The sequence below is a fragment of the Undibacterium sp. GW821-FHT07F11 genome, from assembly GCF_059418665.1.
Window position 1 is genome coordinate 346,029 of the sequence record NZ_JBWKQH010000007.1, and the last position, 57,671, is coordinate 403,699.

General features: G+C 52.7%; 55 protein-coding genes (1 of these 55 only partly in view). 27 read left to right on the forward strand and 28 right to left on the reverse strand.

The genetic code is table 11. The features are described from left to right. The 5 genes from AC07OI_RS19400 to AC07OI_RS19420 form a co-directional block, all read left to right on the forward strand. A protein-coding gene (locus tag AC07OI_RS19400; protein ID WP_492701281.1) for a hypothetical protein crosses the window boundary here: on the forward strand, positions 1-86 show its 3' end. It extends 106 nt beyond the left edge of the window; only the last 86 of its 192 coding nucleotides appear in the window; its start codon lies off the left edge, out of view; it ends in the stop codon at positions 84-86. A 347-nt stretch (positions 87-433) separates the two neighbouring features. Continuing rightward, complete coding sequence (locus AC07OI_RS19405) at positions 434-844, forward strand: hypothetical protein (RefSeq protein WP_495258375.1); 411 nt, start codon at positions 434-436, stop codon at positions 842-844. Further along, complete coding sequence (locus tag AC07OI_RS19410; protein ID WP_495258376.1) at positions 841-1,734, forward strand: hypothetical protein; 894 nt, start codon at positions 841-843, stop codon at positions 1,732-1,734. The genes AC07OI_RS19405 and AC07OI_RS19410 overlap by 4 nt, the downstream gene beginning before the upstream one ends. 26 nt (positions 1,735-1,760) lie before the next feature. After that, entirely contained in the window at positions 1,761-2,171 is a 411-nt protein-coding gene (locus AC07OI_RS19415; RefSeq protein ID WP_495258377.1) for a hypothetical protein, read from the forward strand. 72 nt (positions 2,172-2,243) lie between these two features. After that, positions 2,244-2,579: a hypothetical protein gene (locus AC07OI_RS19420; protein WP_492701289.1), complete on the forward strand. Its 336-nt coding sequence runs from the start codon at positions 2,244-2,246 to the stop codon at positions 2,577-2,579. A 514-nt stretch (positions 2,580-3,093) separates the two neighbouring features. On the opposite strand, the gene AC07OI_RS19425 is transcribed toward AC07OI_RS19420, so the two are convergent. The 3 genes from AC07OI_RS19425 to AC07OI_RS19435 form a co-directional block, all read right to left on the reverse strand. Next, a complete protein-coding gene (locus AC07OI_RS19425) occupies positions 3,094-3,408 on the reverse strand; it encodes a hypothetical protein (protein ID WP_495258378.1) in 315 nt (104 codons plus the stop codon). 89 nt (positions 3,409-3,497) lie between these two features. After that, positions 3,498-4,052, reverse strand: a complete 555-nt coding sequence (locus AC07OI_RS19430; protein WP_495258379.1) for a 3'-5' exonuclease — start codon at positions 4,050-4,052, stop codon at positions 3,498-3,500. A gap of 350 nt (positions 4,053-4,402) precedes the next feature. Continuing rightward, the gene (locus AC07OI_RS19435; RefSeq protein WP_495258380.1) at positions 4,403-5,305 is read right to left on the reverse strand and encodes a LysR family transcriptional regulator; all 903 of its coding nucleotides are present in this window, start codon (positions 5,303-5,305) and stop codon (positions 4,403-4,405) included. Positions 5,306-5,467: 162 nt separating this feature from the next. Between AC07OI_RS19435 and AC07OI_RS19440 the strand changes: the two genes are divergently transcribed. Then, positions 5,468-6,499: an MBL fold metallo-hydrolase gene (locus AC07OI_RS19440; protein WP_495258381.1), complete on the forward strand. Its 1,032-nt coding sequence runs from the start codon at positions 5,468-5,470 to the stop codon at positions 6,497-6,499. Positions 6,500-6,584: 85 nt separating this feature from the next. Here the strand turns inward: AC07OI_RS19440 and AC07OI_RS19445 are convergent, their stop codons facing one another. Both AC07OI_RS19445 and AC07OI_RS19450 read right to left on the reverse strand, forming a co-directional pair. Then, a complete protein-coding gene (locus tag AC07OI_RS19445; protein WP_495258382.1) occupies positions 6,585-8,345 on the reverse strand; it encodes an extracellular catalytic domain type 1 short-chain-length polyhydroxyalkanoate depolymerase in 1,761 nt (586 codons plus the stop codon). A 70-nt stretch (positions 8,346-8,415) separates the two neighbouring features. Further along, the gene (locus tag AC07OI_RS19450; protein ID WP_495258383.1) at positions 8,416-8,571 is read right to left on the reverse strand and encodes a hypothetical protein; all 156 of its coding nucleotides are present in this window, start codon (positions 8,569-8,571) and stop codon (positions 8,416-8,418) included. 379 nt (positions 8,572-8,950) lie between these two features. Here AC07OI_RS19450 and AC07OI_RS19455 point away from each other — a divergent pair, with 379 nt between their 5' ends. Continuing rightward, entirely contained in the window at positions 8,951-9,187 is a 237-nt protein-coding gene (locus AC07OI_RS19455) for a hypothetical protein (protein WP_423009409.1), read from the forward strand. An 88-nt stretch (positions 9,188-9,275) separates the two neighbouring features. Then, positions 9,276-9,740 carry a hypothetical protein gene (locus AC07OI_RS19460; RefSeq protein WP_492701305.1) on the forward strand — a complete coding sequence of 155 codons (465 nt, stop codon included), beginning with the start codon at positions 9,276-9,278 and terminating at the stop codon, positions 9,738-9,740. Between the two features lie 171 nt (positions 9,741-9,911). Here AC07OI_RS19460 and AC07OI_RS19465 read toward each other — a convergent pair whose 3' ends face one another. Next, on the reverse strand, positions 9,912-10,421 hold the full coding sequence (locus AC07OI_RS19465; RefSeq protein ID WP_495258384.1) for a Crp/Fnr family transcriptional regulator: 510 nt from the start codon (positions 10,419-10,421) through the stop codon (positions 9,912-9,914). A gap of 180 nt (positions 10,422-10,601) precedes the next feature. Further along, positions 10,602-11,516: an AraC family transcriptional regulator gene (locus tag AC07OI_RS19470; RefSeq protein ID WP_495258385.1), complete on the reverse strand. Its 915-nt coding sequence runs from the start codon at positions 11,514-11,516 to the stop codon at positions 10,602-10,604. Positions 11,517-11,789: 273 nt separating this feature from the next. Between AC07OI_RS19470 and AC07OI_RS19475 the strand changes: the two genes are divergently transcribed. From AC07OI_RS19475 to AC07OI_RS19500, 6 genes are all read left to right on the forward strand, one after another. Beyond that, positions 11,790-12,248, forward strand: a complete 459-nt coding sequence (locus tag AC07OI_RS19475; RefSeq protein ID WP_492701311.1) for a (2Fe-2S)-binding protein — start codon at positions 11,790-11,792, stop codon at positions 12,246-12,248. A 13-nt stretch (positions 12,249-12,261) separates the two neighbouring features. Further along, the gene (locus AC07OI_RS19480) at positions 12,262-14,520 is read left to right on the forward strand and encodes a xanthine dehydrogenase family protein molybdopterin-binding subunit (RefSeq protein WP_495258386.1); all 2,259 of its coding nucleotides are present in this window, start codon (positions 12,262-12,264) and stop codon (positions 14,518-14,520) included. 34 nt (positions 14,521-14,554) lie between these two features. Continuing rightward, complete coding sequence (locus tag AC07OI_RS19485; protein ID WP_495258387.1) at positions 14,555-15,601, forward strand: XdhC family protein; 1,047 nt, start codon at positions 14,555-14,557, stop codon at positions 15,599-15,601. Positions 15,602-15,818: 217 nt separating this feature from the next. Continuing rightward, positions 15,819-17,369, forward strand: a complete 1,551-nt coding sequence (locus tag AC07OI_RS19490; protein WP_495258388.1) for a tyrosinase family protein — start codon at positions 15,819-15,821, stop codon at positions 17,367-17,369. 2 nt (positions 17,370-17,371) lie between these two features. Continuing rightward, the gene (locus AC07OI_RS19495) at positions 17,372-18,118 is read left to right on the forward strand and encodes a copper chaperone (protein ID WP_495258389.1); all 747 of its coding nucleotides are present in this window, start codon (positions 17,372-17,374) and stop codon (positions 18,116-18,118) included. A 65-nt stretch (positions 18,119-18,183) separates the two neighbouring features. Beyond that, positions 18,184-18,399, forward strand: coding sequence for a VF530 family protein (locus AC07OI_RS19500; protein WP_423009381.1), 216 nt, complete (start codon positions 18,184-18,186; stop codon positions 18,397-18,399). Between the two features lie 196 nt (positions 18,400-18,595). On the opposite strand, the gene AC07OI_RS19505 is transcribed toward AC07OI_RS19500, so the two are convergent. The 4 genes from AC07OI_RS19505 to AC07OI_RS19520 all read right to left on the reverse strand — a co-directional run bounded on the left by AC07OI_RS19505 (position 18,596) and on the right by AC07OI_RS19520 (position 22,180). After that, on the reverse strand, positions 18,596-19,126 hold the full coding sequence (locus AC07OI_RS19505; protein ID WP_495258390.1) for an REP-associated tyrosine transposase: 531 nt from the start codon (positions 19,124-19,126) through the stop codon (positions 18,596-18,598). Positions 19,127-19,359: 233 nt separating this feature from the next. Continuing rightward, entirely contained in the window at positions 19,360-19,836 is a 477-nt protein-coding gene (locus AC07OI_RS19510; RefSeq protein ID WP_495258391.1) for a hypothetical protein, read from the reverse strand. A 152-nt stretch (positions 19,837-19,988) separates the two neighbouring features. Further along, complete coding sequence (locus AC07OI_RS19515; protein WP_495258392.1) at positions 19,989-21,617, reverse strand: SulP family inorganic anion transporter; 1,629 nt, start codon at positions 21,615-21,617, stop codon at positions 19,989-19,991. A 362-nt stretch (positions 21,618-21,979) separates the two neighbouring features. Then, positions 21,980-22,180, reverse strand: coding sequence for a hypothetical protein (locus tag AC07OI_RS19520; protein ID WP_492701333.1), 201 nt, complete (start codon positions 22,178-22,180; stop codon positions 21,980-21,982). Between the two features lie 492 nt (positions 22,181-22,672). Between AC07OI_RS19520 and AC07OI_RS19525 the strand changes: the two genes are divergently transcribed. From AC07OI_RS19525 to AC07OI_RS19540, 4 genes are all read left to right on the forward strand, one after another. Continuing rightward, positions 22,673-23,647: a DUF535 family protein gene (locus tag AC07OI_RS19525; protein ID WP_495258393.1), complete on the forward strand. Its 975-nt coding sequence runs from the start codon at positions 22,673-22,675 to the stop codon at positions 23,645-23,647. A gap of 237 nt (positions 23,648-23,884) precedes the next feature. Beyond that, positions 23,885-24,316, forward strand: a complete 432-nt coding sequence (gene arr, locus AC07OI_RS19530; RefSeq protein ID WP_495258394.1) for an NAD(+)--rifampin ADP-ribosyltransferase — start codon at positions 23,885-23,887, stop codon at positions 24,314-24,316. A 380-nt stretch (positions 24,317-24,696) separates the two neighbouring features. Continuing rightward, complete coding sequence (locus tag AC07OI_RS19535; RefSeq protein WP_495258395.1) at positions 24,697-28,890, forward strand: response regulator; 4,194 nt, start codon at positions 24,697-24,699, stop codon at positions 28,888-28,890. 122 nt (positions 28,891-29,012) lie between these two features. Continuing rightward, the gene (locus AC07OI_RS19540) at positions 29,013-29,957 is read left to right on the forward strand and encodes a GGDEF domain-containing response regulator (protein ID WP_495258396.1); all 945 of its coding nucleotides are present in this window, start codon (positions 29,013-29,015) and stop codon (positions 29,955-29,957) included. Positions 29,958-30,381: 424 nt separating this feature from the next. On the opposite strand, the gene AC07OI_RS19545 is transcribed toward AC07OI_RS19540, so the two are convergent. The 5 genes from AC07OI_RS19545 to AC07OI_RS19565 form a co-directional block, all read right to left on the reverse strand. Further along, entirely contained in the window at positions 30,382-30,822 is a 441-nt protein-coding gene (locus AC07OI_RS19545; RefSeq protein ID WP_495258397.1) for a hypothetical protein, read from the reverse strand. Positions 30,823-30,916: 94 nt separating this feature from the next. Continuing rightward, positions 30,917-31,243 (reverse strand): hypothetical protein, encoded by a 327-nt coding sequence (locus AC07OI_RS19550; RefSeq protein ID WP_492701341.1) that lies wholly within the window; start codon positions 31,241-31,243, stop codon positions 30,917-30,919. A 462-nt stretch (positions 31,244-31,705) separates the two neighbouring features. After that, positions 31,706-32,191, reverse strand: a complete 486-nt coding sequence (locus AC07OI_RS19555; RefSeq protein WP_495258398.1) for a hypothetical protein — start codon at positions 32,189-32,191, stop codon at positions 31,706-31,708. 124 nt (positions 32,192-32,315) lie between these two features. After that, a complete protein-coding gene (locus AC07OI_RS19560; protein WP_495258399.1) occupies positions 32,316-33,467 on the reverse strand; it encodes a branched-chain amino acid ABC transporter substrate-binding protein in 1,152 nt (383 codons plus the stop codon). A 368-nt stretch (positions 33,468-33,835) separates the two neighbouring features. After that, complete coding sequence (locus AC07OI_RS19565; protein ID WP_495258400.1) at positions 33,836-34,828, reverse strand: LysR family transcriptional regulator; 993 nt, start codon at positions 34,826-34,828, stop codon at positions 33,836-33,838. Positions 34,829-35,109: 281 nt separating this feature from the next. Between AC07OI_RS19565 and yjjJ the strand changes: the two genes are divergently transcribed. Both yjjJ and AC07OI_RS19575 read left to right on the forward strand, forming a co-directional pair. Next, on the forward strand, positions 35,110-36,471 hold the full coding sequence (gene yjjJ / locus AC07OI_RS19570) for a type II toxin-antitoxin system HipA family toxin YjjJ (RefSeq protein ID WP_495258401.1): 1,362 nt from the start codon (positions 35,110-35,112) through the stop codon (positions 36,469-36,471). A gap of 141 nt (positions 36,472-36,612) precedes the next feature. After that, positions 36,613-37,521 carry an amino acid ABC transporter substrate-binding protein gene (locus AC07OI_RS19575; protein WP_495258402.1) on the forward strand — a complete coding sequence of 303 codons (909 nt, stop codon included), beginning with the start codon at positions 36,613-36,615 and terminating at the stop codon, positions 37,519-37,521. A 24-nt stretch (positions 37,522-37,545) separates the two neighbouring features. Here the strand turns inward: AC07OI_RS19575 and AC07OI_RS19580 are convergent, their stop codons facing one another. Further along, a complete protein-coding gene (locus tag AC07OI_RS19580) occupies positions 37,546-38,709 on the reverse strand; it encodes a M20 aminoacylase family protein (protein ID WP_495258432.1) in 1,164 nt (387 codons plus the stop codon). A 16-nt stretch (positions 38,710-38,725) separates the two neighbouring features. After that, positions 38,726-39,955 carry a diaminopropionate ammonia-lyase gene (locus AC07OI_RS19585; protein ID WP_495258403.1) on the reverse strand — a complete coding sequence of 410 codons (1,230 nt, stop codon included), beginning with the start codon at positions 39,953-39,955 and terminating at the stop codon, positions 38,726-38,728. Between the two features lie 130 nt (positions 39,956-40,085). Here AC07OI_RS19585 and AC07OI_RS19590 point away from each other — a divergent pair, with 130 nt between their 5' ends. The 6 genes from AC07OI_RS19590 (at position 40,086) to AC07OI_RS19615 (ending at position 45,229) form a co-directional block, all read left to right on the forward strand. Then, on the forward strand, positions 40,086-40,556 hold the full coding sequence (locus AC07OI_RS19590; protein WP_495258404.1) for an Lrp/AsnC family transcriptional regulator: 471 nt from the start codon (positions 40,086-40,088) through the stop codon (positions 40,554-40,556). A gap of 163 nt (positions 40,557-40,719) precedes the next feature. Next, a complete protein-coding gene (locus AC07OI_RS19595) occupies positions 40,720-41,475 on the forward strand; it encodes a gamma-glutamyl-gamma-aminobutyrate hydrolase family protein (protein ID WP_495258405.1) in 756 nt (251 codons plus the stop codon). 36 nt (positions 41,476-41,511) lie between these two features. After that, the gene (locus tag AC07OI_RS19600; RefSeq protein ID WP_495258406.1) at positions 41,512-42,765 is read left to right on the forward strand and encodes a D-amino acid dehydrogenase; all 1,254 of its coding nucleotides are present in this window, start codon (positions 41,512-41,514) and stop codon (positions 42,763-42,765) included. 9 nt (positions 42,766-42,774) lie between these two features. Beyond that, positions 42,775-43,680, forward strand: coding sequence for an ornithine cyclodeaminase family protein (locus AC07OI_RS19605; RefSeq protein WP_495258407.1), 906 nt, complete (start codon positions 42,775-42,777; stop codon positions 43,678-43,680). Positions 43,681-43,836: 156 nt separating this feature from the next. Beyond that, positions 43,837-44,565: a site-2 protease family protein gene (locus AC07OI_RS19610; RefSeq protein WP_495258408.1), complete on the forward strand. Its 729-nt coding sequence runs from the start codon at positions 43,837-43,839 to the stop codon at positions 44,563-44,565. Between the two features lie 37 nt (positions 44,566-44,602). Beyond that, the gene (locus AC07OI_RS19615; protein ID WP_495258409.1) at positions 44,603-45,229 is read left to right on the forward strand and encodes a LysE family translocator; all 627 of its coding nucleotides are present in this window, start codon (positions 44,603-44,605) and stop codon (positions 45,227-45,229) included. 101 nt (positions 45,230-45,330) lie between these two features. Here the strand turns inward: AC07OI_RS19615 and AC07OI_RS19620 are convergent, their stop codons facing one another. The 6 genes from AC07OI_RS19620 to dapF form a co-directional block, all read right to left on the reverse strand. Next, the gene (locus AC07OI_RS19620) at positions 45,331-45,804 is read right to left on the reverse strand and encodes a hypothetical protein (RefSeq protein ID WP_492701369.1); all 474 of its coding nucleotides are present in this window, start codon (positions 45,802-45,804) and stop codon (positions 45,331-45,333) included. Between the two features lie 99 nt (positions 45,805-45,903). Further along, positions 45,904-46,215 carry a hypothetical protein gene (locus AC07OI_RS19625; protein WP_492701371.1) on the reverse strand — a complete coding sequence of 104 codons (312 nt, stop codon included), beginning with the start codon at positions 46,213-46,215 and terminating at the stop codon, positions 45,904-45,906. Positions 46,216-46,737: 522 nt separating this feature from the next. Next, on the reverse strand, positions 46,738-47,493 hold the full coding sequence (locus tag AC07OI_RS19630; RefSeq protein ID WP_495258410.1) for a hypothetical protein: 756 nt from the start codon (positions 47,491-47,493) through the stop codon (positions 46,738-46,740). Continuing rightward, on the reverse strand, positions 47,490-48,308 hold the full coding sequence (locus AC07OI_RS19635) for a hypothetical protein (protein WP_492701375.1): 819 nt from the start codon (positions 48,306-48,308) through the stop codon (positions 47,490-47,492). The genes AC07OI_RS19630 and AC07OI_RS19635 overlap by 4 nt, the downstream gene beginning before the upstream one ends. After that, on the reverse strand, positions 48,305-49,201 hold the full coding sequence (locus AC07OI_RS19640) for an ABC transporter ATP-binding protein (protein ID WP_495258411.1): 897 nt from the start codon (positions 49,199-49,201) through the stop codon (positions 48,305-48,307). Before AC07OI_RS19640 ends, AC07OI_RS19635 begins: the two co-directional genes overlap by 4 nt. A 246-nt stretch (positions 49,202-49,447) precedes the next feature. Continuing rightward, positions 49,448-50,278, reverse strand: a complete 831-nt coding sequence (gene dapF / locus AC07OI_RS19645; RefSeq protein ID WP_495258412.1) for a diaminopimelate epimerase — start codon at positions 50,276-50,278, stop codon at positions 49,448-49,450. Between the two features lie 348 nt (positions 50,279-50,626). Here dapF and AC07OI_RS19650 point away from each other — a divergent pair, with 348 nt between their 5' ends. Continuing rightward, entirely contained in the window at positions 50,627-51,166 is a 540-nt protein-coding gene (locus tag AC07OI_RS19650) for a hypothetical protein (protein WP_495258413.1), read from the forward strand. Positions 51,167-51,266: 100 nt separating this feature from the next. On the opposite strand, the gene AC07OI_RS19655 is transcribed toward AC07OI_RS19650, so the two are convergent. The 4 genes from AC07OI_RS19655 to AC07OI_RS19670 form a co-directional block, all read right to left on the reverse strand. Next, positions 51,267-52,514 carry an amino acid--tRNA ligase-related protein gene (locus tag AC07OI_RS19655; protein ID WP_495258414.1) on the reverse strand — a complete coding sequence of 416 codons (1,248 nt, stop codon included), beginning with the start codon at positions 52,512-52,514 and terminating at the stop codon, positions 51,267-51,269. Between the two features lie 102 nt (positions 52,515-52,616). Beyond that, the gene (locus tag AC07OI_RS19660) at positions 52,617-52,790 is read right to left on the reverse strand and encodes a hypothetical protein (protein WP_492701387.1); all 174 of its coding nucleotides are present in this window, start codon (positions 52,788-52,790) and stop codon (positions 52,617-52,619) included. A 236-nt stretch (positions 52,791-53,026) separates the two neighbouring features. Then, a complete protein-coding gene (locus AC07OI_RS19665; RefSeq protein WP_495258416.1) occupies positions 53,027-55,147 on the reverse strand; it encodes a hypothetical protein in 2,121 nt (706 codons plus the stop codon). Between the two features lie 29 nt (positions 55,148-55,176). Further along, positions 55,177-56,706 (reverse strand): hypothetical protein, encoded by a 1,530-nt coding sequence (locus AC07OI_RS19670; RefSeq protein ID WP_495258417.1) that lies wholly within the window; start codon positions 56,704-56,706, stop codon positions 55,177-55,179. Between the last annotated feature and the right edge of the window lie 965 nt (positions 56,707-57,671).

Here is a 57,671-nt window from a genome sequence, read left to right on the forward strand (position 1 = left end):
TGGATGCATTGACTCCCGCCTCTCTGGAAGATGTTTTGAAACTTCAGCAGGCTGGCGTGATAGAGATTTATGAATTACCTGAGTGAGTATTAAAACTATGCTGTTTAACAGGTCAGTCGTCTCGGAACAATTGCCTGATGATGACTAACACGCCACACCCGTCACGGCATAGACTACACCCCGTCACTGGGCGTCACTCTGGCGCGTTGCGGCTGGATGAATTTTCGCAAGCTGTGATTGCGGCCTTGAGTAAAGAGATCATATGAAAACTTAGGAGATTTACGATCAGGTGTCGCGGACACGGCAAGCAAAGATAACTTCGCACAAGACTTAGGAAGGCCTTTTCATCTCGCCGCAAAAACACCTGTCTTCACTCTAGATACTGCATAATTACAAGCACGGAAAAACTGAGGTAATGATCTTATTCCCTATAATGAAAAACTCCTACAACGACGCAGCGTTTTTCTTGTTGCTTCATATCGCGGCTATACTCATCCTTATGGGTGGTCAGCTCATGGGGGTGACCTGGCCCATCGCTCCAGGAACAGGCGTTGGACGCATGTTGACGCACCCGGGGCTGGTAGCAGTACATCTGATTTTTTCCAGCAGCCTGCTATTTTTATTCTGGCTCAAGAATGAAAAGACATATAAGCTCATGCTGGGCATTACCGTGGCAGCCTGTATTTATGGTTTATTTACTGCTTTTTACTTTGCCATAGGTCCGGATTTTCTATTAATCTTTGGTGCAAGCAGGATCGCCCGCTACAGCGCACCTTTAGCTTTTCCAAACGGTCTGGGCATTTTTGCCAAACCCATTCATCGTGCTGATGAAGATAGAAAATGAATTCGGCGTTCACCAGCGACAACCCGAATACCCAGATGCAGACACACACATATTACCGTCACGGCTATCACGTTATCGTATGGACAGATATCTTCGATCCCTCGCTGGCAACACTGATCCAGAGTTGCCCTGAACTGGTTATGGGGCAGCATATAGCAATTGCTGCTTGTGATGGCGGCCCTTACATGCCTGATCAGCCAGAAATAGCAAAAGGCTGGGTGTTGCACAATAAGCTGGCCGTCAGTCCGCGCGTGCAAGACATAGCCGATTTGCCGACGCCTGGATTTGATGAATGGTATGTGTATGAGGGTGAGGTACCTCGTGCGCAGCATGTGATATCTGTGAGTCACTTTGAGTTTTCGATACTTGATGAGCAAAGTGAGCAAGCGCAGGTTTTCTGGTCACAAGTCGAGAATTTCCAGCCTTTGCATGTATTGGGGGCTGGTGTCGGTTCCATGTTTGTGCTGAGCCGTGATGAGCAGGCCCACAAGCAATTGCAAAAGATATTCATCATGCACACTGACATACCAGATCCCGCGGCGTTTTTTCTCACGCTTGGCGGGCTGCATGATGCCCGGTTTCATGCAAGCGCAAATCCGTCTGACAGGACACTGACGTTAGAGCTAGATGACATCAATATCAACTTGCTAGGTCTGCCTGAATATCCTGGAAAACAGCAGGCCATCTTCATTTTCTCAAATGTGGCAGGTATAGATATGGATTATGATGTTGACGATGCCCGCAATTACCGTATCTACGACCTGGAAATAAAAACAGAATGGGATGCACGCAGAAGCACAATGAACATTTCCATATCCCCGGGTGGCAGGCTGTCTTTTCTATTTTCAACTGTAAAGCGCGTCGAATATTTCAGCAAGTCTCAGCTTTGAACATCGGCCATACACAAAGCATCTACATGAAAAACGTCCACAGCAAGGCACTTATATTTTTGTCAATCCACACGGTCGCAACCCTGGTATTGAGCCTGGGGCAGATGATGGATGTGCATTGGTTCAACCTGAATGAACGCCAACTCAATAAACTTCATTTACATCCAGCGCTCGCAACAGCATCCATCGCAGTGTCACTGATACTGCTGTTCATGCTATGGCTGAAAAATGAGCGAACCTACCGCTTCGCGTACGTTCTGGCACTAGCTGGCTGTATTTATGGAGCCTTGCTGGTAATAACGAACGGCATACTATTTGGCTTCATGCTTGCTTACGGTGCGGTTTGCATTATTCACCTGTATGCGCCTTACGGTTGGCCTGGCGTGAACAAGATGTTTGCCCATCCTGGCCGTCGTACTGATGGAGATGAAAAATAAGCGTGCCTCACATCGGAATGAAAGAGGCAGATACCTTCACATTGCTGTTATTGAACACAGACAAAAAACTACATGGCCGAGATATTCCACTTTATTAATGCGACTCCCGTAAAACTGGTTTCCAGCAGTATTGCTTATGAACCGAGGCCTGTCATCCATATTGATATCTGCGAAGGTGAGCAGGTCGTAGCTGCTGCCCGTATCATGTATCCTTACCATGGTAGCATGCTCAACAGCAGCACCAGTAAAGCAGAAGAAGAGCTTGAGCTGGCGGTGCTGACGCTGTTCAGCAAAGGTTTGCTGCCATTAACACTGGGGCGCGTGATGGAACTCAGGCAACTGATGCAATCGATAGGGCATCACGAGATCGCACCCATGTACCAGCACCCTGCAGACGTGGATGGCTGAATGGTGCTCCGCCTTTTTACTCCACACCATTCTCAAAATCAGTCACCACCTGATTAAAAAAAACACGCATGCAAGCAGTGGAACAAAAGTAGGAATCATTGATGCTATCAAATAGCGTGAGCCCTCTACCAGATTTCGTTGCATGATGGCTTAGGAGATGGACAGAGATTTTCACATTTGCAGGTCCAGACGAATCCGTGTCACCAATTTTTTCTGACGCGCTTATTGAAAGACAAACGAAGTTTCCGTTAGTCGGATTGCCGCAAGTGCCACACTTGCCATGTGCAGGGAAGAATCCACCGGCCCTGTGTGTTTTTAATGGATATTTCATACTTTTATAAAGTTCCATGTTCAGCGAGTACAGAGGTATACCGCTCCGCTCTGAATACTCAAATGCACTGCAAGTTTTATGCAAGACGCGATGGTTTTTATGCAAATGGTTTCGATAAAAGGTACATGATTATTTGTCATCTTGCGAACGGTACGCTGCAACGCAGCCCTGCATACTATCAATTTACCGCACACCATTCTCAAAATCAGTCACCACCTGATTTAAAAAAGCACGCAGGCAAGTAGTGGAACAAAAGAAGGCATCATTGGTGTCATCAAATAGCGTGAATCCCTCATCAACACCGATCTCGCCATGAGGTGCCAGGCTTACAGAGGTAGTCACCTCTGCAAATACAGGCGAAGCCATGTCGTTCATTTTTTCTGAAATGTTTATTGAGAGACAAACAAAGTCTTCATTGGTCGGATTACCACAAGTGCCACAGTTGCCATGTTCAGGGAAGAATTTTCCGGTCTTGTCAGCTTTTAATGGATATTTCATGCTTTTCTCATGTTCCATGTGTCAAAAAAAAGTGGTGCGCACTGCGCGCACTGCCAGAGTGATGAAGCATTTTTTGATACTACGTTATTTTAACGAACCCCAGCATCAAACAAGAACGGCAACAGCCTTGCAATATTGCGCGCATCGTCTATGCCACGATGTGCCGTGCCAGAAAATTCCAGCCCCGCATGACGTATGGCCTGCCCCAAGCCCAGCTTTTTACTGAGATTAAAACGCTCAGACATCAAGGGTTTTAGATTGATGTGCAGTGCACTGATGGGGTTGGGGATGCGGTGAAATGCGCAGTCTTGCTGCAATTGCTTGCGGTCGTAATCGCCCCAGGAACAGAACACGAAGCCCTGGTATTGATAAAGCCAGTTTTTAAATCGTGCAGCTACGTCCTTGAACAAGGGGGCGCTATCGACGTCTTGCTGTTGTATGGATGTCAGGCCTGTGCAAAAGCTGGTCAGCACCGGATGTCTGACTGGCCGTACAAAACTCTGGAATTCGCTGACGACTTGAAAGTGACGTGCTTCGACCATGACGACGCCGAATTCTATGATTTCCATTTGTTCACGCGGCACACTGCCCTGGCCGCAGCAGGTGGCTTCAAAGTCGATGACGAGGTAATAGTTTGTTTTCATGATTTTTTTTATTGTTGGGCGCAAGGTGTCGATGGCCGAGGCCGTGGGCCATGCGTGTTTTTTATTATTGACTGAAAGAGGTTTCAGTTTTTTATATCGTAAGTTTTTATGATGCGGTACAGAGCTAATCTGTAAGGTCTGAGTAATGGCATCGCGCTGGACATTCCATGTTGTGCCTGGTGTTTTTGTGCTTCTTGTTCTGACCTGGCAAACTTTCCCGGAAGCGGGTGTTGATCACATAAAGTGCATGTGCGGTATTGCTACGATGGGCGGATTGTAGCAAGACTTGTTTGATGAATGAAAGCCTATTTGCGATTGATGTTGTGTGTTTGCTGCATCTGGCCCCGCTCTCAAGCCACCCGCAAGAACGCAATCAGCGACTGCAACGCTGCCGTCATGTGTCGCCTGCTGGAATAATACAAATGAAAACCTGCGCGTGTCGTCGCAAAATCTGGCAGCACTTCTTGCAAGCGCCCGCTTTGCAGATAGGGGCGTACATGGTCTTCTGCCAGGGATGCTATGCCTGCGCCGCTTAAGGCAGCAGCCAGGGCCAGGCTGGCGTCGTTGACAATGAGGTGACCATTGACGGCAATGTCTAGCGCCTGCCCTTTGTCCGTGAAAGCCCAGGGTATATACACTTCAGTCGTTGGGCGTTTGATGCGTATGCATTCATGCTTTTGTAAATCACGCGGGGTATGCGGCATGCCGTGCCTGGCGACATAGCTTTTTGAAGCCACGCAGACAAAGCGGCGCTCCGGGCCTATCTTGATGGCGATCATGTCTTGCGCCAGCAACTCGCCCTGGCGTATGCCTGCATCGAAACGGCCCTTGGCCAGATCGACAGTTTTATCTTCTACCGAGATGTCCAGCACGATGTGTGGATATGCTGTGCGAAATTCTGCCAGCCTGGGTGCCAGCAATAATTCTGTCGCTACCCTTGGTGCGGTCAGGCGCACCGTGCCGGATGGCGTATCGCGGAAATCGTTGATGGCTTCTGCCGCCTTGTCCAGCCCCTCGAGCACTGGCCGCAAATGATCCAGCAATTGCTGCCCGGCTTGTGTGAGCGAGACGCTGCGTGTCGTGCGATGCAGGAGGCGCACATCCAGGCGGGTTTCCAGTTGCCGCATGGACTGGCTCAGTGCCGATGGTGTGACTTCAAGGAAGGCGGCAGCTTTGACAAAGCTTTGCCTCTCAGCGATGGCCACAAAGGCCTTGAATTCTGCAAATTCACTGGCGCGCATGCTTACCCACATTCGTATCCATATTAGTTAGTCAAACTACATAGTTTAGTTAATATTTAGTGCATTATTTAATCATAATTCCTACTTATACTAAAGCCCTGATACAAACATAACAAGCGCAACGTGGCGAACAAAAACCTCACCAACGCTTTCAACCAACGACAAGGGTTTATCATGAAAAACAATTTACAACCGCAGGTCAATCTCATCACCAAAGCAGTCGGCACATTGGCAGCTTCGCTGGCTTTGGCAATTGCCATGACTTCAGGTGTTCAGGCACAGTCATCTGCACAAACCAAAACCCCGGTACCGATGGCAAAGTTCCAGGCACCCGGCTTTTACCGCATGATGCTGGGCAGTTTTGAAATTACTGTACTGTCAGATGGCACGGCCACTCGTCATGTTGACGAGATCATGAGCAAGCCGGAAGCAGTCAAGGCGGCCTATGCCCATCATCATGAAGAACTACCGGCTGAACTGTCGATCAATACCTACCTGATCAACACTGGCAGCAAGCTCCTGCTGGTTGATACCGGTGCTGGCGAACTTTTTGGTGATGCCAATGACGGCAGTGGCAGCAGTAACAGGTTGGTCAGCAGCCTGCGCGCTGCTGGTTACCAGCCTGAGCAAATCGATGCAGTCTTGCTGACGCATATACACGGCGACCACTCAGGCGGCTTGAGCATAGGTGGCAAGCGCGTGTTCCCCAATGCGGATGTGTATGTCGATAAAAACGATGCCAGCTACTGGTTGAGCCTTGCCAACGCCAATGCAGCACCGGCGGCAAAACAACTGACATTTACCCAGTCGCGTGTCACGGTCAATCCGTATGCGGATGCCGGGCGGCTGAAAACTTTCAGCGGTGCGCAAGAGTTGTTCGCCGGTGTCAGCAGCATCCCTTCTTATGGTCATACGCCTGGGCATACGGCTTACCTGATCAGCAGCCAGGGCAAGAACTTGCTGTTGTGGGGCGATGTAATACATGCTGGTGCGGCCCAGTTCAAAGACCCGACGATTACCATCGCCTATGATTTTGACGCTACCGCTGCTGTCAAATCGCGTCAGTATTTATTACAGCAGGCAGCAAGCAAAGGCTATCTGGTTGGCAGTGCGCATATTTCATTTCCTGGCCTGGGGCATATCGGCAGTTCACCAGCAGGATATGAATGGCTGACTGCGCCTTATCAGATTCAGGGCACGTATTAAATCACCGGAGCTGATGACAAAGGAACAGCCATGCGTGTCCGGCATGTCTGTTCCTGCTTACTCTTGCCTGCTTCAGTGAACAAGTTTAAGGGCAATTACCTATGATGTAATAGCCTGCCGCTGTCTGTGCCAGGGTCTTGGTATAGAACAGGTTGTCCAGCCCCATGTTCTGATTGGAACCATTGGCCAGTGCATAACCGCCGCTGTCATGCGCCCGCCCGGCCTGCACATGGGCATAGTTGCTGGCGGTGACCGCAGTGCACGTCCAGCTGGACGCGGTGGTGACGCTGAGGGAGGCTGACAATGCGCTCTCACCACTGCTGCCCACAGCCGAAACAGCAAAGCTATAGCTGGTGCTAGCAGTGAGACCGGTGACAGTGTAACTGGTGGCACTGAGCGGGGATGCGGTGATCTTTGTGCCATTGCTATACAGGTTATACCCGCTTGCGCCGCTGACTGCATTCCAGCTCAGCGCTACACTGGTGGCGGTGGGTGTGCCTGCACTCAAGCCAGTTGGTGCCTGTATCACCGGTGCTGTACCCACGAGGAATTGCGGGATACTGCAACTGGCGGATACCTGGCCAAGATTGTCGGTGGCATTGACTGTGCCCACGTAATAGCCACTCGATAGGTTATAGCTTTTGCTAAAGCTGCCGCCACTACCTGCTGCTGCATCGTTGACATTGCTGGGGCCGCTGAGGTTGACCGCATAGCTGGCTATGCTGCCGCTGGCTGAAGCTGTAGCAGCACCATTGATGGTGGCGCTGGTAGCCGTGATACCTGAGCTGGAACAGGCACTCATCACAGGTGCAGGCACGGTGGATGCGCGCAGGTTATTCTTGAACCAGAAATCCATCAAAAACGCCGGGTAGTTGATCTTGGTGCTGTCAACATAATGGCTGTTCTGGCCGCCGCTGCCAGCGGGCCAGGCATGGCTCATGCCACTGATGGTGATCTCATGCGTGCGCACTTTGCCATTGTCATCGGTATACGGGATATTGGTGCCACCGCCAGGTATGCTCACGCTGCCGCCCTGGGTGAAACTGCCGCCCTGGGTGAAACTGCCGCCATAGGCCAGGCGCATGGCTGCCACGTCCATGGGGCCATAGGCGGGTGCCACCGTATAGTCGCTGGTGCCCCAGGCGGCACCTGCAATCTGGGTGGCAAATTTTGCTGCATTGCTGCCTGCCATGGCCTGGCATTTACTGGCTGCCGTGGCAGCGGTAAAGCCTGAGGGTACGTAACCTATCTGCAAGGTGGTCGTGCCTGGTGGCGGCCCGGCATTGATACCAACACCGGCAAACACATCGGGTGCCAGGCATGCCAGCACCATGGCTTCGCCACCACCGGATGACAAGCCGGTGACGTACACCTGGTTGGGATCAATGGCGTATTGCGGATTGCTGACAAAGCGGTTGACCAGATCCAGCAAAACCGCATCATGCCCCGGCGCGCTGCGGGTGTGGGTGGTATTGGCATAGTCCCAGCAATGATTGCTATAGACATTGCCGGTGGCATTCGGTGCCAGGATGACGGCACCATATTGCTCGGCCATCGCCTTCCAGTTAAAACCCTTGTCGCTGGTTTTATCGATCACATCACCAGATGCAGTCTGGGTGCAACCGTGCAGCACCAGCACCAATGCGCGCTTACCGGCCAGCACGGGTTGTGCTGCAGGCCAGTAAAAATAACCTGTCAGGCTGCCACCATTGACGGTATCAGCAGCCCAGGTTTGCTGGGTACTCCAGTTGCCTGGCCCGGCAGTCACTGCATGGGCCGTCAGGCTGGCCAGCAATGTGCAGGCAATCAGCATGATGACTCGCAGCGCAATCTTGATATTGTTCATTCATGTCTCCGTTATTTTCTTTATGTGATTTGAAGCAGCTTGTGAGCTATGGCTTTGAAGACAAATCGCTTTACACTTGTGCGACGATCATGCCTGTTTCAAAGTGATAGTCCACCGGTCGGGCAGCCAGGATGAGGATGAGCAAGCGCATCTCATTCCTGATAAGGAAAAACGCATGCGTGCCGACATCGCCTGCCTGGTGAGGCTGGCGAGGTGCAACTTTCACTGTTATACCATCTGTTCATTCCTGGTTTTTTTGGTGACGCGCACGCGTACACCGGCTCAAAAAATGAGTCGCAAAAAATGAAACACTTGAAGTTTTGTCTCCTGATTTTTTTTGGTATTACATCCAGGCAAGCGGGGAGAAAACCAGATGCAGACCTGTACAGGTTGAAATCATGGTAAATCATTTATCTGCGAATACAAGACACATCGCCTGTGCAAATCTGCACATTTGGCTGGCAAAAACACGCATGCTTTTTTAATGCAAGCCTTGATGAGCAGATTCAGATTTCACCAGCCACAAACACTGCATTTGAGACTGCCCGCCTTTGCTAAGTTACAATGCCTTGCACACCGCATAGATTATTTTCCTGAGGACCCGCATGAACACCGTATTCGCCGCCCCCGTCTTTGACACCACCGTGATTTTTGAAGGCAAGGAACTCTTCAAAGGCAAGAGCGCCGCCGAGAACTGGGCAAAAAAACTGGGCGCAGAACTAGAATGCGTCACCACCGTAGAAAAGATAGGTACAGGCTGGGCTATCTTTGGCAATGTCGATGGTGAGGATTGTATCTGGGCGATTATGGGGCAGAGGTTGAAGAGGATTAATCGGGAGTGATGGGTTGAGAAACAATCTTTTTTTGAGTGCGTTATAGCGCATCTTACAAACTGGTTTTTAAAATAAACTCCCTCAAAAAAATGCCACCATGACGACAGAATTGCAGACAACAGTACAAAAACTGGAAGGATATCTGCTGGCCATTTCAGCATTAAAGGCAGATGGCGACAGTTTCCAATGTTATTACCTTGGTCAAGTTCCACTGGAAGATGCATTATCGCCTTTAAGTGGCTTGCTCAGGGTCGAAGAAAATACGCTGAGGCTTTTTCCTGCAGATGAACTAACTTTATCTGGTCTGCCATCTTCGTTTCGTCAATGGTTGGTTACCCGCAGACGATTGTGTGAGCCTGGTGATACTCAGGAAATCGACATCCGATTATTTGATGGATTTGTTGAAGCAATGAATGAAGAGCTTGGACGGCCAGAGCAATGGATACGCGCAGGGGCGGGGCCTGCTTACCAACCAGGGCGGCACTTTTGTGCAATCTGGGACGTCTATGTATTTTCGGCCAAGGGACATGCTTATGCAGTGCATTGTTCCTGGGATTCGTAGTTTTTGCAGTTTGTGTGCGATTGCGCGATGATCATCGCATACAGGGGAGAAATATCTGTGCCGCGCGCGTCGCGCACATGCGGCGCGTTACAATGCACCTCACGTTACGGCTAAGACTGCCCTGCTTCTACCGTCGCTATCTTTTGAATTTGAACTGACACTTCACCCCACTCACAAAAACTCCACCAGTTGCCCACTCACGCTGCGCAGGCGCTGGCTCATGAGTTTGGCCAGCCGGGCCAGGATTTGTACTGCCAGCGCTGGCTTTTCCTTGATGATGCGCTGGTAATTGTCCTTAGTCAGCAAGAGCAGGATGCTGGCTTGCGACGCGATGCAGGTGGCTGAACGTTTTTCGCCATCGATGATGGACATCTCACCTATGGTCTTGCCGTGGCCTACCGATACGATACGGTGCGGCGTGCCGTCAAGATCAGTCTTGAGTATCCCGACTTCGCCCTTGACCAGCAAACCCATGTAGGAACCGGATTCACCTTCCCTGAAAATGGTCGTGCCTGCCGGGACTTCATAGCATTGCAGATACGCCGCCAGGGCCTCGATGTCTTTCCACTCAAGGTCGGCAAACAGTTGTGATTCTGAGACCATGTCGCAGATATCGCGCGACTGGAAGGTCGTGCCAGCGCCAACGAGGCGAAAACCTGGCAAAGCTTGATCTGGATTCATTTTCTCACCCTCCAACATTTTACGCGTGGTAGTGGCTGATAGTTTATCGCAATCAGGGCATCTGTGACAGCAACTGTGATAGTAACAATCACAGGCATTTGCGCTGCAAGCGATATAAAATTTCCAATTATCAGTATGTCATATCCAGACTCGTGCACGGTGTTCTACTGTAAGACACCCTCACATTGCCATTCGCATACGCCTGATATCGCGCAATGGCGGTTCTCCAAACAGCCTTGTGTACTCCCGGCTGAACTGGGATGCGCTTTCATAGCCTACTCTTAACGCGGCACTGCTGGCGTCTATGTCTTCAACGAGCATGATCTGGCGGGCGTTTTGCAGGCGCAGGTGTTTCAGGTATTGCAAGGGGCTCATGCCTGCCACGGTGCGGAAGTGCAGCCTGAAGGTGGAAGCGCTCATGTGGGCTTTGCTGGCCAGCTCATCAATGGCAACGTCCTCGGTGTAATTCTGCTTGAGCCAGGCAATGACGCGGGCAATTTGCTGGCCTGGTGAGCCAGCGGTAACCAGGTGGCGCAAGACCGGGCCGTGCTCGCCATTGAGCAGGCGGACGATGATCTCTTGCTGTATCAGCGGCGCCAGCATGGGCACGAGTTGCGGTTCATCCAGCAGGCGCACCAGGCGGGTGATGGCGTCCAGCAAGCCCTCCTCCATCGTCACGACGGACATCGCCAGCGAGCTTGTCGCCTTTAGCGGCGTTGCGAATGTCATGCCGGCGGCGCACTGGGTGATGGCCAGGGCATCCAGCATCAGGTACATGCCCAGAAATGGCTGTGCGCTGCTGGCAGAGGTCACATAAGACACCACCGGCAAATCGACCGAGGTGACCAGGGATTGCCCTGGCACATAGTCAAATACCTCTTCCCCCAGATTCACGCGCTTGCTGCCTTGCACGGTCAAACCCAGGCCCAGGCCATAGAAGCAGGGCATGGGGTCGGTGACCTTGCTACGCCTGACCATGATCAGCCCTGGAACCTGGGTGATGCAGTCGCCGTCTGCCTGAATGATGTTGCCGACCATTTCAGCCAAGGAGGGGCTGGATGGTTGATAAGCGGCTGTCTGGTGTGAGGTCTGCATGATACGACGCTAGGTTTTTTGAACTGTCGTAGCCTACCATTTTCAGGGTGGAAATTTCAATTTCTGCCGGGCATTCATCGAAATAGGCAAGAAATACGTCGGATCAGGCAAACGCTTTATTGCCTGAAGAGCAGACAATAGCCGTCAATTAAGGTTTTGCAGCGGCTACCTGTACTTGGGCATGGCCGCCACCATTAACCTGGCACCAATTGGCATCAACCCGGCGTCAATCCGGCATCAACAACACTTTGTCACCCCATTTTGGAGGTTTTCATGATCAACTCAACTATTAATGGCAAGAATACCAGCGTCGATGTCGCCCCCGACACGCCCGTGCTATGGGCCCTGCGCGATACGCTGGGCCTGACCGGCACCAAGTTTGGCTGTGGTGCTGCTTTGTGCGGTGCCTGCACCGTGCATTTGAACGGCCAGGCCATACGCTCTTGCGTGACACCTATCTCTGCCGTTGCAGGCCAAAAAATCACTACCATAGAAGCAATGAGCCAGGACAAGGTCGGCAAAGCAGTGCAAGCAGCCTGGATCAAGCATGACGTCGCCCAATGCGGTTACTGCCAGAGTGGCCAGATCATGAGTGCCACTGCCCTGCTCAAAACCAACAAGAAGCCCAGCGATGCCGACATCGACAGTGCCATGGCAGGCAATATCTGCCGCTGTGGTACCTATGTGCGCATCCGCGCTGCCATCCACGACGCCGCATCCACCCTGGCCTGATTAGGAGCACACCATGCATTTTGATTCCCGTTTGGCCGAGATGCCAAAGCATTTGCAATCCCTGTTGCAGCAGACGTCTGCAGAAGAAAAGCCGGATGCAGGCGCTGGCAGTCTGAGCCGCCGCAGCTTCTTGAAGATGGCTACAGCCAGTGGCTTTGCCCTGGGTTGCTACCCCATGCTGGCGATGGGCCAGGACGCTGCCGCCAAGGCACCCGCAGGTTTGAAAGCGACTGAGCAGCCCGGCGCCTTTGTACAGATTGCCAAAGATGGCACAGTCACAGTGACGATTAACCGCCTGGAATTTGGCCAGGGTGTACAAACCGCCTTGCCCCTGATACTGGCAGAAGAGCTCGATGCCGACTGGTCCAAGGTCAAGTATGCCAATGGTAATAACCACCCAGCCTATGTCGACCCGGCATTTGGCATGCATTTGACGGGTGGCTCGAATTCCATCGCCCATTCTTATACTCAGTACCGTGAGCTGGGTGCGCGCACCCGTGCCATGCTGGTACAGGCTGCGGCAACACAATGGGGTGTCGATGCTTCTGCCCTGCGTACAGAAAAAGGCGTCGTCGTCGGGCCAGGTGGAAAAAAACTGGGGTATGGCGAACTGGCTGAAGCTGCCATGAAATTGCCCGTGCCAGAAAAAGTCGTGTTGAAAGATCCCAAGAGCTTCCGCCTGATCGGCAAACCCACAGGCCGACTTGATGCAAAAGCCAAATCAACTGGCACCCAGGATTTTGGGATTGATATGCACTTGCCCGGCATGCTGACGGCTGTTGTCGCGCGTCCGCCAGTATTTGGTGCCAAGCTCAAGTCTGTCGATGATACGGCTGCCAAAGCCATCAAGGGTGTCAAGGCCGTGGTACGCGTGCCGGTGGATCGCGGTGGCGAAGGCGTGGCCATTATTGCGACTGGCTATTGGCCAGCCAAGCAGGGGCGCGATGTCCTGAAGCTGGAATGGGATCTGGGCAGCGTAGAAAAAGTCGATAGCGTGAAACAACTGGCCAGTTATAAAGAATTGGCCAAGCAGCAAGGCGCATTGAAGTACAACGACGATGTATCAAAAATCGCCACGGCGCCGCACAAATTGAATGCGGAGTTCAGCTTCCCTTACCTGGCTCATACGCCAATGGAGCCTTTGAACTGCACGGTTGCCATCAAAGGTGATAAGGCAGAGTTGTGGATGGGTACGCAAATGCCTGGTCTGGATGGCTTTGCGGCATCCGCTGCGCTGGGCCTGAAACCGGAAAACATCGCTGTCCATACCCAGATGGCCGGTGGCGGCTTTGGTCGTCGCGCAATTGCCACCAGTGATTATGTAGTGGAAGCCTGCCATGTCGCCAAGGCAGCAGTAGCCGCTGGCCTCGATGCACCAGTGCGTACCTTGTGGAGCCGTGAAGATGACGTCAAGGGTGGTTACTACCGCCCCATGCATGTGCACAGGGCAGATATCGGTTTTGATGCGCAGGGCAATATCCTGGGCTGGGACCATGTCATCGTCGGCCAGTCCATCGTCGGTGGCACACCATTCGAAGGCATGATGGTCAAGAATGGTGTCGATGCAACCGCGGTGGAGGGCATGAAAGAGCCATATGAAATGCCTATGCGTCTGTCTGTCCATCACCCAAAAATCAATGTGCCGGTCTTGTGGTGGCGCAGTGTGGGCTCTACCCATACCGCCTTTGTGATGGAAACCCTGCTCGACGAAATTGCAGAAACCACCAAGCAAGACCCGGTGGCTTACCGCCTGAAACTGATGGGTGACAAGCATCCACGTCATAAAGCTGCACTGGAACTGGCGGTAGAAAAATCTGGCTATGGCAAGAAAAAACTGCCAGCAGGCCGCGCCTATGGGGTTGCCGTGCATGAGTCCTTCTCGTCCATTGTTGCCTATGTGGTGGAAGCGTCCATCAAAGATGGTCAGCCCAAATTGCATAAGGTCACGGCTGGCGTGCATTGCAACCTGGCTGTCAATCCCAAAACTGTGGAAGCACAGGTGCAGGGCGCAGCACTGATGGGTTTGTCGATGTGCTTGCCGGGTGCAGCCATCACTCTCAAGGATGGTGTGGTCGAGCAAAGCAACTTCAGTGATTTTGTGGTGCCACGCATTACCGATATGCCACAAGTTGCTGTGCACATCGTGCCCAGTGCAGATGCACCTACCGGCATGGGCGAACCTGGCCTGCCAGCCTTGGCACCAGCATTTGCCAATGCCGTTGCCAGGGCGGGTGGCAAGCGCTGGCGTGAACTGCCTTATAAACAAGTATAGGCCAGCTAAGGCAGAATCGGTTAAGGTCAAAGCAATGGAAAATCTCGATACCCTGGTCCTGCGTACTGCGCTGAGCTGGCACGCGCAGGACTTGCAAGTCATCCTCGTCACGGTGGCGCGCACCTGGGGTTCTTCACCACGTCCGCCGGGGTCGCTGATGGCGATCAACGGGCGCGGTGAAACCGTGGGCTCGGTATCGGGTGGTTGCATCGAAGATGATCTTATCCACCGCATCAGGGAAGAAGGCGTGCAGGCTGTCTGCTCAGGCAACCTGCCGCTGGTGCTGCGCTATGGTATCTCTGCCGACCAGGCGCACCGCTTTGGCCTGCCCTGCGGTGGCACGGTGGAACTGGTGCTGGAACCTGTCTCTGCGCACAGCCGTCTGGATGAATTGCTGCTCGCTTGCGAACAGCGCCGCAGCGTAGAGCGCACGCTGGATTTGCAGACCGGCCATGCCCAACTGCAGGCAGGCCAGTATGATGGCTTACCCAGGCTGGATGATCACAGGCTCATCACTTACCTCGGCCCACAAGCCCGCATCATCGTCATCGGTGCCAGTGACCTCTCGCGTTACCTGTGCCAGTTTGCACTGAGCCTGGGTTTTGCCGTCATTGTCTGCGACCCGCGCGAAGAATACCGCGCCAGCTGGCAATTGCCGGGCGTTATCGTCAGCGAAGAAATGCCGGACGACCTGATACTGCGCCTGCAACCAGACAACCGCACTGCCGTCATCGCCCTCACGCATGACCCCAAGCTCGATGACCTGGCCCTCATCGACGCCCTGCAATCAAATGCCTTCTACGTCGGCGCAATCGGCTCGCGCCGCAACAGCCAGCAAAGACGCGAACGCCTGCATACCCATTTCGACATCCCTGAATCTGCCTTGCAAACCCTGCATGGCCCCGCTGGCCTCTACATAGGCAGCAAGACCCCGGCAGAAATCGCCCTGTCCATCATGGCAGAAATTGTCGCGCTGAAAAATGGCATACCGCAGGCAACTAGCACACCTGTCGTGCTTGGCAAGGCGATGTATGAAGGCCAGCCACAACGCGATGTGCACACCTCCTCTTGCGCCATCTGAGTCTGATGAGTTGTATCCTCACTTAATCCTGATTGAGTGTTACTTTGATTTTGCCTGGCCTGCGCCCCTCCTGATCCTCTCCTCTGCAACATCTCCAAAGTCAAATCCATACCCTGCCGCAAGCGCATGTCAAAAATAAACAATTGACAATAAATGAATAATATTGCAAGATTTTATAGCAATATTTTTGCATACCTGATCATCTCAAGGAGGACATATGGCATTTGAACGCAAGGACGTATCAAAACTGGGTTCTGGCTGGAGCGACACTTTGATCTGGTATGCAAAAGCAGTAGGCAAGCTTAAGGAAAGGCCGCTGGCATCACGTACCAGCTGGCGGTTTCTGGCGGCCATGCATGGCTTTGATGAAGCGCTGTGGACAATCCAGGGCTATCTGAGCAGTACCGATGCCCTGCCTTCACAAAGTGACCAGGACAGGTTCTGGAAGCAATGCCAGCACCGGTCCTGGTATTTCCTGCCATGGCATCGCGGCTATGTGGCGGCATTTGAAGCCATTGTACGCAGTGTGGTGGTGGATCTGGGTGGCCCGGCTAACTGGGCACTGCCATACTGGAATTATTATGACCCGGCTTCGCGTTCTGTGCCCTATGCTTTCTTGCAAAAAACCATGCCGGATGGTTCGACCAACCACCTGTATGTAGAAGCCCGCTTCGGCCGCGGCGATGGCAGCTTCATCATCAAGCCGGAAGATATCTCTTTCAATGCACTCAAAGACCATGCCTTCATCGGTATCAATTCTGGTGGCAACCCTGGTTTTGGTGGACCAACAACCCCATTTACTCATAGCACGGGCACATTCAATGGCCATCTGGAAGCTGATCCGCACAATACCGTGCATGGCCGGGTTGGCGGCAATAAAATTGAGGCGGACAAAACTACCCCTGGCCTGATGTCGAAACCATCAACCGCCGCGCTGGACCCTATCTTCTGGCTGCACCATGCCAACATAGACCGCCTGTGGGAAGTCTGGCGCAAGCGCGACCCGCAAAATCTTGACCCCGACCAGGACAGCTGGCTCAAGGGCCCGGCTGACCGTAAGTTCATCGCACCTGATCCGATCGGCGAAGGCATCAGCTTTAACGCATCCCAGATGCTCGATACCACGGCAGCACCACTCAATTATAAATACCAGGACATCAGCGACCCGCTGGCTGGCAGCACCCGCAAAAAAATCAGGCTGACAGGCTTGCGCCTGCTCAGCGACGCGCCTATGGTGAGCTTTTTGGATAATCAATCTGCAGGAGGCCAGATGGCGACTGAATTAATCGGTGCCAATGACGACACTGTCAAACTGGCAGGCGACATTTCGCAAACCCGGGTAACCCTGGATAAAAGCAGTGTGGACAAAGTCAACGACAGCTTTGAAGGTGTCAAACTATTCAATGCCAAACCCAGGGAACCAGACCGCGTCTTCCTTAACCTGGAAAACATACGCGGCAAGAATGATGCCGCCATCTTTTACGTGTATGTGAATGTGCCCGCCGGTGAAAAACCGGAAAACCATCCTGGAAACAAGGTCGGTGTCTTGTCACTGTTTGGTGTTTCTGATGCCAGCGAAACAAACGGTGCACATGGTGGGGCCGGTATTACCCAGGTATTTGAAATCACCAGCATCATTGATAACCTGCAACTGGACAACAGCCAACTCGCCGATACACTGCAAGTACAATTCGTACCACAAAGTACCGTCATACCTGAACACGACATCACGGTAGAACGTGTCAGCGTATTCAGAGAAAGCCCGTAATCGTGTTGCTGCCAGTATTGCGCGCTGCCCTGCTGAGCTGCCCCCGCCCCCTGCTGTTGATCAGCCTGGCGGGCTGGCTGGGTCTGGCTGCGCTGCAATTTGGCGTGCGAGTACCAGAGTACTGCGGCAGCCTCGCCAACATAGACCTGGCTTATCTGGCGAATATCGGTGATCGCCTGGTCTTTGTCTGGCACACCAATTCATCGGGCAACATGATGAGCAACTGGCTACTCATGTTGCTGGCCATGATGTCACCCCTGCTGGCGCAAGAGGTGAGCTACCTGTGGCAACGCAGTCTGGCGCGCCGCCGTTTGCGCGCATTACTCTTGTTTGCCATCGGCTACCTGCTCGTGTGGAGCCTGGCAGGCGCACTCATCATGCTGGCCTCACTGGTGTTGCGCCTGGTCGTGGGCGACATGCGCTGGTGCTTTGCCTTGCTGCTGACGCTGGCATTGTTATGGCAAATCAGCCCGGCCAAACAATATTGCCTGAACCGCTGCCACAACCGCCCCCGCCTCGCCGCCTTTGGCTGGCAAGCCGAGCGCGACAGCCTGCGCTATGGCCTGCAAGCCGCCCTCTGGTGCGGCGGCACCTGCTGGGCCTGGATGCTGGCCGCCACCGCCGCTGGCCCCGCTCACTTCCCCTTCATGCTGCTATGCTCCGCCTGGCTATTGATAGACCGCCAGGCCCCGGGCCGCGTCCCGGCCTGGCAGTTGCCGTATAGTTTGAAATGGTATCGCCTGGCCTGATGCCAACCGCGTACCCCCGGTGATATCATCCGATATCACCGAGGAACCAACATGAATACACCAGCATGAGCACACCCACATCCCGCAGCCTGAATGGCATCACCCTGGAAGCAATCCTGGAACAACTCGTGGCCTATTATGGCTGGGAGCAAATGGGCAAATTGATAGACATCAACTGCTTCACCACCGACCCCAGCATCAAATCCAGCCTGAAGTTTTTACGCAAGACACCATGGGCACGGGCCAAGGTGGAGGAATTGTATTTGGGGATGCCGGGGTGAGTGTGTTGCCGTACCTCGTAGGGTGCGTTGCAACGCACCGCATGAATGCTTGATGACGAATGAATGTATTTTCAAACAAAATTTATATTCATATTGTTTATCCGCACCATAAAATCACTCTTTCCGTTTTTCAACATATCAAACGGTGCGTTATAACGCACCCTACACATCGCTGCATTTTTCCAGGTAAAAATGATTAATCTGGATAGTGAACGTGTGCTTCATCACCGCCAGCCCAATTCCGGGGATAAATACCTTGCTCTACAAGGCGGTGAAAAGTTGAATACGGCCAGTCTACTACTTTGCTAACCAGCCCATGTTTTTGTGGATTGATGTGAACGTAATCCATATGTGCAGAAAAGTCCTGTTCATCACGTATCAGATGCTCCCAAAAACGTCGCTGCCAAATACCACGTTCATTGCGACGTGATCGTGACGAAGAAATAGCTTCTGTAGCTGGGAGTGCTTTTGAGAAATGACTCTTGATAAGCCGCCAACGCACAGAAAAATCAATATCGCTCTGCGGTAATTCAATCACACAATGCAGGTGATCAGGCAAGACCACCCAGGCATGAATAATAAATGGATGTGTTTCGCGAACTAAGCGAACAGCTTCCCGTAATACATTAATATGACGGATTAACAAATCATTCCGTGAACGATTGAGAAGATTGACGGTAAAAAAATAAGTTCCGCCCGGATGCCAGGCTCGACGATAATTGGACATGAATAATATTCAAGGAATTTTTTACTTTGGATGTATAAGGCCCGGAGTTCTATATCGCATCACTCTTTTCATCAGACCAGCAGGGTGCGTTGTAACGCACCAACCGAGTACCTTGGTTCAGACCAAAATTTCAATTCAACTTCTTCACGGTCTCACAAATACGCTACGTTCATTTTTAACGTTCGTATGGTGCGTTATAACGCACCATACGGATGAAGCATCATGCGCCTCCATCACATATACAAACTCTTATGATGCAAATAATTGCGGTACACGATCTTGAAATCATCCAGTTTGCGGTCATCGTCTTGTATCAATAAATCGCGCACTTCGTATTCATTGCCGTCAATTTTATAGACCCAGAAATCGAGTATCACTTCGGGGTGATCTTGCGACACGATGGAGACGCCCTTGCCACCGCCTATCAGGTTCGAATATTGATAGACCATGAATTTGCCCTTCAAAATCTTTTTGTCTATCTTCAAACCATCAAGAACCAAGGCAGCTCGTTCATCCACTGCTGAAACTTCATCACGCTTGTCGGCATAGGTATTTAAAAACTTGCGCAGGTGTTTGACTTCAGCAGTTTGATATGACTTACCGTATTTGCTTAGTTGTTCTTTATTGAGTACCAGTTCTTTGGGAGCTTGCGCCTGGCTGACGAGGGGGAGCAGGAGCAGGGATAACAGGAGGATTTTACGGAGTGGCATTATTTCTTTCGGTATTTTTTTGCCATTATAGTATACGGCGGTATGCGATGACCTAATCCGAATGGTGCGCCGTGCGCACCGTTTCCATCTAGTGCATACAGCCTGACAAGTACATGGTACGCGCGGCACACCTCACTGCGCAGGCGTTGTCCTCAATCCTTCCCCACATACAACTCCCGCGCCATGACGACGACGTCATCGACGCTGAGCTCACTGAAATTGCCGATGTGCAGATGCGGGACGGCGGCCCTTTCCAGCACGGCGCGGGCACCAGATTTGAGTCGGGCAAACATCAGGTGCTTTTTTTGCAGATACAAGGCTGCACAAAAGTCAGCAATGGCTTCTATGCTGGTGCTGTCCAGATCGGGGGATTCTTCGAGGCTGATGACGACTACTTTGGCATCGCTGGTGGCGACATAGTGTTTGGCTTGCGTCAGGGCGCGTTCGGCATTGGCGAAAAACAGGCCTGTCTCTGGCCGCAAGATCAATACACCGGGGATGACTTTGGCTTCAGGATAATTAACCAGGTTGACGAAATCATGACCGCCATTTAATCGGCCCAGCACAGAAATACTCGACTCTGCCAGCCTGCGCAATAACATCAGCAGGCTGATGCCGATGGCGACCAACAAGCCATCCAGCACGCCCAGCATGAGCACGGCGACCACGGCAGCGAGGGCGACGAACCTGTCCCTGTGCAAAGTAAAATACGGGTAAAACATGGATGGCCGCAGCGAATGGCTGACCGCATGGATGACGATAGCCGCCAGCACGGGTGAAGGTGTCAGCGCTATCACAGGCAGCAGTGTCAGGACGATGATGAACAAAGCCGCAGCTGCTGACCAACCGGCCACCTTGCTACGCGCGCCATTGCTCTCATTGGCGGCAGTGGCAGAAAAACCTGCACCCACTGGCAAACCCTGGAACAGGCCCGACATGAAATTGGCCGCCCCCAGCGCCAGCAGGTCACGGTTGGGTGCGACGATATCGCCATGGCGTATCGCAAAATTGCGGATGGAACTATACGACTCGGCGTAAAGTATCATCAGCATGGCGATACTCAATTCACCTATGCGCAGCCACTGTACATAGCTCATGTCGGGCAGGCTGGGTACTTGCAGTTGCAAGCTTATCTGCCCTACCAGCTCTACCCCGCTTTGCGCCAGACCCAGCCATTGTCCGGCCACAATGCCCAACACAATCACCAACAAACCAGCTGGCATATAGGGTAGGCGCGTCAAAGCAAACAAGAGCAATAGCGCCACCACACCTACCACCAGCGACAGCCAGTTCCAGCTTTGTACCTGGCTCAGCAAGGCATAGATAAAACGTGGCATGTCGGTGTAATGCACATGCGCACCTACCACATGGGCAAACTGCTTGATGATGATGACGGCAGACAAGCCAAAGGCAAAACCACGCAACACGGGCCGCGCAATAAAGTCTGAGATGCTACCCAGCTTTGCCACGCCTGCGAGTATAAAAAACACGCCCGTCATGATGACCAGGCCCATTGCCACCAGCATACGCAAACCCGTGTCACCATTCGACATGGCCGCCGATGCTGATGCCAGCACTGCCGCGGATGAAGAGGTGGCAGCAACAATGGCAAAGCGGCTGCTGCCTATCAGGCCATAGCAAATCAGACCGGCAAACACGGCGACGATGCCTGCTTGTGGCGGCAAATTGGCGATACTGGAATAGGCCACGGCTTCCGGCAATAACAGCCCCGCCAGCGACAACCCCGCGATGATGTCAGACCAGGCCCAGGTTTTGTTCATGTAGTTTTAGTGAATGCGTTTGGGTGAATGCGTTTCATGAAAGCGACCATATATTGTCTAAATGATTTATCTTTTTATTTCAACCAGTATACGCCGCGCAGATATGGGAGTGGGAAATCTCAGGCTTGAGCAGGTATTTTAAGAAGATGAACCATGAGGTAGCTCAAAGTGACGCCAGTAAAGCGCACCGCACGCGCCACATGGAGAGCAAATTGCGAAGAGGGATATTTTTAATCGGTAAGCCTGCGTGGATTCTATTCAGGGATATGGAACCTTGCTGCTTTATACCTGACATGTGGTGCGCACATAATAAACCCGACACTCCCTGCTGGCTGTTCCTGCCTTTAAATTCAGGCATGCACTTAATCCTCCGGCTCGATCCCGACAAGTTTCAAGGCCAGCACGGCAAGACCCAGCACGATGCCAACAAAGATATCAGTGATCTTGCCCGAATAAGGCAGCAGGAAGATGCTGTACAGGATACAAGCCAGGATGATGACAATACAGGCCCCTACGATCATCGTCCTGATGATCGTCGCTTTGCCTGCGGGAGGTTTGCTCATGTCAATCATGCCTTGCTAAGCCAGACCTGGATTGTGCTACGTACCTTTGTTCCACATTTTACTTCGTATTAGCAAAAAGTATTTCGTACTTCGCAATTTATATTTCCTATCAGCAACAAGTTCGCTTGCCTGCATTAGCTATTGGCGCACTGTCAGATTGCATCCAGCTTTTCCTATCGTTTTCAGTCGCGGGCAACAGATTGCCATCGCACTTGCATGCAAAAACTGCGGAGGCAAATCACACAAGAATTGATGCGAATTGCAACATAACGTTACAAAGCAAAATATCTTGCGTGAAAATCGGCTAACTCCGGCTTTTTTCTTTACCAAAATCAATATAATTTCTATGCGGAAATTCTTCTTATTTGTTATTTTCTGCCATCTCCAGACAAAATGATGACAAATTGACGACAAAATTATACTTGCTAATATATTCCAATCTTTGATACATTGAGTTACATTATTCTGCAGTACGAAACAAATGGTGCAATCGTGAATATTTTGAACTGGCGTGAGCTGTGGGCTGCAGGCAGGGTACCGGAAGCTATCGATACAAAGAAGTTGCATGCCTCGGGCAGTTTCATGGCCAGCCTGCGCTGGGCCTTGCATGTGCGCCTGACGGATGGCAACAGCAATCTCAAAAGCAAATGCCTGTTCCTGTTGCGCAGCAGCTTGCGCCCGCAGGTCAGCTTGCGCTGGTATCACTTTCTGCATCAAACCTATTTACGCAAGGCCGCACCAGACGACATCGCGCTGCTGGATGCCATCCACCGCCCCTTCTTTGACCGTCAGATTTGCTGCGTCTCACGCCTGCGTCTGCTGCGCAATCATTTTCATTTGTCGGCCCAGTTATTTGGCAAGCACCGCGCCCAGGATATGCTGACCGGTGGTGACTTTACCCTGGCAACCCTGCAGGGCAAGGACCAGGAAGACTATCGCATCAGCCTGTTTCGCAGTTGCGCCTTCAAGCGTGAAGGTGGTCTTAGCCTGGGTCTGTTCCAGGGCAACAAGCTGCTGCAATGCATCAGCTTTTCTTTTGACCGTAAAGACCATCAATTGATGATACGCGTAGGCGGGCTGCAATCGTGCAAGCACAATGCGCGTGACACCATGCGCGCCTGCACCAAGAACCTGCATGGCATACAGCCGCGCCTGCTGCTCATCGAAGCCTTGCGCAGCCTGGCCCGCGAGCTGCATTGCACGGGCATAGAATGCATTGCCAAAAAGAATCACATCTACCAGTCATGGCGCTATCGCTTCAGCAAGACCATCAAGGCCGAATACGACAGCCTGTGGCAAGCCGCCGGCGCTGCGGCACAGGCGAATGGCAATTACCTGTTGCCACTGGCAAGTGAGGAGGTACCGCTGTCAGAGCGCCCTTCCAACAAGCGCAGTGAATACCGGGCGCGAGATGGCTTGACGATGAGCATGCGCGAGGGCATCAGACGGAGTCTGGTGGGGGTTTGATGCAGGTTGTGGTGCACCTTTCTATGAGTCTGCCACGATTGCCATCATCACAGTGACGTAGCCCGGCTTGCTCTGGCTGGAAAAGGTGACAGTCTCAAAAAAAACAGGACGACTCCATCGCGGTGAATTGCTGCCACCCAAGCCATCACGGCCAGATTTGGATACACTATCCAACATCAGTTGCGCTGTCCTCCCCCAATCACGCGACGAACACCACCAAAACAATTGGAGATATTCATGAGCGATGAAGCAATCTCAACGCCAGAGGACTTGCGTGCGCAGACGCTTTACCACGGCACGCGGGCTGACCTGAAAGTCGGCGATCTCATCGCACCGGGTTACAGCTCCAACTACGGCAAGAAGAAAACAGCAACCTACGTCTACCTGAGCGCGACCCTGGATGCTGCCACCTGGGGTGCAGAGCTGGCAGCAGGTGCCGGCCCTGGCAGGATTTATATCGTTGAACCGGTTGGCGAGATCTTCGATGACCCCAACCTGACGGACAAGAAATTCCCCGGCAATCCGACCAAGTCATACCGTAGCCGTGAGCCATTAAAAGTCATTGGTGAAGTCAGTGATTGGCAAGGACATCCGCCAGAAACGCTCAAGGCCATGAAAGACCATATTGAACAACTGAGGCTACAGGGGATAGAGGCAATCGACGATTGAGTTACTTTCATGCATGGACATGTGGTGCCATCATGCCAGATGGGATGGATTGACGAGAGCCACAGCCAGACTCATTCATCTTGCAGCCATCGCAAACCGCATTTTTGAGAGTGCCGTAAGGTAGGGCGCAATATATTGTGCCGCATGTGTACCTCGCACACGGCAAAGATAATTTACTTGAGGATGCAATGATCACAATGATCACGCAGGCGCCTCATGTTAAATCTGCCTCCCTTACTAGCTGCAAAATTTGTATTAGTTGCAGTGCACAAATCGCGCAAGCATCAATAAACCACACCCGCCCGGCCTCAGTCTGCAATTTCCACCAGAAAATCGTGTAAACTTAACCACACTATAGCTTCAACCGGAGAACAAGCTTGATGACAGCCCAGCACGAGCCCACGTCCGCCGCCAGGGTATTGCTACCGGCCTGCCTCTGGTATTTTGTGCTGGCAGTGGCGGGTATGTGGCTGACGCGGGGCGAAAACCAGGTGTCGATTTTGTGGTTTGCCAATGCGCTGGCGATAGCTTATATGTATGGCCAGGGGCGTACGGGGCAATTACAGATACTGGTGCTGACCATGGTGGCCAGCCTGGCAGCAAATCTGCTAACGGGCAATGACCTGGCTGTTTCTACCCTGTTCACGCTGGCCAATGCGCTGGAAATCGTGCTGGTCAGTTATACCATCCGCCATGCGGGGCTGGACCAGAACTTTGAGCAATCCAGCGGCGATATGCTGAAACTGATCTTGCTGGGCTTTTTGCTGCCCTGTGCCTGCAGTGCCACGCTGGCGGCAGCGCTGGCTGCCTGGGTGGGCCTGGGTGAATTTGAGTTGATTTTCACTGCCTGGTATGTATCGGCCTCGCTGGGGCTGATCCTGATTTACCCACTGGTGCGCATGATGCGGCGTGACGCAGCTCCTGCCTGGGCCAGCCGGATCAACTGGAAACGCTTTACCCGCTTTGCCTTGCCCATACTGCTGCTGGTACTGGTCTCGCTACTGTATCTGCCACTGCCCTTCCTGTACATTTTGGTGGCGCTGACTTTTGCCACCCACAAGCTTAATTTTGATGAATCGCATTTGCTGACCGTGCTGGCCATCACCAGCCTGGGGCTGATGTTAAGCCTGGGCAATGTCATGCCTTTGGGTGGCGTGGCACGCTGGCAGTTATTGTTTGTCTACCTGCCTATCCTGATTACCTCAGTGCCGCCTATGCTGATGGCAGCAGCGCGCAATGAAAACCTGATCAAGGAAGCCGAACGCCAGCGTTTTTCTGAAGAACTGCAAAAGAGCAAGCAGTCGCTGCAATCCACCATCGACCATATGCCGGCCATGATAGGTTACTGGGACCAGCAATTGCACAATCGATTTGCCAATGCTGCCTATAAAAAATGGTTTGGCCTGACACCTGAGCAGATACGCGGCATGCACATACGTGATGTCGTTGGCGCAGAAATATATGCACAGAATTCTGGCCATATGGCGGCCGCACTGGCTGGTGAACCGCAGATATTTGAGCGTTCTATCGTCGACCCCGAAGGTAATCAGCGCTATGCCCTGGCTTATTACACCCCGCATATCGTGGCTGGCCAGGTACAGGGGTTTTATGCCTTCGCCACCGATATCACGCCACTGAAACAGGCACAACTGCAAGAGAACCGCGCCCAGGCCAAGCTGACCAGTGTCATCGAGGCGGCCAGTGAATTTGCCATCATCGCGACCGATATGGAAGGCATCATCACCCTGTTCAGCAAGGGGGCAGAACGTATGCTCGGCTACCAGGCCAGTGAACTGGTCAATCACAAAACACCCACCATTTATCATCTGCAAGAAGAAGTGGTCAGCCGTGGTGCAGAGTTGACTGCTGAACTGGGTTACCCGGTACAAGGCTTTGAAGTCTTTGTCGCCAAGGCACGCCGGGGCCTGCCGCAAAGCCAGCAATGGACATATGTCAGCAAGCAGGGCCAGCACATCCCCGTCAGTCTGATCATCAGCACCATCCATGATGAACATCAGCAAAACATCGGCTTTTTGGGTATCGCCACCGACATCAGCCGCCAAAAACAACTGGAAGCCTCGCTGATTGCCGCCCGCGACCAGGCCGAAATGGCCAGCCGCACCAAATCAGAATTCCTGGCCAATATGAGCCATGAAATCCGCACCCCCATGAATGCGGTGCTGGGCATGAGCTATTTGCTGGGCAAGACCGACCTGACCTCTACCCAGCGTCATTATCTGGAAATGATACGGTCGTCCGGCCAGTCTTTGCTGGGGATTTTGAATGACATCCTCGATATCTCGAAGATAGAAGCAGGCCGCATAGAATTGTCGCCGACCCGTTTTTACCTCAAGGATGTGCTCAGCGCACTGGCCAATATGATGTCGGTCAATGTCGGTGAAAAGCAGCTGGAATTGTCGATAGGCATAGACACTGCCGTGCCCAAGGAACTGATAGGCGACGCCCTGCGCCTGCAACAGGTGCTGATCAACATCATCGGCAATGCCATCAAGTTTACGGCGAATGGCGAGGTGTCGCTGCTGGTACAGAAAGCAGATCCAGCAAACCCGGCAGAAGCGACTGAAGAAAATATCCACGGCGCAGACGATTTGCAAATCCAGTTCATCATCCGCGACACTGGCATAGGCATGTCGGCTGAACAGATCAGCCGCCTCTTCAATGCCTTTGAACAGGCCGATGCCTCGACCTCGCGCCGCTTTGGTGGCACTGGCCTGGGGCTGGCAATCTCAAAACGTTTTGTCGACCTGATGGGCGGTGATATCCGTGTCATCAGCCAGGAAGGTACAGGCACAGAATTCATCGTCAGCGTGCCCATGCAAACCGCACCTGCACTTGAGCAAGACAATGCAGAGAGTAGCAACAGTACTGCAGGCAGCAACCAGGCCAGAAAAATCCTGGTGGTGGATGACAATGCCACCAGCCGCAGCTATATCGCCAAGACCATAGAAGCCTGGGGCTGGCAAGCTGACACCGCCAGCACTGGTGAACAGGCCCTGCAAAAAGTGCGCGACCACCTGTCCCATATGCCCGCCGCCGAAGATGAATATTGCGCCATCCTGATCGACTGGCACATGCCAGGCCAGGACGGCCTGGCCACCCTGGCCGCCATCAAGAGCATGCAGGCCAGCCAGCGCATCCCCCTGATTTTGATGAGCAGCGCCTATGACCGCAGCGCCCTGCAAATGGATGGCCAGCCGGGCGCACCCGATGCCGTCTTGCTAAAACCCGTCACCGGCTCCAGCCTGTATGATGTGCTGCAAGAAACTAGCCTGCACCTGCACCATGCCGCAACTGCTGCACTATCTGCTGCAAACCCGCATAATCAAGCAACCATGATCAATAGCAACAACATTAATAGCAATAGCAGCCACAGCAACAGCCCCGTCAAAGTCGGCACTGGCAGTTTCAGTGGCAAAAACATCCTGCTGGTGGAAGATAATTATTTCAACCAGATCGTCGCCACCAAAATCCTGGAACAAACCGGTGCCAGCATCAAGGTCGCCAATAATGGCAGTGAAGCCGTAGAAATTTTTAAAACCGCAGAAGAACAGTTTGACCTTGTCCTCATGGACGTGCAAATGCCCATCATGGATGGCTGGACAGCCACCGAAATCCTGCGCAAGGAACTGGCCCTGCCCATCCCCATCCTGGCCATGACCGCCGGTGTCATGACAGCAGAACGCGAGCAATGCATGGCGGCTGGCATGAATGATGTCATCTCCAAACCCATAGACATAGACCAGATGCTGGGTGTGCTGGCGCGCTACCTGTCGCCAGAACAGCCCTCTGTATCGGTACCTGTATCTACACCCGCATCTGCCCGCGCACCTGCAACCGTAACCGCCCCGGCACCAGTGCCTGCCCCCTCGCCTCCCCAAAGCCCGCCTTTCAGCGCAGAATCAGAAGCACTGCCCGTTGCCAGCGCGGTAGCAACACCCCCGGCCAGTGGCACCTTTGACCCGGCCAAGATCATGGCGCTGGCCAAGGGCAATCCCTCACTTATCAAAACCCTGTCCGGCGTCATACAAAACATGATCAATCACGCCAGAAAAGACTTTGACCAGGCCGTCAGCCATTGGCAGCAGGGTGAACCCCAGCAAGCCGCCCGTACCCTGCACACCATGCGCGGCAGCATAGGCACCCTCGGTGCCAAAGACTTTGCGGGCGCTGCACTGGCACTGGAACACGCCATCGCCCAGCAAGACCAGCAACGCGTCCCCAAATTGCTGGCAGATGCCGACCACCAGCTCAGCCTGACCATCTCCAGTGTGCAAGCCTGGTTGCACGAACAGATGGCGAACATCGCTACGCCCGCCCCTACCGCAACTACCGCAACTACCGCAATTATCCCAAGCCAGATCAAACCTGCTGAACTGCAAGAATTAAAAAGCCTGCTGCAGGCCCAGAACATGCGCGCTACCGTCCGCTATGAAGAACTGCAGGCCAACCTGAAGCAACACTGGCCTGCCGGGCACCAGCAAGCCATGCAAGATGCCATGCTCAACCTCGACTTTGCCACCGCTTTAAACTTGTTGGATGAGATCATCGTATAAATATTGCAACAAAGCAAAATTCGATTGCGTTCTGCATAACAAATGTTATCCTGAGAACTCGCTGCCACACAATGAACAACGGCAATGAATAAAGGCAATAAATAAAAGCACCATGTAGAGCCATGCCCAACAAAAAATCCCTGGCCAGCCTGATCGACAATCTCGAGTTTTTGGCGCATCGCCCGCGCATACTCGTCGTGGATGATCAAGTCATCAATATTCAGGCCCTGTACCAGATTTTTGCCAAAGACCATGAAGTCTTCATGGCCACCAGCGGCCAGAGCGCCCTGGATTTTTGCAAAAAAACCCCACCCGACCTGGTTTTGCTCGACGTCATGATGCCCGACATGGATGGACTGGAAGTCTGCGAACGCCTGAAACAGGGGGAATACACAGCCGACATCCCGGTCCTGTTTGTTACCGCCCAGAATGATGCCAGCCAGGAATCACGTGCCCTCATGGCCGGCGGCATGGATTTCATCAGCAAGCCCGTCAACCCCGATGTCGTGCGCGCCCGCGTCCGTACCCATGTCACCCTCAAGCTGCAGCGCGATCTGTTAAAAAAACTGGTCTTCACCGACCCGCTGACCGGTCTCGCCAACCGCCGCAGTTTTGACCAGGCCATCGCCAAAGAATGGCGGCATTGCCAGCGCAACGGAAAATCCCTGGCCGTACTGATGATAGACATAGACTGCTTCAAACAATACAACGACACCTATGGCCATCAGCAAGGTGACGTCTGTCTGGCCGCCGTCGCCACTTGCCTGCAAACCAGCCTGGGCCGCCCGCACGATGTCGTGGCCCGCTACGGTGGTGAAGAATTCATCTGCCTCATGCCCGAATGCGAACTCGCCGGTGCCATCACCAAAGCCAGCACCCTGCTACGCGCCATCACAGACAAGACCATCCCCCACAGCACATCCAAAGTCAGCGACATCGTCACCCTCAGCATAGGCGTCGCCGCCATCGTCCCCGATGATAAGAACAGCACCGCCGACCTCATCGCCAAAGCAGACCAGAAATTGTATGAAGCCAAACAGGCTGGGCGGAACCGGGTGGTGGCGTAGAATAGATTTTGCAGGGTGCGTAGTGCGCACCATTTTTTCAAATTCTTGGAAAAGCTGCGTTATGATGCGCAGTCCGTAGGGTGCGTTATAACGCACCGCTTGTATGGGCGCATACATAAAGCAACTACAATACTTCTCAAAAAATAAGTTCCTTTGCCTACGTAGCCCACCATCTTCATCAGACGACGCATTCGGTGCGTTGCAACGCACCCTACTTATCTGCGACCACATGCGGCACATTGCAATGCGCCTCAGGTTACGGCTATATCACGGCGATGCTTGCGGCTAGGATATGCGCAAATCCTGTCCTGTAGGGTGCGCCATGCGCACCGATATCATCAAGAAAAAACGCGCCACATCTCACAATGGCGCGTTTCTCTTTGCTACTTAATTTACTGCTCAATTTACGGCTTACGCCACAAACTTATTTCACTGCTGGTGTGACTGTTTTGCTGCTACCTGCTGTTGCCACTTTGCCTGCATCGGTTTTCACTTCAGCTTTTACTTCTGGCTTGACTTCCGTTTTCACTTCAGCCTTTGCCTTGGCATGCTTTTCATGAGCGACATGCTTGGCGTGTTTTTCATGTTTCTCTGCAGTTTTTTCTACTGCTGCAGTTTTGCCTTCAACTGCTGGTGTTGCTTGTGCAACTGCTGTCGCAGGCGTCGTTGCTGTCGTTACTGCCTTGCTCACTGGTGCTGTAGCGGTCGTGACTGCTGCGGTTGGTGTTGCGGCCGTCGTTGTCACTGTTGCTGGTGCTACTGTTGTTTTTGCTGATGTAGTTGCAGTTGCGGTTGCAGGTGTTTGTGCAAATGCACTACCCATCAAAACGGTAGAAGCGATCAGGGCGGTAATGAGTTTGTTCATGGTGATAATCCTTAATATGTCTGTGAGCGATTTGCTTGTTTCTTTACCGGCAGCTCGTGCTGCCGGCAGGTTTCAAAAATTTACTGGCTAAAACTTATTTCGATGCTGCGCTGGCTGCGGCAGATGCGCCTGCTGCTTTTGCTTCTTTCTTGGTGTGCTTGGTATGTTTTGCAGCTTTTTCACCTGTATGCATTGCTGGCTTGGCTTCAGGAGCAGATGCTGCTGGAGTTACTGCAGAAGCACTGGCTGATGCAGAAGCAGCTACCACTTTAGCGGCTGGCGCAGATTTCGCTACACTCGCTGCTGCAGCGGCTGTTGCTGGCTTGGATGCAGCAGTTGCAGATGCGCTCGCTGGTGTCTGTGCAAATGCGCTACCCATAACAACTGTGGAAGCGATGATGGCGGTGATCAGTTTGTTCATGATATTTCCCTCTTTATGTTTGGGTTGCTTGCTTGGTTTGTATTTCGTTTTTGCGTTTCGTAGTCACGCTACGTAAGCCAAAAACGCCGCCCGGATACTTTGCGTTGACGCGAAAAACCACAGAGCACGAGGCTTAGTGTTGTTGTTCTAAACGACATGTCACCTGTCAACCGAATGCCATGCTCATGCGTTACGCGCGCAGGAACATAAAAAACGACGCCTGCTTGCAGCATGGCGTCGTTTTGTTTTTTGAAGGGAACACAGCAAACCGCGCACCTTGAACGCAGCCGTAACGTAGGGTGCGTTATAACGCACCACATTAGATGCACAAACAAGGATGGGCGATGGCTGGAACGGTGAGGTAAAAGGGAAAATATTTTTACAATATTGCGGCCACCTTGCCTGTTCATTCGTCCAAGCGGTGCGTTATAACGCACCCTGCAGACCTGACTTTTCGCACGCTCAAAAAAAACTCTTGACCTTCCTTACCCCACGCCTGCCCCAGCGTCGTGCTGTCCTTTGCGACTGGCTGACGCGGTCCAGCTGCACGCAACGCAGGTGCGAGCTGATACTCTGGTCTATGTTCCACAAAGCCTGGGTGATGAGCAAATCCATTTCTGTGGTGAACTTGCCTGTCACCGGTGCATTGGTGTTTGTACGCGGTGTATCTGCCATGCTGATGCGCCAGGCGTCTTCCAGCGTGATGCCACCCGCAGGTTTGGCGAGGTTCCAGTGCAGGCTGTCTTCTGCTGCAGAGATCAAGCCTTCTTCCTGCAGGCGCAGGCAAATTTTGCGGATGGCGTACTTGCTCATGCCGCAGTGTTTTGCAAGTTGTTCCAGCCTCACCTCTGCCGGGGCGGCTGCCACAAACTGTTCCAGCACCCTGGCCAGTTTGCGGAACATGCCGTATTGCGAGGCGGGTAAAAATTGTGCTGTGCTCAAACTCATGGCAGGATCTTTCTTTGATACTCTCTTTGATACTCTCTTTGATACTCTCTTTGATACTCGCTTTGATACTTTACCGGCATGGCACATACAGGCGATGTATGTGCCATGCGTATTCACAAAACAATCAGTGGGTCACAGCGATGAGTTCGCGTTTGCCACCTTTGTAAGTGTACAAAGTCAAAGTGCCATCACGGATATCACCACGCGCATCAAATGCAATTTCGCCTGTCACGCCCTTGTGTTTGATCCTGGCCAGCTCTGGCAAGTATTTGGCTGGTTCGGCGGAATTGGCTTTTTGCATGGCGGCGACCATGGTCATTACGCCGTCATAGGCATAGGGCGCATTCAGCACGACTTCATGACCATATTTTTTACTGAAGTTAGCTTTGAACTTATCCAGATCTGCCTTCTTGCCCTCTTCTACCCCGCCTGCCTCGGCACAGACCACATTGCCTTCACCGATGGCATCACCTGCCAGTTGTGCCAGTTCTGTCGAACAGATACCGTCGCCGCCCATGAACTTGACCTTCATTCCCAGTTGCTTGATTTGCTTGAGCATGGGGCCGCCTACCGCATCCATGCCGCCAAAGAAAATCAGGTCCGGATTTGCCGCCTTGATGGTGGTCAGGATGGCGCTGAAGTCCGTTGCCTTGTCAGTCGTGTATTGACGCGAGACGATCTTGGCGGGGGTGAGTTTGCCCGTCGCGCCCTTGACAAATTCATCTGCCACGCCTTGCCCATAGGCAGTGCGGTCATCAATCACGGCGATGTTTTTTGCCTTTTGCATTTGCACCGCATAGCGGCCCAGCGTGCCACCGAGTTGGCCATCATTGGCGACAACGCGGAAAGCTGTCTTGAAACCCTGCTGCGTGTATTTTGGATTGGTGGCGGAGGGCGAAATCTCTGGTATGCCCGCATCATTGTAAATTTTTGAAGATGGGATGGTGGTGCCAGAATTCATGTGACCGATGACGCCATTGACCTTGGCATCGACCAGCTTTTGCGCCACGGTAGTGGCTTGCTTGGGCTCACCCGCATCATCTTCTGCCAGCAGTTCAAACCTGGCTTTCTTGCCGCCTATGGTGACGCCTTTGGCATTGAGTTCATCCACAGCCATGCGCGCGCCTTCTTCGGTATCCTTGCCCATGTGTGCAGATGGCCCGGACAAGGGGCTGACATGGCCTATCCTGACGACAAGATCCTGGGCACTGGCATTGCCTGCCAACAGGATGCCTGCAGAAGATGCGGCGACGATGAGTTTGATGGTAGTGGACATACAGATTCCTCTCTAGGTTTAAGTCTTAAGTATTAGAGAACCTCTGATTAAGTTACTGCGCGACGCTATTTTGGGTCTGCGATACTCGCCGTACTATCGTACGACTGCGCTTCTTAACCCAAACTAACGCCGCTCGCTACACATAATTAGAGGTCCTTAGTTTTGGTAATTCGGTTTCGCCTTTCGGTGATGAATGATTGTCTGGCGCATCTCAATGCACAAGGCAATAATTCTAAGGGTATGAATTAGCAAGACTAATGCGTAAAGACAGGCCATGCCCTGTGCGGGTGCAATGGACAAGAGGAGAAATATGGATTAGCAGGGGTAATACTATTGCGCTCAATCTGCCGTCGCAGCGAGCCAGAAAATCAGACCAGTCGCGCAATACCTGACAAAATTGCATTGCGCTGTGTTTCAAATTCGCGACACTCTTCCGTCAACCAGTCCTTGAAGATACTCACAGACTTTTTATTACCCACATGCTCATTGATGACTAAAAAATAAGCCGCGCTGGCCTTGACGCAGATAGGTACGGTAGGCGTCAACTGCCCCTGGCTGAGTTCATCCAGTATCAGCGAGGTACGCGCCATCGCCATGCCTTGCCCGTAAGTGGCAGCATTGATGGCCAGGTGCGAGAGATTGTATTGATGCCCGTGGCGCACAAAATCCTGCACCTCGTTATCATTGCATTGGGTGGCAATGCGCATCCACTCACCCCATTCGGCATAGGGCGGCGCATTCTCCCAGGGTGAATCATCATGCAGCAGGATGTGGTCTGTAAAATCAGATGCCTGCGCCAGCGCCGGGTAACGCGTGAGGTAGTCACTGTTGGCCACCGGCAGCAGGTATTCAGACATCAGCCTGCTGGCATGGTGGTTACTCTGGTCTGGCCCCTGGCCGTACAGCACCAGTATGTCTATGGATTCTGCACTCATCTTCAGCGCACTCATGCCAAACAGCTCGCCGCGCAAATGGATTTCTACCTCTGGATACAGCCGTCCAAAGCCACTGAGCCTAGGCATGAGCCACATCATCGAGAATGAGGGCGATGAGCGTATCGCCACACTCTTGTTGTTCAGGCTCGGTTGTATGGCCTGCAATTGCAGTTCCAGCTCTTGCAGCAGGCGGTTGACCACCCTGTGCAACTCGCTACCCTCACGCGTCAGCCGCAGGCTGCGCGTCATGCGCACGAACAGGCGCGCGCCTATCTGCTCTTCCAGCCCCTTGATCTGCTGGCTGACCGCTCCCTGGGTGACATGCAACTCAGCCGCCGCACGGGTAAAACTCAGATTGCGCGCCGCTGCATCAAAGTATTTGAGTGCATGTAAAACCAGGGGAGTAACAAGCTTTTGGGTGCGCATGGGCGGGCTTTTAAAAGTGGGGCTAAGGTGATTATAAGTTTGAAACGTACAAACCGGGCTATGTCGGACGTATGTACTCATCGAGGAAACAGAGCGGGCAACTATTCCAAGGCAGCTCTAAAAGTGTCTTTATAGCAAAATTATTAAAATACCTTGCCATAGAATCTATTCGCGAATCCATTCACCAATCCATTCACTAATCCATTCACTAATCTATTCATTTATAGTAGTCTTCTCTATGAAATATACCCAATATTATCTATTCACTGAAACACAGTAAAATGTCTAAAAACCAACAACTGGACAAGCTCAGGCATTTGCTCATGCAAGGGCCACAGAAAACCGCTGCCATCCTGGCTGTGCTGGACATCAGCCAGCCAACGTTTTCGCGCCTGTGGTCTACTATGAACGATGGTTTCGTGACAGGAGCAGCCAGGGCGCGCAGCTATGCCTTGTTGCGTCAGGTTGCCGGAGTGGATGCACCAATACCGGTATTCAGGGTGACTGAGCATGGGCAGATCGAATCCATAGGCAACATCGATCCCCTGCAAGGCGCTTATTACGCACTCACAGGCAAGTCCAGTCGGCTATTCCAGGGCATGCCATATTTTCTCAGTGACCTGCGCCCGCAAGGGTTTTTAGGCCGCATGGAGCCTGGCAAAAATCCTGACCTGGATTTGCCAGCGGATATCCTGCGCTGGACGGACGAACACGTCCTCAAATACATTTCTCGCCGTAGTGAGCATGCCGCAGGCAACCTCATACTGGGTAATGAATCGTATGCCAGATATCTCGCCGATACAGGCAGGATACATGCATCAGTGATACCAGAATCACAGCGTCAGGCGCTCTACCCTGTCATGGCGGAAAACGCCATGCAAGGAGAACCACCAGGTTCATCTGCCGGGGGTGAACAACCCAAGTTCACCGCCATCATTCAACGACATGCACAAAGCAGCGCAGCAGAAGAAATTGAACATGTCATCGTCAAGTTTTCACCGCCTGTGGATACGGCAAATGGCCGCCGCTGGGCCGACCTGCTGATCTGCGAGCATCTGGCGCTGAAAACATTGGCGCAGAACCAGATTGCTGCCGCAAAAACCGCACTGCTTGAAGCCGGTGGGCGCGTGTTTTTGGAAGTGGTGCGTTTCGACAGAGTCGGACTGAAAGGTCGCAGCCCCATAGTCACCTTTGCCGCCATGGATGGCGACCTTGGCATGCTTGATCAAAAATGGACGGCTGTCGCCCGCGAACTTGCACGCATGGGCCAGTTGTCGGCAACAGATGTAGAGACTGTAGAAATCCTGGACCTCTACGGCACATTGATAGGCAATACCGACAAACACCACGGCAATATCGCGCTGGCATGGACATTTGAGCAGCGTCACCATTTGCTGCCAGCCTATGACATGCTGCCTATGTTCTACCGGCCCAACGCACATGGCGAGATCGTGCCACGGGCCTGGGTGGCTGATCTTGCCGCAGGTCTTGAATTACGTCACCTGCCCAGATGCTATGACATGGCACATCAATTCTGGACGGCGGTATTACATGACAGCCGTATTTCCCAGGCATACAAAGACGAAGTGGCCAAGCCTCATTTGAATAGACTGAGCACTTTAAGCAGCACCACTAATACATGAAGCTGATTCCACCACCAGTTTAAAACGCAATAGCCCCGCTAATAGCCCCAATTAGAAATTATCGTTTGTTGCACAAAACGGCAGCATCCACAATCGCAGCCATCATGTGCACCCGCTCATGAATACGATTGGGGAAATACCATGCACGTACTTAGCACAACACAGCAGGCAGCCAAGCTGATCATGGCAGCCGCAGCATTCAGTTTATGCAGCAACACAGCAATGGCGGGCGAGACGCTGGAGCGTATCAGCCGCAGTGGCAGGATCGTGCTGGCAACCAGGGAGGCGTCGATTCCTTTTTCATACAAAGACAATCATGGCAAATCCCTGGGTTATACCGTGGATATCTGCCTCAGGCTGGTCGATGCCATCAAGCTGCAACTGAAGCGGCCTGAGCTGCGCATAGACTATATGCAGGTGACGCCGTCCAGTCGTTTCAAGGCTATCACTGAGGGTCAGGCGGATCTGGAATGCGGGCCTACCACCAACACCGCAGAGCGTCGTGCGCTGGTGGGTTTTACGATTGCGAATTTTATTGCCAGCGCCAGGATGCTGGTCAAGAAAGATTCTGGCATACGCAACTGGGCAGACTTGCGCAACAAGACCATCGTCACCACAACGGCCACCACCAATGCCAAATCGATTGCTGAACGCAATGACGTGAGTGCCTTGCGCATCACCCTGCTGGAGGCGAAAGATGACCTGGAATCTTTCCACCATGTTGAAACCGGCAAGGCCGATGCCTTTGCCATGGATGACGTCTTGCTCTATGGCTTGAAGGCCATGTCACGGCACCCGGCAGACTACCAGGTCGTCGCCAGCCCCTTGACGGTGGAGCCGTATGCCATCATGTTTTCTAAAAACGATGCTGAACTGAAGAAGCTCATGGATGCAGAAATGGCCAGGATCATTTATAACGGCGATGTCGAAAAGCTGTATAAGAAATGGTTCAACAATCCCATCCCGCCATCTGGTGTGAATCTGGATATGCCCATGAACGCTCTATTGCGAAATTCGTTTCAGTTTCCGTCTGATAAGGTGGCGGATTGAGCTTGTGCTACCTCATACGACACATCACTTCGCCCCCAACTCCAGCCGCACAATCTCAGCAAAATACTGCGCCCCCGTCGCCAGGATTTCATCATTGAAATCATAGCCCGCATTGTGCAGGGGAATGCCGCCCTGGTCGAGGGCGACACCATTGCCGATGAAGCTGAAGTTACCCGGCACGACTTGCAGGAAAGCGCCAAAATCTTCAGAGATCATCATGGGCTGCACGTTGGCATCGACCTTGTCTTTGCCGGCGATGTTGGCGGCGGCCCTGGTGGCGACATCGACAAACTCTGCGGAATTAATGGTAGGCGCAAACTCATGGGTATATTCAAACACGCATTCTGCACCGTGCATGTGGCAAATTCCTACGCTGATGTCGCGCATGCGCTGTTCCAGCATCGCTTGCACCTCACGCGAATAACTGCGGGTATCACCCTTGATGATGACATTGGAGGGAATCACGTTCCTGATGCCGTCGGTAATAAATTCGGTGCAGGAGATCACTGCCTGCAAACCAGGATCAAGATTGCGCGAGACGATGGTTTGCAAGGCCAGCACGATTTGCGAGGCGATGACGATGGGGTCTATGCCCATATGCGGCCTGGCTGCATGGGTGCCACGTGCCTTGATGTGGATGACGAAATTATCTTCCGATGCCATGATGCCGCCTGCGCGGGTGGCAAAAGAGCCCGCGGGCATGCCCGGCATATTGTGCACACCAAAAATCGCATCGACAGGGAAGCGTTCAAACAGGCCATCCTGCATCATGGCCTTGGCACCGCGCCCGTGTTCTTCTGCCGGTTGAAAGATAAAGCGTACCGTGCCGTTGAAGTCTGGCCTGGCAGTCAATAACCTGGCCGCGCCCAGTACCATGGCCATGTGGCCGTCGTGTCCGCAGGCATGCATTTTACCGTGCGTGCATGAGGCATGTGGCCTGCCGGGGGCGTTCTCGGTGATGTGCAGGGCATCCATGTCGGCGCGCAAGCCTATCGCCCGCTCGCCCTTGCCTGCACTCAGGCTGGCCACCAGCCCGGTGCCACCTATGCCGCGATGCACTTCCAGCCCCATGTCCTGCAAGGCTTTGGCGACATAATCAGCGGTTGCAATCTCTTCAAAACCTGTCTCTGGATGCTGGTGCAAATGCTTGCGCCAGGCCAGCAATTCTGTCTGCAATGCCGATTCCAATTCTGATGTCAATGATTCATTCATGATGCCTGTCCTTCCAGGAATTTTGCTGGGCAAGTACCGCTTGTGCCGACATGCCAACCAGATCGTGATACACGGCTGCTGCCGTTGCGCCTTCAGTATTGATGACCAATACCCTGGAACTGGCATCCAGGCCCACTTGCTTCATGCAGACCTTGTTGCTGCAAATACTCAACAAGCCTGCCAGGCCCGCTACACCAGATTCACCAGCAACGATGGGGATATCAGCCTCACTACCCGCCGCCAGCACGCGCATGGCATGGATGGCGAGTTCATCTTCTATCGTCAAAAAATAATCGACCGCAGGCTGCAAGAAGCGCCAGGCCAGAGGTGAAGTCTCGCCACATGCCAGGCCTGCCATGACAGAGTCGATAGAACCCAGCGCCCTGCTCGCCTTACCATGCAAAGCACTTTGGTAAAGGCAATCTGCCTGCGCAGGTTCTACCACGATGAAGCACGGGCGCTTGGCGCCATACAATTCCCAGAAATAACTGACTATTCCCGCAGCCAACCCGCCAACGCCACCCTGTAAAAAGACGTGGGTATAAGCGCTTTGCCCATCATGCCCGGCAACTTGCTCAACCAGCTCGGCAGCGATAGCTCCATAGCCTTGCATGACATCACGCGGGATATCTTGATAGCCTTCATAAGACGTATCTGAAATCACCTGCCAGCCATTGCTGCTTGCCAACTCCGCAGCCACTTCTACCGATTCATCATAATTGCCGGTAATGCGCACTATCCTGGCACCATAGGCCGCAATCGCCGCTTCGCGCTCTGCGCTGACATGCGCATGCAAGACAATCACACACTGGCAGCCTGCAGACTTGGCAGCCGCTGCCAGGCTGCGCCCATGGTTGCCATCGGTAGCGCTGATGACGGTGTAGTCTTGCAGCAGTGTTGCATAGCGGCCTGTCAGCACCTGTTCCGGGACGATATTGTGCGCAGGGTAGAGCCGCAAAACCTGCCGCACCAGCGCGACAGGCGCGCCCAGTGCCTTGAAGCTGCCCAGCGGTGAGCGAACTGATTCATCCTTGACATGGACACTGCCCACCTGCAATTTGCCTGCCAGATCAGGCAGGGCATACAGCGGCGTTGCAGCGCGGGCCAGCTCTTTCCAGGCTGCCAGCCAGCGCCGGCTTTCCTGTGCACTCTCTATGTTCATGATGGCAGCAAGATCATCTGGATAAGACCGACGTAGAGCGTGTGGATTGGATAACAGCATGCTTGTTCCTGACATTGGTGATCGATAGCCTGAAATAATATTCCGTAGTCAGTGGTAAGATTTACGAAAATAACAGGAATAAACGCAAAATCTTTGCATAGATGAGCATAAAAACGATGGCGGAGCATATATGACTACCTTGGACAATTTTGACCGCCGCCTGCTGGCAGAAATCCAGCAAGACAGCAGCCTGCCACAAAGCACTTTGGGGGAAAGGGTTAACCTTTCCACCGCCGCCGTCAACCGCCGCCTGAAACGCCTGAGTGACGACAAGGTCATAGAACGCTACAGCGCACAACTGCGCCCGGATGCTCTGGGCTACCCCCTGACCATCGTCGTCGAAGTGGAAGTAGAAAACGAACGCATGGATTTGCTCGACGCCATGAAGACCGCCTTTCTCGCCTGTCCCCAGGTGCAGCAATGTTATTACGTCGCTGGCGAATGTGATTTTGTACTGATCTTCATCGTACGCGACATGGTGCAATACACCGAACTGACGCGCCAGCTTTTCTTTGAAAGCAATAATGTCAAACGGTTTAAAACCCTTGTCGCGATGAGCAGGGTAAAGACGGGGTTGGATGTGCCTGTCGATGAAATCTGATACCTGTCACTTAAGCATTCAGATTAAGCAGTCAGATTAAGTAGTCAGATTAAGCACCATACTATGCATTAGAAAAACTAATGCCTGAACATAGAATTCATGGTTTGCGGTATCTGTTTTGAACAGGGATGATGACAACATCAAACCAATCAAAACAAGACCAATGACCAGCTCTCTACCACCCCGCATAGGCATCACCCCCGACCGCAACGCTGTCGCAAGCGATATCGAAGCCCTGTTCTTTGTACGCCGCAATTATTGCGCGGCAATCAGTGACAACGGTGGCGTGCCGCTGGTGCTGCCCTATGACATGGGCGCGGTAGAGACTTATCTCGACCAGATCGATGGCTTGCTCATCACCGGCGGCATGTTCGATGTCAACCCTGCCCTGTACGGCATGCCTGCCCGCTATCCTGGAAAAATGGCACTCAAGGAAGACCGCACCGCATTCGAACAAGCCATGCTGCGTGCTGCCATTGCGCGTGACATGCCCGTGCTGGGCATCTGCGGCGGCATGCAACTGATCGCCGTTGAGATGGGTGCAACGCTGCTGCAGCATATACCTTCTGATATTGCCACCACCATAGAACACAAACAGACTGAGGACTGCGATCTGGCCAGCCACGCCATCCACATCCGCCAGGGCAGCAAGCTGCGGGCGATTCTGGGTGTGGAAAGCTGCGAGGTCAACAGCCTGCATCACCAGTCCGTTGCAGCATCCACCGACAAGGTCAGGGTAGCAGCAGTGGCCGATGATGGTGTGGTCGAAGCCATAGAAGTGCCGTCGCTGTCATTTTGCATGGGCGTGCAATGGCACCCTGAATACCGCGTCAATGCCAGCGAAAAAAACCTGTTCACTGCCCTGGTTGCAGCAGCAAAGAAAAGCGCTGCACGTCACCTGACAGCCATCGGCGCCTAATTTATTTTCACTTATTCAGTCCTCATTAAGCCCAATATGAAAGTTTGTATCATCGGCGCAGGTGTCATCGGCCTCACCACCGCGTACGCACTGGCAAGACGCGGCCATGATGTCAGCATTGTCGAGGCGCATGATGGTGCCGGTGAAGGTGCCAGCTTTGGCAATGGGGCGCAGCTCAGTTACTCTTATGTTGCGCCGCTGGCAGATGCCTCGGTCTGGGCCAGCATGCCCTCTTATCTGTTGAACCCTGATTCGCCTTTAAGCTGGCGTCCTGCGCTGGAGCTGGCGCAGTGGAAATGGTTATGCAGTTTTTTACTCGCCTGTAACCAGCGCAAATCCAGGCAGACCACGGCTGAACTTTTACGTCTGGCCTTCTATAGCCGCGATTGCCTGGCGACTTTGCAAGCACAGTTATCACTGGATTTTGATTTGCGCCAGGCAGGCAAGCTGGTCATGTATTCATCTGATGCTGCGCTCAAGGCTGCGGCTGCGCAAGTCGCCTATCAGGCGCAACTGGGTTGTGAGCAGCAAGTCTTGTCCACCCAGGCTTGCCTGGATATAGAGCCTGCCCTGGCACATGCAGCCGCCCGTTGGGTGGGCGGCGTCTACACGCCGTCTGAAGATGTCGGTGACTGCGCCCTCTTTTGCAGGCAGTTGTCGCAGGCATTGATACACAATTATCCTGATGTGAAGTTCTTGTATCGCACCCAGGTCAATGGCATGCTCGTACAGGCAGGCAAACTGCAGGCGCTGCAAACCAGCCAGGGCGATATCAGCGCAGATGTCTTTGTACTGGCAAATGGATCGCATGCCGCCACGCTGGCCACCAAGGCTGGCCTGCACTTGCCTGTGTATCCACTCAAGGGCTATAGCATCACGCTGGATGCATCCGAGGCAGACGCCAGCCTGCCCAGCGTCAGCATCACCGACAGCGCCAGGAAGATCGTCTATGCCCGCATCGGTGAGCGCCTGCGCGTGGCAGGACGGGTAGAAATTGTCGGCCATGACCTGCAAATCGACGCTGCCCGTGCACAAAGCTTATTGCAAGAAACTCGGCAATTATTTCCCTCGGTGAATGGAGACGCAAATGCCATACACCCCTGGGTAGGCATGCGGCCAGCAACGCCCACCGGCATTCCCATCATAGGCGCTTCGCCCGTCAGCAATCTCTACCTCAATGCAGGTCACGGTGCACTCGGCTGGACGCTGGCTTGCGGCAGTGCCGAACTGTTGGCCCAGCAAATCGACGGCGAACAAAGTGCGATCAACAATCACTCCTATCAATATTAAGGACACATCATGCAAGTCATCACCAACGAGCAAGTCGCCTCCCTGCTGACAGTCAAAGACGCCATCACCGTCATGCGCAAGGCTTTTGCCCACTATGCAGTGGCAGGTGCCATGCAAGAACGAGTACGCATAGACAGCGGCAATACCAAGCTCAGCGCCATGGGTGCCATCATCCCTGGCCTGAATGCTGTCGGTGCCAAGATTTACTCCACCATCAATGGCAAGTTCACCTTCGTGATCGTCTTGTTCGCGGCTGACGATGGCCGCCTGCTGGCCGTGATGGAAGGTGACACCATGACAGAATTCCGCACAGCAGCCGTCACCGCTGTCGCTGCCGACAAACTGGCGCGGCAAGACGCCACAACCCTGGCCATCTTTGGCACCGGCATACAGGCCCGCGCCCACGTCCCTGCCCTGCTGGCCGTACGCAACTTCAGCGAAGTGCTGGTGGTCGGCATAGAAGGCCAGGAGGCTTTTGCACAGCACATCACCAAGCAATACGGCATCCCCGCCCGCGCCGCCAGCGCTGCTGAAGCCGCCAGCCAGGCCGACGTCATCCTCACCGCCACCCGCTCAACCACGCCGCTATTTGATGGCAATGATGCTAAACCCGGTGCCTTTGTCGCCGCCATCGGCTCCAGCAAACCCGACACACGCGAAGTGGACGACACCCTGATACGCCGCGCCAGCAAGATCGTGGTTGAATGGAAAAAACAGGCTGCCTATGAAGCAGGTGATTTGCTCTTGTGCGACAAGAACAGCTTTGCATGGGACGATGTGCTGGAGATGACCGATGTCGTGAAGGATACAGGCATACGCAGCAGTGAATCCGACATCATTCTCTACAAGGCCATAGGTGTAGGGCTGGAAGACGTGGCGCTGGCGGAATTTGTTTATCGCAAATTGGTAGAGTAAATTTTTCTTATAGGGTGCGCCGTGCGCACCCACAAATTGACGGTCAACCTACCTCAACGGATTTTGCGCCGCATGGCATAAAAGCATACAAAAACAGATCAAGAACCGCGTATTCCAGACTACAATTGCACCTGATCCATCCACACATCACGTGCCATGCTCGCTTTCGCCCTCATCATTCTCTTCTGCATCACCCTGCACTTATTCAGCATTGCTGCAGCAGGCCAGGCCGCAGGTACCAGGGTACTGGAATTAACCATAGGCATGGGACCAGTCTTGTTCAGGTACAAGGCTTTTATCCTGAAACTGATCCCCCTGAATGGCTATGTCAAATTCATCGACACCCGCGAACGCGTAGTCAGTGACGCCGACCTGCCCTTTGCATTTGACCAGCTGAGCCTATGGCGGCAAATCATGGTCACCCTGTCTGGCTGTGCCGCCCTGATGATACTGGCCGCCGTCTTGCTGGGTACAGGTGCATGGCAAGACTTTATCGCATTGCCAGTACAATATGTGATGGGTGCGCTATCACCTTTTGGGACAGCGCAAACCCTGTTGCTTGAGGCAGCCCGCGTGATCCACACCGCCGCATTGCCAAGCCTGCTGGGCATAGTCGCAGCCAAGCTGGCGGCTTTTAATCTACTGCCACAGGCGGGTTCCAATGGCAGCTACGTCATCAATGCTGTGGCCCAGCGCCTTGGCCTAGTCAAGCCCTATCCCGGTGCTGTCCACAAGCTTGTTGTCTTCATGACGATTGCTGTGATGATCTCGTGGTGTCTGGCGATAGCGTATGCTGTCTGGATGCAATTTTGGCTTGTAGGGTGTGCCGTGCGCACCCTGCAAATCACCATCTGCCCATGCATTGTCGGCCCCCGCTGCAGATAAGATAAAATACCCCATCCCCCAACAGCCAAGGACTCCCATGGAAAACTACGCTTCTCTCATCGGCATCTGCGCCGCACTCACTGTCGGCGTCATCAGCCCCGGCCCCAGTTTTGTGATGATAGCCCGCACTGCGATGGGTTCAACCCGGGCTGAAGGTGTCAGCGCAGCCATAGGCATGGGCATGGGCGGTACACTGTTTGCACTGGCTGCCTTGCTGGGCTTGCAAGGTGTCTTGCTGGCGCTGCCTGTGTTGTTTATCGCCTTGAAGGTATTGGGCGGTCTCTATCTGGCCTGGCTGGGCTTCAAGATCTGGCGTGGTGCGCATGCGCCTTTGCAGATCAATGCGGCTGAACAAACAGGTGAACGCAATTTGCGCAAATCATTGCTGCTGGGCTTTACTACCCAGGTCAGCAATCCCAAGACATCCATCGTGTATGCCAGCGTGTTTGCTGCCTTCATGCCGCGTACGCAAAGCTTGGCGTTTGATGTATTGCTGCTTGCTTGCGTCTTCATCATCGAAGCCAGCTGGTATGCGATAGTTGCCGTCGCCCTGTCTTCAGAAAAACCACGCACGACTTACCTGCGTTACAAGACCTGGCTGGACCGCGTTGCCGGTGGCGTCATGATGGCGCTGGGGATCAAGCTGGTGGCATCAGCACGCTGATACCCGTTTTACTTGTTACGCATAACAAAAGACGCTTCATCGCGAATGATGAAGCGTCTTTTTTTATAACCGGTGCTGCCTGCTGCTAAAACCCCTGCAATTTATTTTGTTGCTGGCGTTGCTGTCTTGCCTGTGCCTGCTGTCGCAACTTTAGCTGTATCAGTTTTGACTTCAGCTTTTACTTCTGGCTTGATTTCTGTTTTCACTTCAGCTTTTGCTTCAGTCTTTGCCTTGGCATGTTTTTCATGGGCGGCATGTTTGACATGCTTTTCATGTTTCTCTGCAGTTTTTTCTACTGCTGCAGTTTTGACTTCTGGCGTTGCTGGTGTAGCTGCAGGCGTAGTGACAGATGTAGCTGCGGCCGTGGTGTTTGTTGCCATTGCCGTCGTCGTTACTGCCTTGCCCGCTGGTGTTGCTGTGCTTGTTGCAACTGTGGTTGCGTTAGCTGGGGTGGCTGCCGTCACTGCTGGTGTTGCCTTTGCTGCAGTAGTTGCAACAGTAGTTGCAGGTGTTTGTGCAAATGCGCTACCCATCAAAACGGTAGAAGCGATCAGGGCGGTAATGAGTTTGTTCATGGTGATAATCCTTAATATGTCTGTGAGCGATTTATTTTTTGCTTGATTGACCGGCAGCGTCTGGCTGCCGGTATGCGTTCTACAACTACTTGCTGAAACTTATTTCGATGCTGCGCTGGCTGCTGCAGATGCGCCTGCTGCTTTCACTTCTTTTTTGCCGTGCTTGACATGTTTTGCAGCTTTGGCTGGCTTGGCTTCTGGTGTAGAAGCTGCTGGCATTGCCGCGCTGGCGCTGGCAGATGCAGAAGCGGCTACCACTTTAGCGGCTGGCGCAGATTTCGCTACACTCGCTGCTGCAGCGGCTGTTGCTGGCTTGGATGCAGCAGTTGCAGATGCGCTCGCTGGTGTCTGTGCAAATGCGCTACCCATAACAACTGTGGAAGCGATGATGGCGGTGATCAGTTTGTTCATGATATTTCCCTCTTTATGTTTGGGTTGATTTGCTCGGTCTTGCGTTTCGTTTTCTATCTCGTAGTGTTGCTACGTAAGCCAAAAACGCCGCCCGGATACTTTGCGTTGACGCAAAAAACCACAGAACATGGGGCTTAGTGTTGTTGTTCTAAACGACATGTCACCTGTCAACCGAATGCCATGCTCATGCGTTACGCGCGTAGGAACATAAAAAAACGACGCCTGCTTGCTGCATGGCGTCGTTTTTTTTGGACGGTCATAATGCGTAGGGTGCGTTGTAACGCACCATCAGGACAATGGTCATGTAGAGATATAAATATTATATAAATAATTTATACTTTATTTATATAAACCACGATAAAATTTCCTTTACGGCTTTTCTGGTGCGTTGTAACGCACCTTACTGTATGCAAGCTCCCTACCTCAAGCGGAGCCCTAACATAGGGCGCAATATATTGCGACGCATGTCAACGTCGAACACGAAAAAGATATTCGGCTTGGGAATGCGATAATCATACCCGCTCATCGCTTACCACTACTAAAACGAAGCGATTGCAGAAAATCGCGCCGCCCTGTGACCAGCACATCGCCACCAGCATTGAGCAGGGTTTCTTGCGGTACACCGATGCCAGAATAATTCAAGCTTCCATGCTGCATGGTCACCTCCAGTTTCCCGACCTGGATTTGACCATTGAAATCAAGATTGAGTGAGCAATCATTTTCTTTAGCAGGATTTTTACAGCCAGACGCCAGTTTGAGCCGGCTGATCAGCAATTCATTTATCGTGACGCGTGATGCGCTATCCAGGAATTCCACCGTCAACTCTGCTGACAGTGCTGGCAAACTTCCAGAAATCCGAACATTACTCACGCCAAAAAATTCTACTTTACTGACTGTAGCAGGCAGGCGGATTTCGGTTTTACCTCGTGGATAACCCCCTCGTGTTGCCACGCCCTTACCGATGGTAATATTGAAAACACCGTCGATAAACTGCGCACTGGCCCCAAGCTGCATATTCTCATTACTGATCGTTGCCTGCGTAGCTGCGGGGTCGAAAATGAGATCAATCTCTACGCCACGCGCATCAGTATCCTGTGTACGAATCACCGCCCTGTTATTACTGCCGATATCTGCTTGCTGCTTGGTGACATGGATGCTTTGAGCATGGGATAGCTGCTCTTTCTTTACATTGTTCAGCAAGAAATTGCCTGCCAGATACCAGGCCACTGTCAGCATGAAAAGCCAGACCCCGATTTTTGAAAAATAACGTGACATCATGCTACCTCACGTTCTTTGATGTGGAAGAACAGCACTATCCACAGCAACAGCGGCACACCCAGCCACAGCCCCAGTGAAAGCCCATATTCCATGGTGCTGTACTGTATTACACCTTCGCCATAATACCGGGTGAAAATACCTAATTGCGGGGCGCTGCCTATCCAGATCGACAAGACGAACAGCAAAAAGGAAAACAGTACCGTGCGTAATACGGGTGAGCGTTTGAAGAATGCCGTTCCTCCGGCAATAAGCGCTTGCGCGCCCGATAGCAGCATGAAGAAAAATAACTGGGACTTCAAAAAAAATTCCGCATCATTTGTGCTTTTTTCCGCTAATTCTGCCGTCAGAAAAGGGATGTAGAGTCGAAAATCCCTGGCACAAGTTTCGCAACCTGATAATGAGCCTGACATCACCCTGGCCAACTGAACAGCAGGATAGTTGAACAGGATATACAGCAGGCTATAGGCCAGGGGATAAAAAATACTGATGACCAGAAAAGCCATCAGCCATTTTTCAAACACTGACGCCGGGCGCATCAGTGCGATCAGGCTGGCGCCAGGATTAAGCAGGTATTTGAAATACCTGCCCGCAAAAATCACTCCCGACAAGGACAAACCCGTCATATACCATATGAGCTGCCCCTGAAATTGGAATTGCCAGATCATGCTGCCAGATGTAGTGCTGAAAGAAATCACAATAGCGATCAGATCCAGCATCACCAGCGCACCGGCAAACCAGGCATATTCGCGCCAGCTCTCGGCCCAGTGCGCACGCAGCAGGCGGCCAAAACGCTGCATATCAAAAAAGTCCGTCATTGCGTATTCCCCGCCATGTTTGTTGCATCTGCTGAATTTGCTGCGTTTTTTGCACTCAGATAGCTCGCCACCGCATCGAGCACGCCTTGCTTGTTGATGCTCAGCGCCTTGTACAGCAATTCAAGATTAACGACACCTGGCGCAGTACCCGCATTGCGGCTTACATAAGCCCATTGGTGACCATAAGCTTCCTGGTAAATACTGCCAGTAGTGTCAGCCTGGTTATCGGCCACACCCAGGTGCAAAGCACGCTGCAGCGTCTCCATGCTGGCTGACAGGGCAAGCTTGCCGCTATCGACGAACAACACATGGTTCATCAGGCTCTCCAGGTCATGTGCCTGGTGGGTGCTGATGATCACCGTGCGGTTCGCATGCTCCTTGCCGCCCAGGATGGTCTTGAATTGCGAGCGCCCGACGATGTCAAGGCCATTGGTCGGTTCATCCATCAACAGCAAGGGTGTGTGCGTTGCCAGGGCAAAGGCGATGACAGCCTTCTTTTTTTGCCCCAGGCTCATGGCGGCAAAACCCTTGTCACGCGGGATTTCAAAAATCTCGGCATACTTTAAAAAATCACTGCCAGAAAAGCGTGGATAAAACGGTGCATGGGTTTTATACAGCACCGCCAGGCTGATATCGGGCAGATGAAATTCTTCCGGCACGACATACACCTGCTCCAAAAAGGTCGGCAAGCGTGCCGCTGGCTTGTAACCCAGCACATCCACTTCGCCACCATGTGGGAACAGCAAACCCGACAATATCTTCAACAGCGTTGATTTGCCACTGCCATTGCGGCCAAACAGACCATACACGCCGGGCTTGTTCAGCGTCAGCGAAAAGTCGTCATAGACGCGCTTCTTCCCATAATCAAATTGTAGTTGCGTGACTTTGATCATTACATTCCTTAAGGCATTTTTATGTGCAGCATGGCGTATTCAGTGCGTGAGGCTGGCAGCAAACAATGGGATGAGCATCATCATCCCTGCTGATAAAAGTGTGTGTATCAAAGGCAGGAGTGTATTACTATTTTGAAAAGAATGGGAAATTCTTGGCAGCAGACAAGATCATTGAAGGGACATTGCAATGCGCCCTGCTCCACAACATGACGGCTACATCACGGAAATTGCGGCCCGAAGAAAAACCTATCCCCGCACCACGACCCTGCCATGGCATACCGCCCGCACCGGCCCCGTCATCATCACTTCAAATTCTGGTGAAATAAGTATCTGGATATCCCCACCCCGCATATGCACCGTCAGGTTTGCATCAACCAGGCCCAGCTTGTGCGCCACGGCTGCGGCGGCGCAACTGCTGCTGCCGGATGCGTGGGTGTAACCTGCACCACGCTCCCAGATTTCTATCTGTATGTTCTGGCGGTCCAGCACCCGCAAGAACTGCACGTTACTGCGATTGGGGAAAAGTGGATGCTGTTCCAGCGAGGGGCCCAGTTCTCTTGCCACCGCTTCAGTAGCTTCCTTTGTCAGCACCACGCAATGGGGATTACCTATGGTGGCGCAAGACACCTGCACGGTGCGCTCGCCAAGAGCGATCTCTTCGAGCAAGACTTCGCGTGCTGGCCCGAGCACCGGTATCTGTTCTGCCTGAAAACTGACCTGCCCCATCGACACTTCCACCAATTGCTGTTCAGGAAAAACCCTGGCCTGCACAATGCCACCAATAGTCTTGACGCTGAAAGCCTGTGTGCCAACCAGCCCCTGGTCATGCAGGTATTGACAAAAGATACGCAAGCCGTTACCACTTTTCTCGGCCTCACTGCCATCTGGATTGATGATGCACAAACCAAAATCCGCGTCATCCGGATAGCTGGGGCCAAACAACACACCATCACTGCCTATGCCGGTACGGAAATCGCACAGGCGCTTGATTTCATCCACGCCCATATCTATCGCCGCAGCATCAACGACCAGATAGGCATTACCCAAAGCCTGATATTTTGCGAAACTGATTTCCATGCAGGTATCCACCGTTTGCATCGTTTGTACAGACAACAAAGATACGGCAAACAATTAGCTTGTTCAAGAAGATTTGTACATGTGCTGGGGCGGGATACCGCTTATGCCGCTGCCCCAGTCCTTAAGATGGTCGCGTCAAAGCTGCCGCTATCACCAACCAGCGTCGCTGAGATCCATCTGCGTAATATTCAATTGCCTGATGATGAGCATGATATCGGCGCCAGGCGCAATCTGGCCACACAAATGCATATCCTTGACGCCACTGTAGCAGCAGGATAATATCGCGCAAAATTTTATCCTGCAGGATAGATAAAAAATCCAGTACCCTACCCACATCAAGGCCAGCCCGTGACATCCCTATCTCCATACGCAAGACCTCTCGCCTGGGCATGTTGCCTGATCAGCTCGCTGCTGGTGAGCATCATCAACACCCTGGTCTGGCGTGGTACCGGCCTGAATCTTTTTTCATTTTCTTATCTGGTGTTCCTGCCGATAGGTGCGATCCTCATGGGGTTTTGTGCCCTGAGCGGGTTTTACCTGGTCGCAAACCATTTCAAGTTTCCAGCCCGCCGCATTGATTTTGCCTTTTTGCTGCTGGCCGCCGTGGCTTTCGTTTTGCAGATTTTTTTGGGCATTTACCTGTCTTTCTACTTCATGGGCACTGTCTCACATCCATCAGCCGCTTCGTTCATGGAATTCATTTCCCTCTACGTGACCAGGGTCAAGCACGCCATGCGCCTCAATAGCCATACCCAGGACGCAGTCGCCGCCGGTGAAGCGGGATGGTATTTGCTAATGGTGCAAGTCATGGCGCTGTGCGCCGTTGCACGTACCATTTATGGCGCGACGGACAGAAGCGGCAATGCGCAATGGGAATCGAAGTTTTAAACCGGAGGGCAGGCGCGCTGCGTCGCAGCATATCGCACTACGCCGCGCCACCCCATCTACGTTTCTTTTAGCGCCTTGAAGATCAGCGAGCAATCCATGCTCAAGGCGACAGCCGCCCTGGCCCTCGATGAATAAACGTCGCTTCTTTAATCCCCGGCAAGCCAAGGAATAAAGCTGTCAAACGTGCCAGGCCCAGGCCAAAGCCGCCGTGCGGTGGTGCCGCCAGTTTGAATGACTCCAGATAGAATTCCAGGCCCTTCCCTGTCAGCCCCTTTTCTGCCAGTTGCGCCATCAGGATATCGTACCGGTGCTCGCGTATGGCACCCGTGGTAATTTCAACGCCACGATAGAGCAGCTCAAAACTCCTTGTCAGGCTATCACCTTCGCGCATATGGTAGAACGGCCTTTGCTTCCATGGTACGCGGGTCAACGCCACCAGCTCATGGCCCTGCTCTTGCATCATTGCACCGAGTTTTCGCTCTTCCTCGGCGCTGAGAGATTCGTCGCCGGACACACCAAGCAAGGCCTGCGCTTCTGCAAATTCGAGGATATGGCAGGCCGCTGGCACTGTCGTTTTAGGGTAGTGCAAGGCCAGCTCTGGCCCAATCCTGGCAAACACCTGGTGCAAGGCGGCGGTGATCATCGCACACTCAAGCTCTATGATCTCGACTTCGCTTTTGACTCCTTCCAGCTCAACGTCAAAGGAGATGAACTCGGTCGCGTGGCGCGATGAAAAACTGGGCTCTGCCCTGAACACAGGGCCAACTTCATAAATCTTGCCCAGACCAGCCATGATGGCAATTTGCTTGTATATCTGCGGTGACTGGGCCAGATAAGCACGCTCGCCAAAATACTTTACTTCAAACACTTCTGAGCCTGATTCAGACGGCGCCCCCATGAGCTTGGGCGAATGGATACCAATGAAGCCCTGGCTCCTCAGATAGCCAGTCATTTCCATCTCAATTTCGCTTTGCACTATCAGCGCCAAAGCCTCTTTGCGCTCGCGAAAACGCGCTGCCGGCCATGCCAGCTTTGTGCCAATTTCACTATCGCTGGATATTGGCCACTGCACCGTCGGTGACAGCAATTCGATTGACTCTGCCTGTATCTCAAAACCGCCTGGTGCCTGCGCCGACGCGACTACGGTACCTTCGACCGCAGCATACGCCTGTTGCATCAATGCCTTCGCCTGCTCACGTGCCGCGCCAGATGCCACGACCTGCACTTTGCTCGCGCCAGACTGCAAAATGACGAATGCCATTTTGCTTTGTATGCGGGTGGTTGCCACGAAAGCCTCCACTCTTACTTTCTTTCCTGCTTGTACGGCGATTTCCTCGAATGTAAACATGTCCTTCTCCTTGATTGCGGGTTGATAAAAATGCCGCCTTCGGATTCCGGAAATGAAAAAGCCCGGAATCTCCGGGCTTTTTTGAATCGTGGTTTTCGCTATTTATTTAATCTGATACAGCGCAGATACAGCGAAACGACTCCAGCCCGAGTTCGAGTTGGAATCATTATTATTAATGCGGGCAACCAGCAGCAAACCACTGCTCGCACAGGCGAAGCTACGCATGGAGCGTGGCTCCGGCGTACTTGCTATGCGTGGATACAAAGTAGTTTGCATGATTGTTGTCAAAAATGGTTGGGTGTCTGCATGACACCGAGCAATTAGGCTATATCAAGATGATCCTGGCTGTCAATAGCCCAGCTGTCAGCAGGGTACATTGCAACGCATCCTGCTCACTGCCCCCCTGCTCATCAGGATAAGCAGGGGCAGCTTGCTAAACATAGTTCAAATTTCAGTACAAATCAACAACTGGTGCATTTCAAATTAGCCGCACAGAGGTAATGGACCATGTCTTATTTCGGCGTATGGTTGGCAAACCAGTCCAGGATAATTTGCGTGCGCTGAATCGACAAATCCCGGATGACCGGCATATGCAAGGCATCATCCATTGGTTTTGCAAGCACCGTGCGGATAGGCTCGGCATATTGAACCACAGTCGCATAGTCGTCCAGCTTGAAACGGCCCATGATGGGATACAGCTTGGCATATTGCGGCAGAATGAACTGGATGCAGTTATCCCAGGTCGGACAATCGGGGAAGTTTTGCTGGCTAAACAGCAGGATGCTAATCAAATCGTCAGGATGCTGGGTGTAGCCTTTTGCGATAGCCTGATCGGCGAAATTGTAGCGGACAAAGTAAATTTGCCCATCGACGTTTTGACTGGCGCGCGGAAAACCAGGGTCAGTGCCGACGATTTTCAATTCGACCATGCCTTGCGCATTGGTCATCAAAGGCGCAGTGTTGAAGGACAAGGCATTTTGCGGTACCGCGATGTTTTTCAATCCAGAAGTGCCGCCAGTACCCATGGTATTGCTAGTGTATTTCACGGAATCTTCCGGCGACATCAGCGTTGCCTGTAGGCCGATATTGGCCGCAGGTTGACCAAACCTGGTGGCATATAGGCGAACCAGCGCCGTTTCGCCGTTAGCTCCCGATGGAATGCCGGGGTTCATCCTGAAGACAAACTGATCGGCCCGTAAATTATAGCCATTGATATTTTCTGCCAGCCAGATAATTTGAAAAAATGCATTTTTTCCCACTAGGCCCAGGGGCATCGTCAGTACCCCTTGTTCCGCCTGCTGCACAGTCAAGCCAGGTGGCAGTAAGGCAGGATTGACTTTCACCGTCAGAATACCACCGCTCACTGTCATCAACTCTGCCATCTGGGTCGGGTCGTTTGGCAAAGCGGCGATAGTCACCGCGTTGTTCAAGTTAATGCCCGCCCCTTGGCTTTGATCAAAATAAACCAAAAACAGATCGCCCAACGCATACAAGGCAACCCCGAACCTTTGCGCCGGATCGTTATAGCCTGGCTTGTCGGTGGAGAGCGAGTTGCCCAGATTAACGGTAATCAATACTTCCTTGCTGTCATTGCTATCGCTAAGCACCTGCGTGCAGAACGGGGCAAAATTACATTGGGTATTGCTATTGGGCAGCGCAATCGGCGCCATCATGCGTGATGGCGTATAAAACACAGGGGTCGCCGTAGCCTGCGGCCCTATCGTGCCAGTTAACAAACCGGTTGGAAACGTAGTATTGATGTTCGGCGGTGGCACTGGCGACGGTGGCGGTGCCAGGGTCGTTGCCAGGATAGTGGCGCGATAGGTATCGGCGTCGGCTTGCCCTAACAAAATAGTGAGCTGATTATTGACATACGATTCAGTCGGAACCTGGCCCAGCTTGGCAGGTAAGCCATTACTACCGAGGTTCATGAAATATCGGGTCATGGGCAGTAATTTGTCAACGATATTGGCGGGTACGCCTTTTTTCACCAATGCCTGCAAGGTATCCGTATTGAACAAATAGATCACTGGCGCATTGTTATGCGCATTCACCACAAAATTGACGCTCAATTGGTTTGGCGATTGTTGCTGAAGCAGACTGAGAAATTTAGACTGCGGTTTTGTCGCAGTCGTCCAGCTCAGGTTGGTCAGGCTTGATTGATATACCCCGCAACCACTGCCCGAGCTACGTGGGCCGTTGATGGCCTGGGCCCACACCGCGTTATACGAGCCAGCGACGTAATCACCGCGGACAAAATCGCTGATCGATGCCGGGTTGGCGCTAACGCCCGCCACTTGCAGGCTCAGCCCCCATATTTCGCTGGTATTTTGCTGATCCGGGTCAAGGTCAACCAATTTGGGTGCGGCCATCGCATACGCCGCAATGACTGGTTGGCCAATCACAGGATCAACAGCGGGGTCGGTGGTTTCATCGCCGGGCCCATAGACGACCTTGGTGACAAGACAGTTTTGAAAATCAAAAATACCGGTGCCGTTGGGATTCCAGTAAAGCTGCAACTTTGCGATGTCATCATTCGCATCGGTATAGTTGTCCGGTGTATTGTTCACCGTGCTTGGATCAGCCAGAAAGCCACCGCTAAAGTGCAATCTTGGATAGGTCAAATAGCTCATGTCAATTCCTCTTTTTTTGAAAACGGTTTTTATTTTTTAGGGCCACCGTTGGCGGCGCACATTGCGTTGCTTGGCAGCACGCCTGTGCTGCAACCTTTGGTTTTCAGATTCAGTAAATTGAAGATGTGGGAAAGCCCGGCTGGCGGCAACTGAACTTTGATTGCATCACTCAGTGACTGGCCTTTACTCTTGCCATCCTGGTTATGGCAACTGAAGCAATTGTAGGGATTTTGAATATTGGAGACGCCATTTTGCACATAGGTTTCCATGCTATTGTTTGCGCCCGACAAGGACCCGACCTGTACCTGCATTGAGGGCGGTAATGTCCCCCTGGCTGTCCAGACATTGCCGACCAGTGAATAGTTGGCCCATAGTTTATTGGCGTCGCCCGCAGGCAATGCGGCCAGCATTTTTTGCACTGATAAATCCAATGCCTGCAAATTGGCGGTGCTGGGCTGTATGACGAATTTTTGGGTATCCGGGTCACAGATATAGCCAGGTGGCGGGGTGGAGCTACAATTCAAATTGTTGGGCATGGTACCAAGGGTCGGATCGCCCCAGGGGTGCATGGTGCAAACCTGGGTGGCTTTGCCTTCGGCATAATGATTGGGGGTGCAGTTGCCGCCAGTGCAGTTGGGATTATAAAAAGTCCAGTTTCCACCCAGAGGGGGTTTGGCATCGGTCGAGGAGCAATACGGCGCGTTATTACGGTGTTCAAAAGTGCCCCAGATAAATTCCGGCTGGGTCGGTGTCTTGCTCACGATGTGCATGCCCACCAACCCCAGGTCCACATTCTCCATACAGTTTTTGTCGGGTGCCTGAACCGAGCCTTTAGTGCTATAAAAGGTCTTGCCCGCCAGTTCATCGGGCGTCAAAATCTTCCATGCAGTTTTCAATTGCATGGCACCGGTGGGAAACTCCAGATTCGGGTACAAACCCGGAATGTCCACCACCTTGTAGCCAACCGGATCAACCAGGTCGGGCGCGAGGGTCAAACTGCACTGCGCCTGGTACAAGCCGCAACCGGTGATGAAGTCATAGCTCGGTTTATTCACCGATACGCCGTAAAAAACCCGGTTCAGCGATTTGTCGATCAAGGGTTGCCCAACGCCCGCCTGCAAGGTCAGGTTGGAAAAAACATAGTTCTGTTTAAGGTTCTGCTTTAAGCTGGATGGCCCTTTGCAATACGCCGGTTTGGGTACTTTCCCCCATGGGGTCGGGGTCTTGCCAGGATCGACAAAAATGCCATAGCTAGGCATATAGGTTTCAAATTGCAGAACCTTGCTGCCCTTTGCTACCGGCTGCACCAAATACAGCATGGCCTGCCACATATACTGCTGGAAACTGCAATTGTCGGTATTCTGCACATCGCCTGGCAAAGACGGGTTGCTGACCCATGTGGAGCTGGCGTTGCAGCTTACGGTACTTTGAACCGGGGCCTGTTGTGCCAGAGCGATAGAGGGAAGTGCCGTGATGATGCCGATGGCAGCAATGACATTGACAGCAGCCGAGCTGATCGAGCTTATTAAGAAACGGCGCTGAGGGGTGATTTTTTTCATGAGCATTCCATTCTTTGTGATAAAGAAGCTTGTTGGCACTTCTGACGGAAGACGACTTTCTGCATAACTAATTGCGCAAAAAAAACAGCAAAAAAACCATCAAAAACAGCATCCATAGACTGCATATCCAACCTGACTTGAGACGGTGCAGCAAGGCCTGCAGCAGCGATCAAACTGCCGCTTTTTGATCATTCAGGAAAGAGCCAAACATAGTGACGCACCGTCCCTCGCGTTGATGCCGGGGGAAGTGCAGTGCGCACTTTGGACAACACGGATAAGCTGGTACTGGACATGGGGACATGGCTTCTCAAGTTCTATCGTGCGTCAAATAGGGAACGAAACGTTTAATGTCAGTTTTCTTGAAGCTATTTCTGGAACCCGGGGGATGAAAGGCTCCACTCCTACTGAGGTGCAAATCCTATTAATGCGATATGTGGCCGGACTCAACGGGAATGCCTGGTAGTTAATAAATTATAATGCAAAATATACCATTATTTATATTTAATCAATTGATATTTTAAAAACAAATTGAGACTGCAGAATGCGTACCCAGGTGCAGGAAAATGAGATCAGTGCGAGATCTCGGCCTTGCACCATTTTTGTGCATCGCATGCTTTTGTGGACCTCGCGCACGGCACAGATATTTTTCTTGTAGATTTGGAGATTGCATGCAGCACTTGGCAATGCGCCGCAGGTGACGGCTGCGTCACGGTGAGAATGGCCAGTGGAGCGATCACAATCCGCAGGCCTTCAGCATGCCTGGCTGCTACTGCCATGTGCGACGATATTCCTGGTGCAAAGCAGCCTCAGTCAAACCAGAAACAGCACATCAAAAAAAGCGCCGATTGCTACCTGCTTACTCCCGCTGACAGGCCCATGTTCCCCCCAAAAAAGCGACCCCGGGCACATCACAAACCGCTTCATCAGCCCGCAAATCTAGAGGGGAAATTCTAATTCCTGCTTTA

Excerpts from the sequence above, each read along its gene's own strand:
- AC07OI_RS19415 (WP_495258377.1), top strand. The coding sequence starts at position 1,761 with ATGAAAAACGTCCACAGCAAGGCACTTATATTTTTGTCAATCCACACG.
- AC07OI_RS19470 (WP_495258385.1), bottom strand. The coding sequence starts at position 11,516 with ATGCAGACCTCACACCAGACAGCCGCTTATCAACCATCCAGCCCCTCC.
- AC07OI_RS19465 (WP_495258384.1), bottom strand. The coding sequence starts at position 10,421 with ATGAATCCAGATCAAGCTTTGCCAGGTTTTCGCCTCGTTGGCGCTGGC.
- AC07OI_RS19500 (WP_423009381.1), top strand. The coding sequence starts at position 18,184 with ATGAGCACACCCACATCCCGCAGCCTGAATGGCATCACCCTGGAAGCA.
- AC07OI_RS19550 (WP_492701341.1), bottom strand. The coding sequence starts at position 31,243 with ATGAACAAACTGATCACCGCCATCATCGCTTCCACAGTTGTTATGGGT.
- AC07OI_RS19420 (WP_492701289.1), top strand. The coding sequence starts at position 2,244 with ATGGCCGAGATATTCCACTTTATTAATGCGACTCCCGTAAAACTGGTT.
- AC07OI_RS19640 (WP_495258411.1), bottom strand. The coding sequence starts at position 49,201 with ATGATCAAAGTCACGCAACTACAATTTGATTATGGGAAGAAGCGCGTC.
- AC07OI_RS19600 (WP_495258406.1), top strand. The coding sequence starts at position 41,512 with ATGAAAGTTTGTATCATCGGCGCAGGTGTCATCGGCCTCACCACCGCG.
- AC07OI_RS19535 (WP_495258395.1), top strand. The coding sequence starts at position 24,697 with ATGACAGCCCAGCACGAGCCCACGTCCGCCGCCAGGGTATTGCTACCG.
- AC07OI_RS19545 (WP_495258397.1), bottom strand. The coding sequence starts at position 30,822 with ATGAACAAACTCATTACCGCCCTGATCGCTTCTACCGTTTTGATGGGT.
- AC07OI_RS19455 (WP_423009409.1), top strand. The coding sequence starts at position 8,951 with ATGAACACCGTATTCGCCGCCCCCGTCTTTGACACCACCGTGATTTTT.
- AC07OI_RS19655 (WP_495258414.1), bottom strand. The coding sequence starts at position 52,514 with ATGTTTACATTCGAGGAAATCGCCGTACAAGCAGGAAAGAAAGTAAGA.
- AC07OI_RS19405 (WP_495258375.1), top strand. The coding sequence starts at position 434 with ATGAAAAACTCCTACAACGACGCAGCGTTTTTCTTGTTGCTTCATATC.
- AC07OI_RS19540 (WP_495258396.1), top strand. The coding sequence starts at position 29,013 with ATGCCCAACAAAAAATCCCTGGCCAGCCTGATCGACAATCTCGAGTTT.
- AC07OI_RS19490 (WP_495258388.1), top strand. The coding sequence starts at position 15,819 with ATGGCATTTGAACGCAAGGACGTATCAAAACTGGGTTCTGGCTGGAGC.
- AC07OI_RS19575 (WP_495258402.1), top strand. The coding sequence starts at position 36,613 with ATGCACGTACTTAGCACAACACAGCAGGCAGCCAAGCTGATCATGGCA.
- AC07OI_RS19660 (WP_492701387.1), bottom strand. The coding sequence starts at position 52,790 with ATGCAAACTACTTTGTATCCACGCATAGCAAGTACGCCGGAGCCACGC.
- AC07OI_RS19410 (WP_495258376.1), top strand. The coding sequence starts at position 841 with ATGAATTCGGCGTTCACCAGCGACAACCCGAATACCCAGATGCAGACA.
- AC07OI_RS19595 (WP_495258405.1), top strand. The coding sequence starts at position 40,720 with ATGACCAGCTCTCTACCACCCCGCATAGGCATCACCCCCGACCGCAAC.
- AC07OI_RS19635 (WP_492701375.1), bottom strand. The coding sequence starts at position 48,308 with ATGACGGACTTTTTTGATATGCAGCGTTTTGGCCGCCTGCTGCGTGCG.
- AC07OI_RS19475 (WP_492701311.1), top strand. The coding sequence starts at position 11,790 with ATGATCAACTCAACTATTAATGGCAAGAATACCAGCGTCGATGTCGCC.
- AC07OI_RS19590 (WP_495258404.1), top strand. The coding sequence starts at position 40,086 with ATGACTACCTTGGACAATTTTGACCGCCGCCTGCTGGCAGAAATCCAG.
- AC07OI_RS19620 (WP_492701369.1), bottom strand. The coding sequence starts at position 45,804 with ATGAACAAACTCATTACCGCCCTGATCGCTTCTACCGTTTTGATGGGT.
- AC07OI_RS19480 (WP_495258386.1), top strand. The coding sequence starts at position 12,262 with ATGCATTTTGATTCCCGTTTGGCCGAGATGCCAAAGCATTTGCAATCC.
- AC07OI_RS19460 (WP_492701305.1), top strand. The coding sequence starts at position 9,276 with ATGACGACAGAATTGCAGACAACAGTACAAAAACTGGAAGGATATCTG.
- AC07OI_RS19430 (WP_495258379.1), bottom strand. The coding sequence starts at position 4,052 with ATGAAAACAAACTATTACCTCGTCATCGACTTTGAAGCCACCTGCTGC.
- AC07OI_RS19565 (WP_495258400.1), bottom strand. The coding sequence starts at position 34,828 with ATGCGCACCCAAAAGCTTGTTACTCCCCTGGTTTTACATGCACTCAAA.
- AC07OI_RS19510 (WP_495258391.1), bottom strand. The coding sequence starts at position 19,836 with ATGCCACTCCGTAAAATCCTCCTGTTATCCCTGCTCCTGCTCCCCCTC.
- arr (WP_495258394.1), top strand. The coding sequence starts at position 23,885 with ATGAGCGATGAAGCAATCTCAACGCCAGAGGACTTGCGTGCGCAGACG.
- dapF (WP_495258412.1), bottom strand. The coding sequence starts at position 50,278 with ATGGAAATCAGTTTCGCAAAATATCAGGCTTTGGGTAATGCCTATCTG.
- AC07OI_RS19625 (WP_492701371.1), bottom strand. The coding sequence starts at position 46,215 with ATGAACAAACTGATCACCGCCATCATCGCTTCCACAGTTGTTATGGGT.
- AC07OI_RS19485 (WP_495258387.1), top strand. The coding sequence starts at position 14,555 with ATGGAAAATCTCGATACCCTGGTCCTGCGTACTGCGCTGAGCTGGCAC.
- AC07OI_RS19425 (WP_495258378.1), bottom strand. The coding sequence starts at position 3,408 with ATGAAATATCCATTAAAAGCTGACAAGACCGGAAAATTCTTCCCTGAA.
- AC07OI_RS19515 (WP_495258392.1), bottom strand. The coding sequence starts at position 21,617 with ATGAACAAAACCTGGGCCTGGTCTGACATCATCGCGGGGTTGTCGCTG.
- AC07OI_RS19440 (WP_495258381.1), top strand. The coding sequence starts at position 5,468 with ATGAAAAACAATTTACAACCGCAGGTCAATCTCATCACCAAAGCAGTC.
- AC07OI_RS19445 (WP_495258382.1), bottom strand. The coding sequence starts at position 8,345 with ATGAACAATATCAAGATTGCGCTGCGAGTCATCATGCTGATTGCCTGC.
- AC07OI_RS19665 (WP_495258416.1), bottom strand. The coding sequence starts at position 55,147 with ATGAGCTATTTGACCTATCCAAGATTGCACTTTAGCGGTGGCTTTCTG.
- AC07OI_RS19585 (WP_495258403.1), bottom strand. The coding sequence starts at position 39,955 with ATGCTGTTATCCAATCCACACGCTCTACGTCGGTCTTATCCAGATGAT.
- AC07OI_RS19605 (WP_495258407.1), top strand. The coding sequence starts at position 42,775 with ATGCAAGTCATCACCAACGAGCAAGTCGCCTCCCTGCTGACAGTCAAA.
- AC07OI_RS19555 (WP_495258398.1), bottom strand. The coding sequence starts at position 32,191 with ATGAGTTTGAGCACAGCACAATTTTTACCCGCCTCGCAATACGGCATG.
- AC07OI_RS19560 (WP_495258399.1), bottom strand. The coding sequence starts at position 33,467 with ATGTCCACTACCATCAAACTCATCGTCGCCGCATCTTCTGCAGGCATC.
- yjjJ (WP_495258401.1), top strand. The coding sequence starts at position 35,110 with ATGTCTAAAAACCAACAACTGGACAAGCTCAGGCATTTGCTCATGCAA.
- AC07OI_RS19670 (WP_495258417.1), bottom strand. The coding sequence starts at position 56,706 with ATGAAAAAAATCACCCCTCAGCGCCGTTTCTTAATAAGCTCGATCAGC.
- AC07OI_RS19520 (WP_492701333.1), bottom strand. The coding sequence starts at position 22,180 with ATGAGCAAACCTCCCGCAGGCAAAGCGACGATCATCAGGACGATGATC.
- AC07OI_RS19505 (WP_495258390.1), bottom strand. The coding sequence starts at position 19,126 with ATGTCCAATTATCGTCGAGCCTGGCATCCGGGCGGAACTTATTTTTTT.
- AC07OI_RS19615 (WP_495258409.1), top strand. The coding sequence starts at position 44,603 with ATGGAAAACTACGCTTCTCTCATCGGCATCTGCGCCGCACTCACTGTC.
- AC07OI_RS19630 (WP_495258410.1), bottom strand. The coding sequence starts at position 47,493 with ATGATGTCACGTTATTTTTCAAAAATCGGGGTCTGGCTTTTCATGCTG.
- AC07OI_RS19435 (WP_495258380.1), bottom strand. The coding sequence starts at position 5,305 with ATGTGGGTAAGCATGCGCGCCAGTGAATTTGCAGAATTCAAGGCCTTT.
- AC07OI_RS19610 (WP_495258408.1), top strand. The coding sequence starts at position 43,837 with ATGCTCGCTTTCGCCCTCATCATTCTCTTCTGCATCACCCTGCACTTA.